Below are 57,671 nucleotides of genomic sequence, written 5' to 3'. Positions count from 1 at the left end.
AGCGCGGTAAACATCAACAACGTGCTATAGCCAAAAATCAACCAATCTTTTGCTACAATCCATGTGCAAAGCATCGCCACCAGCCAACTTGGCCCAATGATGATGCTGCTACGCATCCACCAGAGTCGCCGAATGCCAAGCCCCGTTGCGGCACTTAATTCAATCGTAGGGTCGTCGATTAAACAGCCAACACTTAGCCAGGCAATAATCGTTGGCATAATTGCTTGCACCACGAGCATGGCGTTATGATAGCTAGCGGTCAGCGCCCACAAGGCCAAGATGCTAGTAACACCCAAACTGCTGATCCAGCGCCAACGCACGATCCGCGCTTGTAAACGCCAGAGTGCCCAGGGTTGGCGTATGCTTGAGGCACGATTTAGGCGCTGGCTTGTTGCATCATCCATAAGTAGGCTTCCTCTAGGCCAACATTGCTAGCTGGTTTGGCATTGCTGCCTGCTGGCGGCTGGCCGACAATCCGATAATGGTAGCCTTGCTCGTCGTTGCTGCTGCTCACAATCACTAGTTGCTGATCGTAAATTGGGGTTGGGCTGGTAAGATCCCAGCTTACTTGGGCTGCGCGAGCCTGCTCCAACAGCTCGTTCAAGCCACCTGCGTACAAAATGGTTTTTTTGAGCATAATCACTTGGCGACAGGTTTGTACAATATCCTCAACAATGTGGGTCGAGAAAATCACCAAGCGTTGGTTGCCCAGCCCTGCCAAGAGATGACGAAAACGCAGCCGTTCTTCGGGGTCTAAGCCTGCGGTTGGCTCATCGACGATCAGCACTTTGGGATCATTGACGATTGCTTGGGCGATGCCAAGCCGCCGTTGCATGCCGCCTGAGAGTTGGCGGGTTGCTTTATTGGCATGGTCGCTGAGGCCAACATACTGAATGCTGCGTTCTACCGCTGCTTTGCGCTCAGCGGTAGCGTGCATGCCCTTGAGTTGCGCGATGTAATCGACAAATTCGCTACACGTCCAAGTTGGGTAAAAGGCTGGATGTTGGGGCACATAGCCCAGTTGTTGGCGCAGTTGAGCCAATTGTTCAGGCTGAGCTAAATCACAGCCTGCGAGGCTGGCGCGGCCTTGCGAAGGCTGCAAAAAGCCCGTCAAGACCCGAATTAAGGTCGTTTTGCCTGCGCCATTTGGCCCAAGCAAGCCAATCATACCGCCTTCGAGCTGCACATTTAATTGGTCAAGCGCTTGATACTTACCATAATGTTTCGATATATTCTCAAGCTGAATTAAACTCATCGCGTACCTTCCTTAGAACACGGTTGCGGGATTATAGACGTGCAACATGGCGACAAATTGCTGATAGCCAAGATACAAACTCAAGCAACTCAGCACGAGACCCAAACCAATCCAAGCTGGTTGGATGCGCAGTGGCTCAGCGGTTTTTACCCACATGCACTTCGCTAGATAGCCAAACCAGCCCAAGCCCGCCAAGCCAAGGCTGGGCAAAATCCATGGAATCGGGTCAGCCCATGCATATAAAAAGACATTGGTGCTGGGAATAATCGCCAACCAACGCAAGGGATAAAAGCCTGGTGTAATTGTTCCGATGAGAATATTTTGCCTGAGCAGAATAACGAAGGCAAAAACGTATAACCAATAACTAATTGCTATTAATAAACCCAGCCAATAATAATTTCGAAAATATAATAATAATGCAAAAATTGGTAACATACTAAAGAAGGTTTTAACCCACAGTTGCCATGGGAAGCGTAATGACATAGGGATTCTTGCCCCATTATGATGCAGAATAGCGGCTATCTCGCCCTTACCACCAAAGAATAAAACAACAATTTCACATAACACAATAACAATCAACGTAGCAATACTATATGCCAGTAAGCGCCCAAGACTATAGCTGAATAAATTATAGCGCGTACTCCATACTGTTTCACGCAATTGTAGATCGCGCTTGCTTTCATGAACAAATACAATAGCTAAACATGCACAAGATTGCGTAAATAATGTATAGGTAACTTCACCATTTAATCCCAGAAACGTATTAAATACGATTAGTAATGGCAACATAACCCATAAAAATCGATTGCGGCTAATATTTCGTAGCGAACCAAGGCAAAATGTTCGTATCATTGTAACATTCTCAGCGATAGACATTATTGTGTGAAGTTCTATATAAATTAAGAAGTGGAAATAGCAAATAAACCAACATAGTATTTGGCATTTGGCGAGGGATTGAATGATGAAGGAGTTTGATGAGTGATTATGTGGAATAATCAACGGGCTTCTCTCGCAGCAAACCGTTGCCCACGATTATAACGAAAGTATCGTTCCTGTCAAGCAATTACCGTGCTGCTGATTAATGTGGTGTAATCAGCAGCACAATTGGGCCAGTAAATTAGGCTAATTCGCCAAGCAAGCCACGCGAGATGACCATGCGCAGAATTTCCGAAGTGCCTTCGCCAATCGTCAGCAAACGGGTATCGCGATAGTAGCGCTCGACTGGATATTCGCTGCTATAGCCGTAGCCGCCGAAGATTTGCACCGCATTGCGACAGGCGCGTTCTGAGGCTTCCGAGGCGTAGAGCTTGGCAATTGCTGCTTCGCGGGTGAAGGGCTTGCCGTTTTCTTTGAGCCAAGCGGCGCGTAAAATCAGCAAGCGAGCAGCCTCCAGCTCGGTATCCATATCGGCTAGCATATTGCTGATCGATTGATAGCTGCCAATCGCATGGCCAAAGGCTTGACGCTCGCGGGCATAGCTCACGGCGGCTTCCATGGCAGCAACGCCTAAGCCAATTGCCATCGCGCCAATTGAAATGCGCCCGCCATCAAGCACTTTGAGGAATTGCACAAAGCCATCGCCCTCGGCTCCAAGCAAGTTTTCTGCTGGCACGCGCACATTATCAAAGGTGATAGCGTGAGTATTCGAGCCACGCAAACCCATTTTATGCTCTGGGCTGCCAAAATGTACGCCAGCTGTGCCTTGAGGAATGATGATTGCGCTAATGCCACGTTTGCCACGATCTTTGTTGGTGATTGCAGTAACAATCAAGTGGCCAGCCTCGGCAGCGTTGGTGATCCACATTTTTGCGCCGTTGATCACCCATTCGTTGCCTTCGCGCACAGCGGTGGTGCGGGTCGAGCCTGCATCTGAGCCTGCGTGCGGCTCGGTTAGCCCAAACGCGCCAAGGTAGCGACCTTCGGCGGCAGGCCGCAAAAATTGTTCTTTTTGTTGCTCGTTGCCAAACATAGCAATTGGGGCGCTGCCTAAACCAACGTGCGCCGCATACGAAAGGGCGGTCGAGCCACAGCAGCGGGCAATCTCCTCGACAGCGAGGGCTGCACTAATCGCATCGGCTCCTGCGCCTCCTAATTCTTCAGCAAAGGGCAAGCCCATGAGGCCAGTATCGGCCATTTTTTTCCATGTCGAGGCCGGAATGTGCGCTTTTTCATCAACCTCTTTGGCTTTGGGCAATAACTCACGCTCAGCAAATTCACGTACCGTTTGACGCAGTTCTTGCTGTTCTTGGGTTAACTGGAAATCCATCGAGCATATCTCCTATGATGTTGGTCGGCTTCGTTGCCTACCTGTAGTATACCAAGAAGTTAGTAGAAGGATGAAGGATCAGGGATGAGGGATGAAATTTAACCACGAAGGACACGAAGAGCACGAAGGTTTCTAAACCTTGTATTCTTACAATATCCCTAAACTTGTTTTTGATTTCTGACTTTTTATTTTTGCTTTCATCCTTTTAATTAGGTTTCCTCATCAATAAAGGCCACATGGCGAAAGGTGGTTTGGTCTTCGATGCTGGCTCCGAGTGCCCCGACAATCAAGCCAATCACGGTCACCGTGCCAGCTAAAGCCAGATTATGCTCCAACGAAAGGGTCGCAAAATCGGTCCAGCGTTCGGCTAGCTCATTGGGCACAACCCAAATTACCAGCATTGCCGCGCTGATCAGCAGCAGCACCATTGAAAGCATTGCGCCTAAAATCGTCAGGATAATGGCAAAATCGGTCACCACAACTTGTTCAGTTAGCCGAAAGCGGGTACGCCTCGTCAGCAAGCGTTGACGGGTAACGACGAAGGTTGTGGTGGCGGCAATCGTAATTGCTAATGCTCCGGCAACTTCATCGAACGGCAAACGCACCCCAACATCCCATACTTCGGCGGTAAACAGCAAAATGAGCAAGGTTGATAAGGCTGCGCCGGTGAATTTTGTCAGATGCCAAACCAAAATCCATGGGCGATTGCGGGCTACTGCTGCAAGGATTTCGCGGCCTGAACGGGCCAGCACTCGCAAGGTAAAAAAGAAGGGATTGCGTGATGATTGGCCGGTTTCTTCAACCCGCAAGTCGGCAACTTCGGTCAGCGATTCGAGCATCCATTCGCGCTCCTCGCTGCTAAAATCCTGCACCGCATCGAGATCTTCGGGCACGCGCGGCACACTCATCGGGCTGCTTGGCTCATCGCTATGCGGCAAGGACAATAAATCGCCAAGCAAATGTAAAAACAAGGCCCAAATGCGCTTGCTGAGCACCAATTCGCGCTCAGCTTTACGCACCATCGACCGTTGAGCGGTTGGGTCGAGCCGCGCCGTTGAAATGGCCGCTGCATCGAGGCCGCTGGCTGGCGTGCCCAGTGTGTATTGCTTGCTCAAGGCATGCAAATCGGTCGCAGTGAAGGCAACAGCAAAATCCCAGCCTTTGGTCAAGCGCTCGGTCACCGCCATATCGATTAAGCGGATTGGTTCGGCCAAAACATCGCCTGGGTCGGGGTCGGGGCGCACGACGATTGGCAAACGCCATGAAAATTCTGGCCAACATTGGCGCAAATAATCGCGGGTTTGCTCACGGGCAGTCCGAATTGCGCCCTCGTCGATTTTTTCGAAAGTGCCGATTAGCACCCAGCCAATTTCGACCAATGGGCGTTTGGGTGCTTGCGCTTCGCGCGGTGAGTTCCACAGATATTCAGCTGGATCAACTGGTTGGATCTGTGGTTCGCTCATTCAGCACGCTCCCATGCTTGGGCCACAGCAATTTTGCTAGCCCGCTCTTTATACACCAACCACAGCAACACATCGCCAGCCTGCGCCTGATTTATCAACGCGGCGAAGGCATTATCGTCGCCTTCAAGCTCGGTGATGGCGCTGGAATCCAAGCCCGCAGCGTTGGCAGCAGCAATCATCATTGGTTCTAATGTGCCTGGCTCGCGCCCGCGCAAAAACCAAGGATCACGTTTGAGCACCAAGCGATCGACGTGCTGAGCGATAATCGTCATTTGCTCTTGAATTTGTTCGTCGGTGCGATCCCCTGTGCCACTAAAAACCATGGCAATTTTGCCATCTGCTGCTCGCAATGGCTCGGCGCTGGCCAATAAAACCCGCAGGCCATCGCTGTTGTGGGCATAATCGATCAATAACGTAATGCCATCACGCTGAAATTGGTTCAAACGGCCTGGGTTGTGCTCGGCATTTGGTTGAAATCCAGCAAGGCCAAGGGCAATCTGGCCTGCGCTTAATCCAAATGCGTGCAAGGCCGCTGCCGCAGCTAAAGCGTTGGCAATATTGTGCTGAGCCACGCCGCCAAAGCTTAACGGCAATTCAGCCACAGCAATTAATGGTTGAATTTGGCCTGCGCTGGCAAGCATCAATTGATCTGCTGCGAGAAATAAACAGCTATGTTGGGCTTGCTGCGCTTGGAGAATCAAAGGATTGTTGGCCTGCAAGCTGAACCAAATAATTGGTGCAGTGGCTTGCGACGCGACCACATCGATCAATACCTGATCATCAGCATTCAAAATAACAGCTTTTTGGGCTGCCCGCACAATCGTGGCCTTGAAATGAGCCATTTCGGCAACTGTTGCCAAGCCGCGATCGGGCAAATGATCGTCGGCAACATTGGTTAAAACCGCAATATCACATTGATTGAAAGCGATGCCACGACGCAACAAACCGCCGCGTGCAGTTTCCAGCACCGCTACCTCGACCGTAGGCTGGCTGAGCACCAATTGCGCCCCACCAAAGCCAGTCCAATCGCCATGCTCAATTGCCTGATTATTGATCCATACGCCGTCAGTATCGGTGCGACCGGTCTGGTAGCCAGCGGTGCGCAGGGTAAAATCGATGAGTCGTGTGGTGGTAGTTTTGCCGTTGGTACCGCTAATGGCGATAATCGGCAAGGCTTGATATGTCGTTTGGTCAAATTGCTCAGCGTTTTGGCAATACTGGCCGTAGCCAACCAACCAGCGATCGTCATCGCGCCAGAGTGGCAATTGTTGCGCAAGCAAGGGTTGCAAGGCGCTTGGCACGTGTTCTTTGGCAAGCATGGCCTGAATATCGGCGGCACTGGCGGCCTCGGCAGTGCCCGCGACGTGTTCAAGCAGCAGCGCCAAACTTTCAGGCGTAGTGGTTGCCCAAGTGATGGCAAATTCGCCAAGGCTTGGGTGTTGTTGAATGACTGGATCAGCTGCCTTGATGCCAGCGCTGCTCAGCGCATGGCCTACGTGATCGAGCCAAGCCTGAATTTCAGGCAGATTTCCGACAAGCCGAACTAAAGCTACCGGGGCATGGGCATAGCCATTTGGCCCTTCCAAGGCACGAATATCACGAAATTCCAGCATAGGCCACCAACCTTAATCCAGCACGAATGTCGGCTTAATGGTACATGGACAGCCCAAAAAAGCAATTGCGACAGTTACTCGCCGCCAAGCTCGCGTGCCCGCCGATAGGCCGCCCAAACCCCATCGGCCAAGACGGTGCGCAAACGACCTTTTTCCAGCTCGTAGAGCGCGGCGGCAGTTGTGCCACCAGGCGAGGTCACCATATTGCGCAATTCGGCAACGTGCTTGCCCGATTGGGCTGAGTAGCGCACCGCGCCGATCACGGTTTGCTCCACCAGCTGGGCAGCGATGCGGCGAGGAAAGCCCATATGCACGCCTGCATCGATCAAGGCTTCCATTACCATAAACACATAAGCTGGGCCAGTTCCAGATAGTGCGGTGGCCATATCCATAAATTTCTCATCTTCGACCTCAACTTCCTCGCCAATTGCGCTCAGCACAATTTTGGCCCAGCCACGGCGAGCTTGATCAAGGCCTTTGCTGGCAGTCCAAACCGTAATACCCTCGGCAATTTGGGCTGGGGTGTTGGGCATCGAACGGGCAATTGCGCTATGGCCGGTGGCTTCGGCAATTTGGCGCATTTTCACGCCCGCCAGCACCGAAACAATCAGATCATCGTTTTGAAACGCGCCATTGAGTTGGGGCAACACTTGCTCGGTCATTTGAGGCTTGATGCCCAAAATCACGACGTTGCCCCATGTAGCAGCCTCGCGGTTATCGCCAGTGGTGGCAATGCCCCAGCGTTGCGATAATTCGCGTCGCCGCTCAGGGCGTGGCGTGGCGGCTAAAACTTGGGTTGGTTGCACCAATTCTGCTTGTAATAAACCGCCAATCACAGCCTCGCCCATAGTGCCTGTGCCAATAACTGCAATATTGAGGTTGGTTAACATGGTCTGTTATTCTCCAATGGTTAATGTTGATCCACGAAGGACACGAAGAGCACGAAGGTTAAGTTTTTTCGCCACAGATTGGCACAGATTTTGAGGATTAGGTTCGTGCTAGCCCAAAGCCCATAGCCATTATTCCTCTGCGCCGCTGCGTTAAAAAATTCATCCACGAAGGAGCCGAAACCGCGAAGAACGCGAAGAGCACGAAGGTTAAGTTTTTTCGCCACAGATTGACACAGATGTTGAGGATTGGGTTCTTGCTAGCCCAAAGCCCTGAACATTTTTTGCCACGAATTGCACGAATTCCACGAATGATTGTTTGATTGCTGTTCTTATAGCCAATAGCTGTAATGGTACATCACGTTAACCACATTTTGATTCCCTCACCCCCTCGCCCCCTCGCCCGCCCGCGAGGCGAGGGGGAACCACACCGTCAACGCTCCCCTCGCCCGCGTGCAGTGGGAGAGGGGCTGGGGGTGAGGGAATGCTCCTCGTTGTTAATCCAATGAACCATTACAAATAGCCAATAGCCCACTCCCCGATCCCTAGCCCCTGACCCCTGACCCCGCGATTTTTGACTTCTGCCTTTTGCTTTCATCCCTCATCTTTCATCTTATGTTCTATGCTCTATGCTCTATGTTCTTAACCGTCGTTACCACCTGATCAAGCTCGATTGTATCGACCACGCCTGTCTCGCGATTGCGCAACTCGACGACATGTTGCTTGAGGCCACGCTCGCCAACCGTCAGCCGCCATGGCATGCCGAGTAAATCCGCGTCGTTAAATTTCACGCCTGCAGATTCGTTGCGGTCGTCGTAGAGCACGCTCACGCCAGCAGCGTTTAATTGTTGATACAGCCGATGTGCAGCGTCGCTGACCGTTGCACTTGCCCCAAGTTGCACCAAATGCAGATCAAATGGCGCAACGCTGGCTGGCCAAACGATGCCTTTTTCATCGTGATGTTGCTCGATAATCACCTGCAACAAGCGTTCGAGGCCAATGCCATACGAACCCATGACAATTGGCTGCGCCTGGCCTTGTGGATCAAGGTAGGTTGCGCCAAGCGCTTCGGTGTAGCGCGTGCCTAATTTGAAAATATGGCCAATTTCAATCCCGCGCTCCAAGCTCAAGCCAGCGCCACATTGTGGACAAGCATCGCCAGCCTCAACATTGGCAATATCGGCGACAGTTGTTGCTTGCCAATCGCGGCCATACACCACGTTTTGTAGGTGATAGCCGCTGCGATTTGCGCCAGCAACCAAGCCGCCAACGCCAACCACCGAATGATCGGCAATGACGGTGACGTTGCTTAGGCCAACTGGTGAGGCATAGCCTGCGACCGCTCCAACCGCGCTAATGTGTTCGAGCGTGGCTGGCTCCAATGCCGAAACGCCTGCTGCTGCCCGTAATTTGATTTCGTTGACTTCGCGATCGCCGCGCACGACCACGAAGATCAAGCCTTTTTTTGAGTTGAAAAAGACAGCTTTGGCAGTTTGGGCTTCGCTAACCTGCAAAAATGCCGCTAGTTCGGCAATCGTGGTGCAGGCTGGCGTGGCAATTTCGCTCATGGCTGGCACAAGTTCGTTGCTTGCAGCAGCTTGGCCGCGCACCGCAACCTCGCTATTGGCGGCGTAATTGCAGCTTTGGCAAACTGCCAGCGTATCTTCGCCGCTGCCCGAGAAGGCCATATATTCGCGTGGTTCGCGTCCGCCCATTTCGCCGCCATCGGCCTCGACTGCGGTGAAGCGCACGCCGCAGCGTTCGAAGATTGTTTCAAAGGCCAAGGCAACCCGATCATAGACTGCATCTAAGCCAGCCCAATCTGCATCGAGCGAGTAGGCATCGAGCATGGTGAATTCACGCAGCCGCAGTAAACCGCCGCGCACGCGCAATTCGTCGCGGTATTTAGTGTGAATTTGATAGAGCAAGCTTGGCAATTGGCGATACGAATCAACCTCGCGGCGAGCAAGCTCGGCCACTGCTTCCTCATGGGTTGGCGCAAACAACAACGCTTGTTGATTACGATTCTCGAAGCGCAACATAGCCTCGCCATATTGGGCATAGCGTCCGGTTTGTTGCCATAAACTGGCGGCATGCACAACTGGCGTGCGAAATTCGCCAGCGCCAATTGCTGCCAATTCGGCGTGCATCAGCGCTTCAATGCGGCGAAAAACCCGCATGCCGAGTGGCAACAGCGCCATGCCACCAGCTAATAATTGGCGCGCCAAGCCAGCGCGCAAAATTAATTGATGGGCCGTTAATTCAGCTTCGCTTGGAGCCTCGCGCAGTGTGCGCCCGAAACCACTACTCATTCGCATAACCGACCTCCTTGAAGCAATAAAAAAACCGTCCCTAGATGCAACAGCATCTAGGGACGGCTAAAAAACCGCGGTACCACCCTAGTTGAAGCTCAGATGAGCCTCCCCTTCGTCGTCAACGAGTGAATTGACGTGTCGTGATCTCGGCGACAAACCCGACCAACCTTGTTTGGGTGTGGTGTGCACACTTGGTTCGGCGGTAACTCTGGGGTGGGTTTGCGTAGCCTAGTCCATTTCGAGCTTACACCATTCTCGAATCGCTGGTTGGCTATTGCTGCGCTACTAATCCCCATCAACGTTTGCTATCAACTTTGTGGCTGCAACTCTATCATAGCTTATGCAAACCTGTCAATCGACCAATCATAGCTGTGTAGCATAAAAATCACCCTTGTAATAACTAGCTATGCGGTTATAATCAAGCAGATTGAGTAGAATTGAGGGCGACACTCCGAATCCCCCCTGCATTTTAGCCAGAGTTTCCCTCCTCGTTAGAGCGTTCGTTACCAATGGCTTGAATCGAGTGCTATGACTCCATTGATTTACGCGGCTTACTACCAACTAGCCCGATTGGATACACCATTGCATAATCGTGGTTCTATAGCACTTTAGCGCCAAGCAGCTAGAATAAGCACTCCTGAGTTGAATAGAGGGTTTTCCTTCCACTGTCCCCAGCGTTCTTGCCCGAAGCTCCCTCCACGTTGAGAGGTTTGTAAGTATGCCCGCTCCTTTTGTTCAGATCAAGTACGATGTTGTTGATGCGATTATCGTTCGTTTCCAAAAACTTCACGATCAGAGCCAAACCATTCAAGCCAGTGTATGCCAGACGATAAACTCGTTACAAGCTGGTCAATGGCAAGGCAGTGCTGCCAATGCCTGTTTTCAAGAATTTGAGCATGTGGTTAATCCGGCTTTTCAGCGCTTGTTACATGCATTGCAAGGCAGTGTTGAAACTACCAAGGCCATTCGTCAAATCATGGCCGATGCCGAGACTGAAGCCGCCGCCCTGTTTCGCGACGATTTTGGCCCAATTACTTTAGGTGGTAATCGGGTGATGTTTGAGCAAGAAACTGGTGGCGCAACCCCAACCCCAACTCCGCCAGAACCACCTTTGAAACTACCATTCTTGCAAAAATTCATTGATTTCATGCTCAAAGCGACTGAGATTTGGCGCAACGATCGGGCTGATGGAGTGCAAGTCAATCAAGATGGATCGGTCAGTTATGCCGATGCAACTCTGATTTTCGAGGATATGGCCAATGAACCCGACATTCCGTTTCAGTTTCCTGATGATGGTTGTTACGCTCGTGCTCATTTCATGGCCTACCGAATCTCAGAACGCTATGGAATTGATATTAATGATGTCGATAAAGTATTTATCTATGGCGATTTAGAAGCGCAAACTAGCTTTATTTATGACCAAGTGACGATAGGCGGTACTACCGATACATCATCAACTGCCGATGGTACGGTTAATTGGGCTTGGCACGTTGCGCCCATTATTAATGTACGTCAAGGTGATATAAATGTCCCAATGGTTATAGATCCTTCGTTATCAAACCGACCTCTAACCATTGAACAATGGAAAGGGATTATGAATGATCCTGATGCTATTACAGAAATTGCCGAACATACAACGTATGGTCCAAATTATTCCTATGATCAGGCTCAACGAGAACAAATTGATGGAGAAGCACAAGATATACTTGAAGATTATAAACAACAATGTGTCGATGCTGGATATTGCCAGCCATAATGACAATAAGGGATTCTAATGAAGAATATAATTGAAAAGATTGTTATTCTAATCCTTCTTGTAACGATGATTAGTTGTAGCAATCAATCAAGACCATCGAATAACTCAATACTCCTCTCTAGCGAGGTAACTTCCATGAATGATGCAGGTTTTTTTGTGTATATCTTCGACCAAACTGCCGTGCCAGGCCTTGGGAAAACCGCCGAAACTGCATGGCCGATTTTACAAGCTGTGCCGTTAGAACAGGCAGCATTCACAGTAACTGAGCAGCTATTGCTCAACTACCATTGGCCTACCCAAACGATTACCTTTACCAATCCATGGGGTCAAACCGATCGTGATGCGCCAAGTTATATGTGGAATGGTGGAGGTTCGTTTGTCGTCGTCTATAACAGGCAGCGCTTGTTTGGCGGCAAGGTCGTGGCCGCAATCAGCCCTCGACGCTTTGACTATCCAGCGATGGCCTTATCAAATGACTATATTCTGATGGAGAGTCCTGAATTACAAGGCAAGTTGGTCTATTCGTTTCATCCGAAATCGGCAGTTATGTATCCGCCACAATCGCAGTTTTTAGCGGATGATCCGGTAGTTGCTGAGGCAGTCAAAGAGCATTTGCGCCAGCTTGGCAAGTTGGTTGAGTAACGGAGGGTAGGCGATGCGTTGGCTGATGTATTGCTGGATGCTGATCGTGCTGCTCGTTGGCTGCACGCAAGCAGATCAAGCTTCACTTACAACAAAGCAGTTTGCGATCTATATCTTTGATCGGGCTGCAATCAATCAATTTGAGGGGCAAAATCACAATCCAACGGCAGCACTCCAAACAATTGATTTAGCCCAAGCGTCGGTTGTGCTGACTGAAACTGATCTGCTTGCCTATGATTGGCCGCAGCAACAGCTACGCATTCGCAATCCTCAAGGAGTTCTGGCGAAAGAACGCCCAGCGGAGATGGATATTGAAGGCTTTTTTGTGATCGTCTTTAATCAACAACGGATTGTGCTGGGGCGCGTTCATTCAAACTCAACGGCGATGGCCGCTGATTATCCATTGTTGCTTGATACAATCGAATCGTATTCCACTGGCGAGGCGATTTCGGTTTATCAGCTGCGCGCAAATAGCGCAACGATTCGCAGTGACGCACCTCATGCGTTTCCCAACGCTGATCCAGCAATTGCTGAGGCGGTCAAAAACCATTTACGCGAGCTTGGCAAGTTGGTTGAATAACGGAGGTTGGCGATGCGCTGGTTGAGCTATTGCTGGATGCTGATCGTGCTGGTTGGCTGCACGCAAGCAAATCAAACTTCACTTACAACCAGGCAGTTTGCAGGCTATGAATTATATTTTTTTGAAAATAAGGTGCTCAACCAGCAGGAAGATGCACGCATTACGACCAATCAAGCATGGAATCTCTTGCGCGATCCTGATCTTTCACAAGCTAGTTATGTGATTTCGGATACTGCCATCGTTGAATACAATTGGCCGCAACAAACGCTAATCGTGCAAAACCCTTGGGCTGATGATACCCAAACGATGCCGTTTTTTATGTCGGAAGGCACAACTTTGGTGGTGTTCAATGGGCAAATTATTCAAGCCTATCAGCGCGAGTTAAGCATCACCAGCAAGTATATTGCGCCCGAAACTGCTGTGATGTATCACGAACTGCAAGCAAGCGCTGGCGATACAACCCAACTGCACTATCATTTGATGCAAGCAAGTGCCAGCACGCCAGATGCAATTGTTAGTAGCGATCCGGCAATTGCTGAGGCGGTCAAAAACCATTTGCGTCAGCTTGGCAAGTTGGTTGAATAACGGAGGTTGGCGATGCGTTGGTTGAGCTATTGCTGGATATTTGTGTTGCTCATTGGCTGCACGCAAGCGGATCAAGCTTCGCCTGCAACGAAGCAGTTTGCGGGCTATATCTTCGATCAAGATGTCGTACCAGGGCTTGGTCCCACTGCTGATACGGCGTGGCAAATTTTGCAGGTCGTGCCCTTAGAACAAGCGGTATTCACCGTAACTGAGGATTTATTGCTCAGCTATCATTGGTCAACCCAAACGATTACTTTTACCAATCCATGGGGCCAAACCAGTATGGATGCGCCTTTTTATATGGTCGGTGGGCATGGAGCGTTTGTAGTGGTCTATCAGGGCCAGCGCTTGTTTGGGGGCAAGGTAGTTTCAGCAATAAGCCCACGCCGATTTGACTACCCCGCGATGGCTTTATCAAATGATTTTATTTTGATGGAAAAGCCAGAATTAGATGGCAAACTGGTCTATTCATTTCACACTCGTTCATCAGTGATGTATGCACCACAATCAGAGTTTCTCGCCGCTGATCCGGCAATTGCTGAGTCGGTCAAGCAGCATTTGCGTCAGCTTGGCAAATTGGTTGAGTAACGGAGGTTGGCGATGCGTTGGTTGAGCTATTGCTGGATGCTGATCGTGCTGCTCGTTGGCTGCACGCAAGCAGATCAAACTCCACCTGCAACGAAGCAGTTTGCGATCTATATCTTCGATCAAGATGCCGTACCAGGGCTTGGGCCAACCGCCGAAACTGCATGGCAGATCTTACAAGTCGTGCCCTTAGAACAGGCAGCATTCACCGTAACTGAAGAGCTATTGCTCAACTATCATTGGCCCACCCAAACGATCACCTTTACCAATCCATGGGGAAAAACCAGTATGGATGCGCCTTTTTATATGGTCGGTGGAGATGGGGCATTTGTGGTGGTCTATCAGGGCCAGCGCTTGTTTGGAGGGAAAGTAGTTTTTGCAGGCAGCCCGCGCCGCTTCGACTATCCCGCCATGGCCTTATCTCAAGAGTTTATCCTTATGCGAAACCCTGAGCTACAAGGCAAGTTGGTCTATTCGTTTCACACTCATCCATCAGTGCTGTATGAGCCACAATCAGAGTTTTTAGCGGATGATCCGGCAATTGCTGAGGCGGTCAAAACCCATTTGCGCCAGCTTGGCAAGCTAGTTGAGTAACCATGAAGCGTCTCGCCCACTGAACGCAGGCGAGGCGCTTGGTGAATAAAGCGGACTTTAGCCAGGGAAACGGCTGAGGTGTTCTTCGAGTTTGACGTGACAGGCGGCTTCTTCGCTGCGCAGCGTCGTTTCTTCTTCGCGCAGGGCATTCAATTGGTCTTCGGTTTCGGCAAGGGTGGTGATATAGCGGGTACGCAATTCGCCCTCGCCACCTTCGTTTTTGAGCACATCGAGGTTGCCGCGAATTTGGGTTTGTTGATTGTAGATCTTCTGGCGTGCAGCCTCAATTTCGTTAAAGCGCTGGGCAATGCTGTCGAGCCGTGCATACAGGGTAAGCACTTCGCGCAACTCGCTGACCGTGTTTTGATCGAGCATGCGATCGTGCAAATAGCGACGTAATTGATCGAAATTGATCGAGCGAATATGTTCGCGGCGTTCGATTAAGCGCCGTTCGCGCACTCTCAAAGCTGCCTCGCCACGGGCTGGAATCGGCAAGAGCCAACTGGCCAATTGGCTATTGGTTTCTGCTGGTTGCACGGTATCAAATAGCTCGTAGGGGTGGCGCAATGGATGCTCAATTTTGATCACGCGGGCCTCGCCAGCAGTGTTGGTGGCGGTGTAAATCGTGGTCAGCGATTCCTCAACTTCGTGAATTAAGACATCGCGACCAAGCCGCAAGCGTCGTGTTTGATGAGCCGAGCTTTGATTTTCTTTGACTGAAACCTCTAATGCTTGGGCATAGCGAATCGTCACCAAGCCACCTTCAGCTGTCCAATTCAGCACAGCTTCGCCGCCATAGGATCGACTTTCCATAATCGTGATTGGGCCGCGCTCCAAGGTTAGGCCGCTGCTATTTTCAAAGCGTACCGTAACCATGGGATGTTGCTCGCCAGCAGCACCGCGATAGATCAGCTCGCGGCGGCAGGATGTGCGCAAATTGAGCAATGGTACCAAGGCCGAGCGCCCACGCCCAACACTAACTGGCTCGCGTACGTCGTAGCGAAACAACGCGCCTTGCGATGCACCTTCAGCAACCGGAGCAATTGCTGCCATTTCATCCATACTGAAGGCATCAGCGGCAGCACCGCCAAATGATTCTTCCTGCATCGCCATGGCTCGCATCATTTTGCCGCGTGGAGCCGCTGCTGGAGCAGGTGCGGCCAAGGTATAGGCTGGCGGCGCTGCTGGCCGAATCGTATCTTCAATCAAGGGGCGTTCTGGTTGTTGCGGCTCGTAGAGCGGGTAGCGGAATGAAACTGGTCGGCCTGCAACCAGCGAAATTCGCACATCTTCGAGATCTTCGTCAAGCACATTATCGAACAAGCCCCAGCCTTGCAGCAGCACATCGGGCACTTCGGTTTCAATATTATCAACAATAATTCGATACGAAACCCGCCAACTTGGCGCTGGCGCAAGATAGGCTACCAGCAGATCGTGCTTGCCCTCATCGAGCTGAATTGTGGCGGTGCGCGAATCTTGTTTGTCGCTGTTGGCGCGTAACGACCAGAGCACTTCATCGGCTGCAGCATCGAGCAATTGCACGCCACGAATATCATTCAATCGGTGCAAGGTAATTTGGCGCACATCGCTGCGATAAATCGTCACCAAGGCCTGCGAGATTGGCTCTTCTGGTGGTGGCTCATCGATGCCGACAATCAAGCCTTCGGCGGCGGCTTCATCGCGCAAAGCTAGCCGAATCCGTCGCCCGCGCAGTTCGGTCAATAAATCGCGCAGTGGGCGGCCAGCGCCAAGCTCAATCCGCCGATTGCTCCATGATTCAGGCCGTTCGTAATCGATGCCCTTGACATGGCCCTCGCCTTTTTCCAACACCACCAAACTTTTCAGCACATCGTCCATGGCTTCGCGACTGAAGGCCAAGGCCAGTTTTGTGCCCTCAAACTGACCGCGCCGCTCGAAATAGCCAACGCCATGCTTGTACAAAATCAATCGTCGCAGTGGAAGTTCAGTCATTATCGGTACTCCTTGGCTGAATCGGCTGAAATTTTGGTGGGTTTTGGGTGCATTTTTGGGTGCGCTGTAGATTTGTAGCTAGCGCTATTGTACACGATTTGGCCCTGAGTAACACGCAGCGTTGCCAAGCCCCACGCTTCGAAGTACAATCATTTTATTGGCTCGATAGGGAGATTCATCAGATGATTACGAATTTGCGGTTTCAACATTTCAAATCGTGGAATGACACAAACGAGTTGCGTTTTGCGCCATTAACTGGCTTTTTTGGCAGCAATAGCTCTGGTAAAACCGCAATTTTACGCTTCCTTTTGATGCTCAAGCAAACGGTTGAATCAAATGATCAGCAATTAGTGCTCAATCTGAATGGTGGCTATGTTGAGCTTGGCAGTTTTGAGGATGTAATTTATCAACATAACGTAGAACAAAAATTAGATTTCGATATTTCTATGGATACAGATAACCATCAAATAACTTCGTTAGGTGTTTTTGAAATTAATTTAGAATCAGCAATGATTTATGAAAATAAAATATTATTAATTACTAGGCAAATTTATACGTTTTTCAAAAAAATAAATCGGTTTATCAAAAAAATAGATTAGTAGAATATGATGGTGGTTATAATTATATCAATTTAGGAATTAATATGAAAATTCAAGAAGGTAAACCTTATTTCTTTAATAAATTTTATAATATACCTTTTAATATTTTGAATCCATCGGAAGATCAAAAAAGCTTTTCGGATATACTGAACTTTATCAAGATCTTTGAAGAACAGTTTCGAGATGTACAATATCTTGGGCCAATTCGCCACGATCCCCGGCGTTTTTATCAGTGGACTGGAGAGATTCGTAGTTTGGGCAATCGCGGTGAGCATGCAATTTTGGTTTTATTAGCCGATCAAAAGCGTGATCCAGAAGCCCGCTTGGCAAAACAAGTGGCAATTTGGTTGCAGCAATTAGGCCTGATTGCTGATTTTCGATTGCATCAAATTGCACCCAACGTCGATTTGCACGAGGTTCGGGTAAAAATTAAGCCAAATGCTGCCGAAGTTTTATTGACTGATGTTGGCTTTGGGGTTGCTCAAATTTTGCCGGTGTTGGTGTTGTGTGCCTCGGCCAAACCAGGCTCAACGATTATTTTGGAGCAGCCAGAAATTCACCTACACCCAGCAGTACAATCAAATTTGGCCGATGTTTTGATTGAAACGATCAAGCGTGGCGTGCAAATTGTGCTCGAAAGCCATAGTGAACATCTACTACACCGCTTGCAACGCCGAATTGCCGAAGAAGTTTTGAGCAACACCGATACTGCACTCTACTTTTGTGATATGGATGATACTGGCACTTCGCATGCAGTGCCACTTGATGTTGATAAATATGGCAATATTCGCAACTGGCCTAAAGATTTCTTTGGCGATGAAATGGCCGATTTGGCGGCACTCTCACGCGAGACAATTCGGCGTAAAAAGGCCGAGGCTGGGCGATGAAACGCATCATTGATACGAATGTTTTATTGACAGCTAACGGTGCTGCTGACCATAAAGAATTCGATTGTATGGAAGCATGTATCGATTTTCTAGAAACGATCAAAGAGCAAGGCATAGTTATTCTTGATGATGGCTATTTTATTATGGGCGAATACCGTCAAGATGTTAATGATAGTGGGCAACCTGGGCTTGGAGATAAGTTTCTAAAGTGGCTTTTAATTAATGAGTGGAAAGATCGTTGTGAACATGTTTCAATAACAGCTATTGAAATTGATGCTAAAAAAACATTCGTTGAATTTCCATATGGCAAGCATATTGAATTTGATGAATTTAATGAATCAGATCGGATGTTTGTGGCAGTCGCTTTAACCCATCCTGAACATCCACCAATTGTTAATGCAACTGATAGTGATTGGGCTGAGATTGAGCAGATTCTGTGCGATGAATATCAAGTACAGGTAATTCAATTGTGTCCTAAATCAACCGAAGAGCCTGCAATTAAGCAATCACGCGGTAGAAAGCCTAGACCTATTTTTGATGAAAGCTCTCCAATAATTGAACAAAAACCTAGAAAACGTAGACCCACTTTGGAATAAATAATATGCACCTAAGTGTTTGGTGAATCGCAGCTAATCATGCTATGGTTTGGCGTTGATTTCGATCGGCCAAATCTAGGCCTCAATCTGTAGAACAAGGAAGATCCAATGATTAGAAGTGGTTTGGCGCATCCTGAACATCCACCAATTGTTAATGCAACTGATAGTGATTGGGCTGATATTGAGCACATTCTGCGTGCTGATTATCAAGTACAGGTGATTCAATTATGCTCATGAACTGTAAAATTTGGTGATGCTTAACCTACATGCTGAATCCTCGAACATCATTGAGCGAAGCGAGAACTTCAATGCACCCATCAACTATTCACTTGCGCGTTTCACGGCGCTTATTAATCTTGGTTAGTTTGGTTTGGCCGCTGGGCCTTATTTTTGGCCTAGGGGCTTTGACTAATGTTGCGTTTTGGGCAAAGCTCTGTTTTCTTGGCTGGTATCTGGCGATTTTTGTGCGCTTTGGCCTACTCGCATGGCAGCATGTTTATTTAAGCCATCAAGGCATTCGCATCCAAACCTACCGCGCTGATTATACGTTTTCTTGGCATACACTCCACGCGCTTGAATTCGTTGCTGATCCAGCAAAACCAAAGTTTTTGGATCGCGATTTGCGCTACCTTTTTGCGACCCATGCAGTACGCATTGCCGATGCCAAGCAAGCAATGATTGTGTATACGCGCTTTACTGAGCAGGATCAAGCACTGTTTAAAACCAAATTGGACTATTATCGCCAACAGCATGCAATTCCTACTACAACGATTGAAACCTTGCTCTATCCAGCGATCTACCCTGAGCGATTGAGCCTGTGGCAAAAAATCCTTCGCTTGTATCAGCCACCATTAACTAAAATTCCCACTGCTTTGTGTCGGATCGGCTTGATGCTTTTAATCGTGACGCTTGGCTATCTGGCTTTCTCAAAATTGCCTTTTGTGCTGGCATTAGCAGCTTTTGTATTCTATCAAGCGTTTAAATTGAGCTTAGCATTGCTTCCCAATGCCATCAATCAGCCCGAAATATTGATTAACCCGCAAGAACAGCAATTATATGTACCCAAGCTAATTAATAAAATGATCTTTGCTCGCTTGTTGGGATTTTATGGCTTAATTGTACTATTGATTTTAATATATGTTCAGATTTTTGGTTTATGATGAGCCATAAACATCGAAAAACTATCTATTTTCCGTTATTCGTTGCTATGGTTTTGCTTAGCATTACGCTAATTCTATTGAGTAATGGAATATCAAGTTTTGTAATATTTATAGGATTTATTACAATACTATGCTTGTATCTGTTTTTTCTGCAAAAACGATCATTTATTACGGTTGATGCTGAATATATACACTTTCGATCATTATTGAAGATAGTAACAATCCAATGGCAATGGCTACGATTAGTAACGATTGAATCGTACAATTATCCTGAGCACTCGATACCTCAAGCCGCAAATTATTTGAAATTTAAATTTATTTATAACAACGGTGCAATTATTGAAGCAGGAATCTCTGGGATGCTCTTTCCTCACACGTATTGCATTGCGATTGAGCAAGAGTTGTATCAATATTGCCAACTATACAATATTAAATTACGCAAACAATTGTATAAACATGTTGGAAGGAATCAATTTAGCTTTGCGAGGGAAGAATTTTTAGTCGGTCGCGATGAATAATTGGTCATTTTTGGTTATCAGCGCCTGCTCACGATCGCATTCAATCAATAGTTGCAGCTCAACTCGCTGTGCCTTCATTATGCACGTGTGTGTTTGGCGAATTGGCGCTGGGCGTGCTATGGTTTGGCGTTGATTTGGAATTGCCAAATCTAGTAGCTCAATTTGCAGAGTAAGGGAGACCCAATGATTAAGCGTGGCTTGGTCGCTTTGGCGTGGCTTGGGGTGTTGCCATGTAGTCTGTGGTCGTTATTGCGCTGGACAGCATTGGCAACCACGCCGCAAGGGATGTTGCTGTTAGTTTTTGATGCTTGGGTTTACGCCAGTTTGTTGCCTGTTGCTCTGTTTGCCAGTTTTGCGCGGCGAGGCCGCCTGTTGCTGGTCGTTGGCTTGAATTTACTGGTCGTTTTGGGTGTCTATGGCGGGCGTTGGTGGCCACAATCTACCAATGCAGCTTCGCAAGATTTGCGGATTATGACTTGGAATGTGTATTACGATACCCAAGATATTGGTGGCTTGGCGGCCACAATTCGCCAGCAACAAGCAGATATTGTTGTCTTGCAGGAATATAATTTTCAGCTTGACCCGCAATTGCCCGAAGCTTTGGCCGATTTGTATCCCTATGCGGCGCTTAATCCGCATTCGGGCGCTGGTGGTTTGGCGACGCTGAGCCGTTGGCCAGTGACAGAGTTGGCTCCGGTGGCGCGTGGCGTAGATAGTTGTGGCTGCCAATATTTGGAAATTGCTACGCCAACCGGCCCGACCCGCTTGATCAATACCCATCCGCATATTCCGCTGGCCAGTTTCAAGGGCGTTTACACCAAAACCCAACAAGACCCAACCTTTGATCATTTGCTAAGATTGATTGCTGATCAGAGCCAGCCCTTAATTTTGGCAGGCGATTTGAACACGACTGAGCGCCAGCCCAATTATCTGCGTTTGCGCCAACAGCTTGGCGATGCCTATCAGCAAAAAGGTTGGGGCTTGGGCTACACCTTTCCAAGCAATTATGCTATTCCCAAGGCGGTGCGCTTGGATTATATTATGCCCAACTTGCATTGGGTTTCCTTGCGGGCTTGGACTGGCACTGCCACATTGTCGGATCATGGGTTTGTTGTCGCCGATTTGCAGCGTTCGCGCCAATAGTTTGAGGAGTACAGGATATGAAGATTTATAAATCTTCTGCAATGAAATATGCAATTCCATTTGTGGTTATTTTAGTTGCGGCAACAATTGTCTTGATCAATCAGCGTAGATTTTTTGAGGCCACAATTTGCTTTATCCTTGCATTAATTCCAATTTGCTTTATAGCTTTAACCTACAAATGGCGTTTTGTTGCTGCTGATGATTATATGCAGATTGATTCGATTGTACTTGGAAAAAAGATTAATTGGAATGAGATTATTGCGGTTGAAGATATGAATTATGACAATGGGTTCTATCTCGTGCGCGCAATTAATCAAAATCAAATGTTTGAAATTCCAGTTTCAATGTTGAAACGCCAGCATATTAGCGAAATTGTACACTATATGCAACAGAAAGCTGAACACTATAAGATACCGTTTAATCATAATATCCCATATTTGAAATCACTCTACTATCAGTACAATTCAAATCCAATTGCAAAATTAAGCATGTTTTTCCCACCATTATTACCTAAAACGCGTATATGGATTTTTGGCATAATAGTTCTGATATTTATTGGATTACGAATCCTGCTCAAACAAATTGACCGAACTATTACAGCCAATTTCGAAATCCAGATATTATGGACGATGGCAGGTTTGTTACTTGTCTCAGGCTGGTTACATTTGCTGTTTGCGCAATTTCCGCAAAACTTACGAGCAATTGAGCATAATCAGCGTAAGCAGCACGATCAGATGTTTGTGCCAACAGTCGTATCAGCACAGCCGTATCGTTTGCCATTTGTGCTTGTTTCAGTGGTTTTAGTGGTAGCGATTGCAGGAGTTGCTTGGTATTTGACGCGTTGAGGTAATGCAGCGCCAGCTTAATTATTAAACTGGCGCTGTATATTATTTTAGCTGCGAATGCTGGCAAAGGCTGCTTGGGCAGCGTTAATGGTTTGGGCGACTAGCTCGTCGGTATGCGCAGTTGAGACAAAGGCGGCCTCAAATTGCGATGGCGCAAGATACACACCCTGCTCAAGCATGGCATGGAAGAATTTGCCAAACATAACGGTATCGGCTCGTTTCGCCGATGTAAAATCGTAGACTTCATCGGCGGCGAAGAAGAAGCCCCACATGCTGCCAGCCTTATGGGCTTGGAAAGGAATACCATTTTTGAAGGCAGCCTTCCAGAAGCCTTGGCAGAGTGTCGAGGTTACGCCAGTTAAGCGCTCGAAAACTTCGGGCTTGGCAATTTCGCGCAGGGTCTGGATGCCCGCAACCATCGCCAGCGGGTTGCCCGAAAGCGTGCCTGCTTGATACATGCTGCCTGCTGGTGCGACCTGCTGCATAATTTCGCGTCGCCCGCCATAGGCCGCTGCTGGCAAACCACCACCAACTACCTTGCCCAAACAAGTTAAATCGGGCATGACGTTGAAATAGGCTTGTGCGCCACCATAGGCTACCCGAAAGCCCGTCATCACTTCGTCGAAAATTAATAGCGCGCCATGCTGATCGCAGAGTTGGCGCAAACCTGCAAGGTAACCTTCGCGGGGCAGCACAAAGCCCATATTGCCAGCGACTGGCTCAATCACCAAGGCTGCAACTTGGTCAGCATTGGCTTTGAACAAAGCTTCGACTGCATCAAGATCGTTGAATGGCGCGGTTAAGGTATTGCTGGTGGCGCTTTTCAACACGCCTGGGCTATCGGGCAAGCCAAGCGTGGCCACACCTGAGCCTGCTTGCACCAAAAATGGATCGGCATGGCCATGATAGCAACCCTCAAATTTGATAATTTTTTCGCGTTGGGTGTAGGCACGGGCCAAGCGAATTGCGCTCATCGTGGCCTCGGTGCCCGACGAAACAAAGCGCACCATTTCGACGCTTGGCACGGCGGCAATCACCAACTCGGCCAACTCGCTTTCAAGCTCGGTTGGTGCGCCAAAACTTGTGCCGCGTTGGGCTTGGACACAAATCGCCTCGACCACCGCTGGGTAGGCGTGGCCAAGAATTAACGGCCCCCACGACAAGACATAATCGATATATTGATTGCCATCGATGTCGTAGAGATAGGCTCCTGCGCCACGATCGATAAAGCGTGGCACACCGCCAACGCCGCGAAAAGCCCGCACTGGGCTATTAACTCCGCCTGGTAAAAGTGCTTGGGCGCGTTCAAAAGCCGCGCTGGAAGCATCATTGATCACGTTTTTGTGTCTCCAATAGTATTTGAGATGCCTTTTAACCACGAAGGGAGTAGGCTATGGGCTATGGGCTATAGGCCATTGGATTGTTTGAAATGCTCCAAAATATTTCGCTAGCCAAGAGCCTTCAGCTTATAGCCATGATTTTTAGCCACAGATTCCACAGATTAACTTGATTATATTCTGTTACGCCACAAATTCATTGAATTGCACCAATAAACTCCCGCCTGCCAAAAGCCCATAGCCAAAAGCCATCGTTCCTCTGTGCCTCTGCGTTAAAGAATTGATCCACGAAGAGCACAAAGAGCACGAAGGTTGTGTATCGTATGGCCTGAACCCTGACCCCTCACCCCATTCTGCCTTTTGATTTGTTCTATGCTCTATGTTCTATGTTCTGCTATGCTAGCCACTTCGCTACATCTTTGGCATAGTAGGTGATGATCATGATTGCGCCAGCGCGGCGAATTGCCAACAAGCTTTCGAGCGCCACTCGTTGCTCGTCGATCCAGCCATTGGCGGCGGCAGCTTTGATCATCGCGTATTCGCCGCTAACTTGGTAGGCAGCTAGGGGCAGATTAAATTCCTCGTAGACCGCGCGAATAATATCCAAATAGGCTCCTGCTGGCTTGACCATCAGCCAATCGGCTCCCTCGGCAACATCGAGCGCAACTTCGGCGATGGCCTCGCGTGCATTGGCGGCATCCATTTGGTACGAGCGGCGGTCGCCAAATTGGGGCGTTGATTCTGCTGCTTCGCGGAAGGGGCCGTAAAATGCCGAGGCAAATTTGGCAGCATACGACAGAATAATTGTGTCGTGATAGCCTGCTTGGTCAAGGCCATGGCGAATTGCAGCAATTTGGCCATCCATCATGGCGCTCGGCGCAACCACATCTGCTCCTGCTGCTGCATAGGCAACTGAAGCACGGGCCAATAATTCCAAGGTTGGGTCATTATCAACGGTGATTGTTTCTGGCTCGCCGCTGGTCAAAATGCCACAATGGCCGTGGTCGGTGTATTCGCACATACAGACATCGGCAATCACCACCAAATGCGGCGCTTGCTGCTTGATCGCCCGAATTGCGCTGGGCACAGGGCCGTTCACATCCCACGCTGCGCTCCCTTGGGCATCTTTGTGCAAGGGAATGCCAAACAGCAGCACTGAAGGAATTTGGGCCGCGACCAATTCGTCAATTTCAGCGCCAAGCTGATCGAGCGAAAGTTGAAATTGACCAGGCATCGAGCTAATTGGCTTGCGAATGTTCTGGCCTTCAACAATAAACAAGGGGGCAATTAAGTTATCGACGGTTAATTGAGTTTCGCGCACCATTCGCCGGAGGGTGGCATTGCGCCGTCCACGACGTAAACGCTGCTTGGGGATTGGCCCAGCTTCAAATCTACTCATGCCAGTTCCTTTTCGGCGTTGGCCCACTCAACAAGGGCTTCGACTAAGCCTTGGGTTGAATGTTCCGCTGCCTCAATATCAACATGCAAGCCCAAATCCAGCGCGGTTTGGCTGGTGATTGGGCCGATGCTTGCAATAATCGTTTGGTTCAAAAATTCTTGTGAATTGCGCATGCCTGCCGCATGTAACGCCTCGATGGTGTAGCGCACGGTTGAGCTTGAGGTGAAGGTCACAACATCAACATGCTGTTGGCGCAGCAACTCTGCCAATTCAACCACTTGCGGATCAGGCACCGTTCGATATGCGACCAGCGCCGTAACCTCAGCGCCACGTGCAGTTAATGACTCGCGCAACAATGGGCGGGCAATATCGGCCTGCGGCAAAAAGATGCGTTGACCTGCAACAGCTTGAAATTCGGCCAAAAATTGCTCGGCAACATAGGCATGCGGCACAAAATCGGGCGCATGGCCAAAATCGGTCAAGAGTTTGGCCGTTGCTTTGCCAATTGCCGCAATTTTCAATTGATCTAAGGCGTTGCATGGCAAGCCCAAAACGCCATAGCGCTCGAACACGGCGCGAACTGCGTTGGTGCTGGTGGCAAGCAGCCAATCGAAACGCTCGATTTGGCTTAGCGCCCGATCAAACGCTTGCCAATCGTCTGGTGGCAGGGTTTGAATTGCAGAACAATACAGAACTTCAGCTCCGTTGGCTTCCAAGAGTTGGGCGAACTCGGTCATCTGTTCACGGGCGCGGGTCAATACAATTCGCTTGCCCGCTAAAGGTGTGTGCATCGTCATCGTTGCAATCCACAATCTGTTGCTAGCACGTGGCTATGGGCGGATATTCAATTGGCAGATTAATCAATTGTCGGCCTTGGTAGTATACAAGATTATGGCTTGCATGGCCGAAATTCAAGCGTCATCGGCTATGCCAAAAGCGCTGAAAATCGCAACCGATTTAGAGCAATTCGCGCCCGCCGTTGCCGAGTAATTCTTGGGCAAGGCTGGCTCCAAGCGTTTGGCCTTCGCTGGCAGCGCCAGTTAATTCGCCACGGACTAAGCGGCCATCAAGTGCGCCAATCATGCCGATTAAGTGCAATTGGCCTGCCTGATAGGTAGCAAATGCGCCGACTGCAACTTGGCAACCGCCGCCAATCGTGGCCAAAAAGGCTTTTTCGGCTTCGGCAGTAGCCCGCGATTCAGCGTGATCAAGCACCTTGAGCAACTCAGCCACCCGTTGATCGCCCGCGCGTGCTTCGATGCCCAAAATGCCCTGCGAAACCGCCGGAGTCATTTCGTAGGGATCGAAAAATTGGGTCACACGATCCAATAATCCTAAGCGTTGCAAGCCTGCTGCTGCCAACACAATCGCCTCGTATTGGCCTTCGTCAAGCTTGCGCAGCCGGGTATCAACATTGCCGCGAATATCAAGAATCGTCAGATCTGGGCGTAAGTTGCGCAATTGCGCGGCGCGACGTGGGCTGCTGGTGCCAACCTTGGCTCCGTGGGCTAAATCGATGAGCGTGCGGCCTTCTGCTCCAACCAACACATCGCGCGGGTCGGCGCGTTCTGGGTAGGCAGCAATCGTCATGTCGGGAGCCAAAATAGAGGGCAGATCTTTGGCGCTGTGTACCGCCAAATCGACCTTGCCACTGCGCATGGCATCTTCAATTTCGCTGACAAACAAGCCTTTATCGCCAATCGCCGCCAACGGGCGATCCAAAATCGCATCGCCTTTGGTCGTGATATGTTCAAGCTCAATCGTCAAATGCGGATGCGCTGCCAACAACGCATCGCGCATGGCGTGGGTTTGCACCAAGGCCAATTGGCTTTTGCGGGTTCCAATGGTTAATCTATTCATGCTGTTCATTCTTGCTAGCGTAAGCGACGAATCAAACTTTCCCCTCAACCCAACTTACAAGGGTCGGATGTGAAGATCCCCTCACCCCAACCCCTCTCCCACACGGCGGGCGAGGGGCTTTAATCACGTGGTTCTCTCCTTCGCCTGCGCCACGGGCGAGGGAGCTGCTTGCAAGGGTGGGTTGTGAAGATCCCCTCACCCCAACCCCTCTCCCACGCGGCGGGCGAGGGGCTTTAATCACGTGGTTCTCTCCCAATTCCGTGGTGAACACGGCTGCTCCCCTTCGCCTGCGCCACGGGAGAGGAGGCTGCTTGCAAGGGTGGGTTGTGAAAATCTTCTTGCTCCAACCCCCTGCTTCTCCGCCAATTTCTTGATGAAGTATGGTCGGCTCCCCCTCGCCCGCGTTCAGTGGGAGAGGGAGCTGGGGGATGAGGGAACGCTCCACATCCAACCAACGGTCGGCTCCCCCTCGCCCTTTGTGCTCTTCGCGGTTGCCAGAACCTGACCCCCGACCCCCAACAACCGATCCCCAATAACTTTATTGACCAGTAACGACGGTTTTGAGCAAATCGACAAAGGCGGGATCATCGTTGAGCAACTGAATGCGCTCAAGTTGCAAGCCCAGTTCATTGGCTTTGTGTTTGCCCTCAATATCAATATCGTAGAGAATTTCGAGGTGGTCGCAGACAAAGCCAAACGGCACTTGCAGCACATATTTTTTGCCTTCAGCAGCCAATTCGGCCAAGCTATCGAGCACATCAGGCCCAAGCCATGGCTCGCCAGTTTCGCCTTGGCTTTGGTAGGTAAAGCGCCAATCCTGCAATTCGAGCGTTTCGGCGATGCCTTTGGCGCTGCCCAACAACTCTTCTGGATAGGGATCGCCCCACGCCAAAACGCGTTGCGGCAAGCTATGGGCGCTAAACAGCACTGTCACCTGATCGCGCACTTCTGCAGGAAATAATGCAAGCGCTTCAGTGATGCGGCTGGCAATCAAATTCCGGAATTTTGGCTGTTCCTGCCAGCTGTTGATCATTTGCAATTCGATGTTGGTGTTGAATTCTTCGTTGGCGCGATCGACTTGTTTTTGGTAGCCGCCAATGCTGATTTTGGAATAATGCGGTGCGAGCGCCAGCCCAATCACCTTGCTAATGCCATCAGCATGAATTTGCTTTACTACATCGGGAATCAATGGATGCCAATATTTCATGCCAAAATAGACTTGATATTGGCCAGGAAATTCGGCATCAAGTTGGGCTTGAAGTTGGTCGGTTACCGATTTGGTTAATGTGGTGAGTGGCGTATGGCCACCAACCGCACGATACCGAGCTGAAAGATTTTCGACTTGCTCAGGCGTTGGCATGCGCCCACCACGCACATTGATGTAGTATTGTTCAACTTCATCGATAGCGTTGGGTGTGCCATAGGCCATCAGCAAGACTGCTGTTTTTGCTGACATGGATACCTCTTATCTGTTAATGATCCACGAAGAGCACGAAGCATGTGGCTATAGGCTTTTGGCTATAGGCTGTAGGGTTTTGAATTTTCCAAGCAATCCCCGCTAGCCAAAAGCCCATAGCCATCGTTTCTCTGCGCCTCTGCGTTAAAACTGACCCCTGATCTCTATGTTCTATGTTCTATGCTCTATGTTCTATGCTCTATGTTCTATGCTCTATGCTCTATGTTCTATCTATGTTCGTGAATAAACGCCACCAAACGTTCGAGATTGGCAACCGGCGTTTGCGGATGAATGCCATGGCCAAGGTTGAAAATATGGCCTGGGCGACCGTCGATCCGGCGCAAAATATCGGCTGCTTGTTCGCGCACATATTCCCAAGGCCCGAGCAATACCGCAGGATCAAGATTGCCTTGGATGGCTTTGTCTTCGCCGATTAATTGCCAAGCTTCGTCGATGGGAATCCGCCAATCGGCTCCGAGCACCGAGCCACCATCGTTGCGCATCAAGGGCAACAAATTGGTTGTGTTGGTTCCAAAGTGAATCAACGGAATGCTGGTTTCTGCGCGCAGGGTTTTTAAAATGCGGGCGGTGTAGGGTTGCACGAAGGTTGCATAATCGTGGGGGCTTAAACAACCAACCCAGCTATCGAACAGCTGCAAGGCATCAACCCCAGCCGCAATTTTCACTCGCAAATAGCTAATCGTCAGGTCAGCCAAGCGTTCCATCAGAGCATTCCATACATTGGGGCTGCCATACATCAGGGCTTTGGTATTAAGAAAATTCTTCGAGCCTTTGCCTTCGACCAAATAGGCCGCCAAGGTAAACGGCGCGCCAGCAAAGCCAATCAAGGGAGTTTGGCCCAACTCGGCTTTGAGCAAATGAATCGATTTGCTAATGTAGGGCACGTCTACTTCTGGCTCGATTGGTCGAATGCGGCTGACATCGGCCATGGTGCGAATTGGGTTGGCAACCACAGGGCCAATGCTTTCAACCAAATCAACGCCAACGCCGGTGGCAATCAGTGGGGTCATAATATCGGCAAACATAATTGCTGCATCAACACCCAAGCGGCGAATTGGCTGCAAGGTCACTTCAGCACACAATTCTGGCTGATAGCAAATATCCATAAAGCCATATTGCTCGCGGATGGCGCGATATTCGGGCAGCGCACGGCCTGCCTGTCGCATAAACCAAACTGGGGTCGTATCCACAGCTTCACGGCGACAAGCCCGTAAAAATCGATCTTGCATAGTGATTGTTCTATCCTTTGATGGTTGATAAATCGTTGCGATCAAAAAGCCGAGCCAAAATTGCGCATTGCACGCCAAATCTGGCTCGGCTTACCAACTAAATCATTGCCAACGCTTCACGAATTGGCCGATTGACCCCAGTGATAATTGGCGTGTCGTTGAGCGTATAGCGGCGGGCTTCGGTCGAACGCAGCGCAATCACCAATTCTTCAAAGCGGGGTAAGCTATCGGTTTCGTAGGCCACAATAAATTCATGGTCATCGATGCCGGTAGTGTAGAGCAACACTTGGCGCACATCTGCATACTCGTGGCCAACCCGAATGTGCTCATTCATCATGCCTTGGCGGGCATCGCGACTCATCAAATACCACTCTTTGGTTTTGCTGAAGGGATACACAATCAAATATGGTTCACGATCTTCGAGGTCGATCGCTTGCTCTTGGGTGGTTGGGCGCTTGGTGTAGTTGGAAGTACGGGTAAAGCCATAATAGAGGTTGGTTTGCTCAAAATAGGCTCCGATGCCAGTTTGCAATAAGCGGCTGGTCATCTCTTGCATGGCAACTGGCGAAGTGCCTTTGCGCCATAGCAACAAATCGGAATTGAGCTTAAAGCCAATCGTGCTATACGAATAAGTCACGATTGAAGGATAGGCCTCTTCGACCACTTGGGCAAATTGTTCGCGCAAGTCTTCGCGGGCTGCTGCTGGCAAGCGTCGCCATTCGGGTGCGGCCTTGAAGGTGGTGTATTGAACAAACAATTGGCCTTCGGTTGAATTTGGCAATTTAACGTCTTCCATGGAAGTTTAAATCCTTTATAACTGTGATGGCCCTAACCATCTGAGCTTATGCGATTGCCTCAAAATCGAGGCGAAACAATTGCTGTGCGGCGTGCGCCAACTGTGGGCTGGCAGCAGTATCTTTAATCGCCCGCATCGGCTGATGTAATAATTTATTGATAATTGCGCTGGTTAATGCCGAAACCGCAGCCTGCTCTTGCTCGGAAAGATCCAAGCGCGCCAATGCCCGTTCAAGCTCGGCCAGCCGAATTGCTTCGGCATGGGCGCGTAAGGCGCGAATCGTTGGCAAGACGGCTTGGGTTGACCACCACTCCTGCCATTTGAACAATTCGCGTTCGACGATCGTTTCGGCTCCGGCAACTTCGGCTGCTTTGCTGGCGCGATTACGCTCGCAGATTGCCTGCATATCATCGACATCGTAAAGCCACACATCGGACAGCGCCCCAATATGGCGATCAATATCGCGGGGCACTGCCAAATCGAGCAAAACCCATGGCCGTTGGCGTTGGGCCTGCAAGGCTTGAGCCTGCTCCAAATCAAGCATCAACTCAGGCGATGACGTACAGCTAATCACCACATCGCTTGCTGCTAAGGTTGCCATCAGTTCGCTCATGGGCTTGGCAACAACCTTATGATGCTCGGCCAAACGGGCGGCGCGTTCAAAGGTACGGCTCAGCACTGTGATGTTGCTGGTATGTTCCAAATAATGCTTGAGCGCCAACTCGCCAGTTCGTCCAGCTCCAATAATCACCACCGAACGATTGCTCAGCTCGATGTGTTGGCGGGCTAGGCTAAGGCCAACCGAAACTACTGATAATTGGGCATGGGCCAATTGGGTTTCGGTACGCACCAGTTTACCCGTGGTTAGCGCTGCCTGAATCAAGCGATGCATCGTTGTGCCCAACAGCTCGGTTTGTTGGGCGGCAGTATAGGCAGTTTTGATTTGGCTTAAAATTTGGGCCTCGCCCAGCGCCATTGAATCCAAGCCCGAAGCCACCCGAAACAAGTGGCGCACTGCATCGTCATCGATATAGGTATACAAATGGGGCATCAATTCATCAAGATCGATGAAACGTTGTTGGGCTAAAAATTGACGCAACGAACGCCCGCCATCAGGTTCAGCCACCAAGGCATACAATTCCACCCGATTGCAGGTTGAGAGGATAAAGCCCTCAACGGCAATCTGGCCAAGATTATGCAGAGCTTGAGCTAACTCGGCCTCGGCAAAGGCGATTCGCTCGCGAATTGAAATTGGGGCCGTGCGTTGATGTGCCCCCACAACCACCAGTTGCACAGTAAACTCCCAGTAAAAAGCAAAGCGCTATTTGCATCGAGCGCAAGAATCATGAAGCGCGAAAGTTTGGTCGATGCCAATTGAGGTTTGCACTTACGAGCCTGCTTGTTCAAAACCTTCGATTGTTCCGAGCAACGTTGCATCCATAAACAAATCGAGGCGTGTCCGCAGTTCTACGACGGTTGCCACATCGATTGGACGGGTCGATTGTGGCTTGGCCAACTGGGCAAACGCCCGCCGAAAAAACAGAAAGGCCTCAACCGTATCGTGCATCGAAACCCCCATTTCGCGGGCTTCGCGCCCATAGGTGGCCCCGACCGCCTTGGCTTCAGCCAAAATCCGTTCATCAAGCTCATTGCTGTTGACATATTGCATCAACATCCCAAACAAGCGCTGGCCTAAGCCACGCATGCGCTCGGTGGTTGGGTTGGTGTCAAAGCGGGCATGCCAGCCTTGGCCCATCAACTCGCGCGTATCAAGATGCCAATGGCGGGTTTGGCCCAATTCGGGCACTGGCTGATGATCAGGCTGTTGCTGATTGACCATACGTTCAACTGCTGCCCGCTGAAAGCGCCGATGGCCGCCAAGCGTGCGTTTGGTTGGCACTAAACCAGCATCGCCCCAACGGCGAACCGTTGAAGGCGCAACCCCCAGCAAATCGCTGGCCTCGCTCAGTGAGATCCATTCTGGATCGATGTCGATGCTTAATTCTGTCATGAATCTATAAATTCTACCAAATCTACCATTGAAAATCTATCACTGGTATTGTATCTAAAAGCTGCTTGAGTGTCTAGTTGACAAAACACACAATTAACGACACATCACAATTGCTAACAATTGCTGCAACCTTCGGCGCAGTAGCGCGTAAGGCTCTCAGCAATTGGGATGAGAGGAGTACTAGTAGGGGCTATAAATTTGGCATATTGTCGATTTGATAGGCCTGCTGGTATAATAGACCCTTGTAGAGGAGAACCGACTCTCCCCACTTTTAACTGAAATGAGTGAGGCACCGTATGCAACGAACCGTTCGCATGGGGTTGCTGTTGCTGTTGGCGTTTGGATTCATGCCATTGATTCAACGCCCAGCTCAAGCAGCATCCTTCGATGATCAGATTATTGCCGATGAAATTCTGGTAACGTTTAATAATGGCTATCGCGTCAGTGCGAATGGTGCATTCTTTGAAGGTTCGAAGGCTTTGGAAAATGGCCTAGGCATTGGCCCATTGTTGGCAGCTAACCAACTTGATGGCGTTGGCCAAGTTGCCATGCTAAAACTGCCTGCTGGCAGCAATGGCGATGCCAAAATCGCCCAATTGCTCAAAAATCCAGCTGTGCGCTATGCTGAATACAACGCAGTGCGCAAAACGCTCGTCGATCCCAACGATGAATATTATTCAGAACAATGGGGCTTACCCAAAATTGGAGCCAATGGTGCCTGGGATATGACCCAAGGCAATGGCTTGGTAATCGCAATTATTGATACTGGCGTTTCGGTAACCCACCCCGACTTGGCTGGGCACGTTCTGCCTGGTTATAACGCCTTAGAAAATAATGCCAATAGTCATGATGATGAAGGCCACGGGACTGCCATGGCCGGGATTGCTGCCGCCGTTAGTAATAACGGCCAAGGCGTGGCTGGGCTCTGCTGGAACTGTCAAATCTTGCCAGTTAAAGTGCTCAACAGCGATGGCGAAGGTACAGCTGCCGACATTATTGAAGGCATGTATTGGGCTGCTGATAATGGGGCGCGGATCATTAGTATGAGTTTGGGTGGCCCACGCGCCGTTCAAGCAGAACAAGATGCTGTGAATTATATTTATAGCAAAAATATTCCGCTGTTTGCCTCAGCTGGCAATTCAGGCAACAAAGGTAATCCAACGATCTATCCTGCGGCCTTCGACCATGTGATTGCGGTTGGTGCCACCAATATCCAAGATAAAGTTGCAAGTTTCTCCTCTTATGGCGATTATGTTGATATTGCCGCTCCAGGCGTAAATATTGCGAGTACTGCCTTGGATCGTGATGGCTATGAAATTGGCAGCGGTACATCGCCTGCTTGTCCGTTTGTAGCTGGTACGGCTGCGCTTGCATTAAGCGTTTGGCCTGAATTGACTGTTGATCAAATTGAAAAATTGATTACTGGCAGTGCGGTTGATATTGTGACTCCTGGTAAGGATGTGTATAGCGGTTATGGGCGGCTTGATGCCTATAAGACTGTGCAAAACGCTGTGTTGCGCACCATTCCTGGTGAACCACAACCACAGCCACCAACCCCGCCAGCTCCGCAACCACCAACTCCAGAGCCACAACCAGGTAATCCTGCGTTTGTGCCTGTTGGTGCGCCACCATTGCCAGCTCCGGTTGGCGAAGTATACTTTCCTGAAACCGGCCACAATTTGCGCGGTGAGTTCAAAAACTATTGGGATCGCAACGGCGGTTTGGCTGTATTCGGCTACCCAATCAGCGAAGAATTTATCGAACAAACGCCTGAAGGCTCGTTTACCGTGCAATATTTCGAGCGCCAACGCTTTGAGTTTCACCCAGAAAAAGCTGCCCCATACAACGTATTGTTGGGTCGCTTAGGTGATTCAGTCTTGCGCGATCGCGGCGATGATTGGTTTACTTTCCCCAAAGGTCAACCAGAATCTGGCTGTCTCTACTTTGAGCAAACTCAACACAAAGTTTGTGGCGAGTTCCGCAAATATTGGGAAAACAATGGGCTGAATGATCCTGCCTTGAGCAAATATGATCGCAGCTTGCAATTGTTTGGCTTGCCATTATCCGAGCCAACCACCGAAACCAACCGCGATGGCGCAACCGTCACCACCCAGTGGTTTGAACGCGGGCGCTTCGAATATCACGAAGGTAGCGGTGTGCTGCTTGGGTTGTTGGCCAAAGAATATGCCAACAATCGTAATTGGCGCTAAAGTAGCTTATAATGGCTGAAGCCAGCAGATCTCTTGGGCTGGCTTCAGCATCTCATACATGGGAAACGCCGCTCGATTCGGTTGTGAGAGAACAACCGCCGATGGCATACAACTTGATGAAGAGTTGCGTTAAGTAGGTTTTAGGCTGCCGAGAGCAGCAATTATTGGAGGACTTTGTGGTTTTACGTCGGATTTTAGGAATCGTGACTGCAGCCCTTGCAGTGGTTACCCTCTCTGTTCAACCTCGCTCAACCACCGCTGCCGAACCAATCAAGCTTGATACCCAATGCTTTGATGTACCCGGCATCACTAACTGTCTCAACGATAAATTCTTGACCTATTGGAATGGCAATGGTGGCTTGCCAGTATTTGGCTATCCAATCACTGCCGCTGCCAACGAAGTTAATGCCGACACTCAGCAAAGCTATCTGACCCAATGGCTCGAACGCAACCGCTTTGAGTTGCACCCAGAAAATGCTGGCACGCCCTACGAAGTTTTGTTGGGTTTGTTGGGCAAGGAACGGCTTGCCCAATTGAATCGCCAAGTCGAGCCACGCGAAGCTGGCCCAGTTGACGGTTGTTTGTGGTTTGAGCAAACTGGCCACAACGTCTGTAATCAAGCAGGCGACTTGGGCTTCAAGAGCTACTGGCAATCGCATGGCTTGAAGATCGATGGCTTGGATACCTACGCTCGTTCGTTGCAATTGTTTGGCTTGCCCTTGACTAGCGCCCAAACCGAAACCAATGCCAACGGCGATACCGTGGTAACCCAATGGTTCGAGCGCGCTCGCCTTGAATGGCACCCAAGCAACCCAGACGAGTTCAAGGTGCTTTTGGGCTTGTTGGGCAAAGAAATCATTGATGGCCGCAGCCAACCAATTCCAAGCCCAACCCCAGCGCCAATTCCAAGCCCAACCCCAACTCCAGCGCCAAGCCCAACCCCAACTGATCCTTGTGCCAGCACGCCTGAGCCAATTTCAGCCCGAATCAGCCCAGCCAAATGTGGCCCTGCTGGAACTGTCTTCAGCTTCGATTTGTATGGTTTCCAAGCAAATGAAGATGTTGGCTTCTGGTTTACTGATCCAGATGGGATTAACGTTGGAACAGCAGACACCACGAATATTGGACCACAAGGTGCAATTAGTGGACTTCAATTCAACACCCGCGGTCTCTACCCTGGGACATGGCAATTTACCATGCAAGGTGTATCGAGTGGTCATGCTTCAGTCGTTTACTTTACGATTACTCAATAAGTTTATTTGATTGAACTGCCTAGTTGGTTTAGAATCCCAGCTGATTGCTTGTAGCAATCGGCTGGGATTTTGTTATGATGAGGCAATCCCATTGGTTTAGATGCTGTTCGCAGCATGTTTGGAGGAATTCGTGAGCGTAATCCGTCGCATGTTTGGTTTGGCAACTGCAACTCTCGCAGTCGCAGCCTTGGCTGTTCAGCCACGCCCAACCGCCGCCGCCGAACCAATCGTCCTTGAAACCCAATGTTTCGATGTGCCTGGCATTACCGAATGTTTGGCCGATGATTTCTTGGCCTATTGGAAGAACAATGGTGGTTTGCCAGTGTTCGGCTATCCCATCACTGAAGCAGCTGATGAATATAATGTTGATAGCGACGCTGATTATTGGACCCAATGGCTCGAACGCAATCGCTTTGAGTTGCACCCAGAAAATGCTGGCACGCCCTACGAAGTCTTGTTGGGCTTGTTGGGCAAAGAACGGCTGGCGCAACTTGGCCGCGACGCTGAGCCACGCGAAGCTGGCGCAGTTGATGGATGTTTGTGGTTTGAAGAAACTGGCCACAACGTCTGTAATCAAGCAGGCGAATTGGGCTTCAAGAGCTACTGGCAATCGCATGGCTTGAAGATCGATGGCTTGGATACTTACGCTCGTTCGTTGCAATTGTTTGGCTTGCCCTTGACCAGCGCCCAAACCGAAACCAACGCCAACGGCGATACCGTGGTAACCCAATGGTTTGAGCGCGCTCGCCTCGAATGGCACCCAAGCAACCCAGACGAGTTCAAGGTACTTTTGGGCTTGCTCGGCAAAGAAATCATTGATGAATGGTCGCAGCCAGTGCCACCAGAACAACAATGTGAGAACACGCCTGATCCACGATCAGCCAATATTCGGCCTAGCAAATGTGTTCAAGCTGGCACGGTCTTATTCTTTGATTTTTATGGGTTCCAACCAAACGAAGAAGTTATTTTGTGGATTACTGATCCAGCAGGCGAAACCTATAAGTTTGATGAAGGTAATACGATTGGCGCAAACGGCTCGCTCGAAAACGCCGAGTGGGTCACCGATGGCTCAGACACTGGATTGTGGTTGATCTCGTTGGAAGGCAAAACCAGCAAGCATATTGCTGATGTCTTTTTCACAGTTCTGCCATAATCTGACTTACTAGCCTCAAAAAGCTCCACAGCGTTCAGTAGCTGTGGAGCTTTTTTTATTATCCTGCGTAGTACTAAGGTAGGCTAGTATTCGAGGCTCGTTGCTGCTAGGCTATCGGCCATGGTTTCGCATAATTGGTGCTTACTCAAGCACGCCTCAGCCCATTTTGCCACTTGAGTGCTATCAATCCTTCCCGCTTTGAGATACCATCCTTCGGCCTGTAATCTGCGTAGAACTGCTAGCGGTAGCTAAATCGACAGCGGAATGAGAGGTTTTGACAGCTTTTTGACTAGGTTTGCCATGCGTCACATGCTACACTTCAGCCGTCTACACCATGCTGACCCAATTTTTGGCGACAGAGGAGCTTCGTTCTGATGAAAGCAAAAAATAGCCGTTTACAAGGATTTTACCAACTTTCGCCGCTTGATCGTTTGCAAGCCGTAGGGGCTTTTGATGGCTTGAACAACGATGATTTGCGGGCGCTGCATGGCGCTGGCAGCTTAACGATTGAACGCGCCGATAAGATGATTGAAAATGTGGTTGGGACGTATAGCTTGCCTTTGGGCATTGCAACCAACTTTCAAATTAATGGCAAAGATACTTTGGTTCCCATGGTTGTCGAAGAACCATCAATTGTCGCTGGCGCTTCATTTGCGGCCAAACTCGCTCGCGAAGGCGGCGGTTTTACGACCAGCAGCACCGAATCATTGATGATTGGCCAGATTCAATTAGTCCATATTGCCGATCATGCTGCCGCTAGCGAACTTATTTTGCAGCATAAGGCCGATTTGCTGGCGATTGCCAATCGTCAAAGCACCTCGTTGGTTGGCTTAGGTGGTGGGGCCAAGGATGTTGAAGTCAACTCGTTCCCTGCTAGCCCAATGGGGCCAATGTTGGTTGTGCACCTGATTGTCGATTGTTTGGATGCAATGGGCGCTAACGCCATTAATGCGATGGCCGAAGCTGTTGCGCCGCGCTTAGAAGCATTAACTGGCGGTCGCGCTTATTTGCGAATTCTCTCCAACTTGAGCGATCGTCGTTTGGCAACTGCGCGCTGTGTGATTCCAGCCCGCGCCTTGGATCGCTCGGATCTGCGTGGCGAAGATGTGATCGAAGGGATTTTGTGGGCTTATGCCTTCGCTGCCGTTGATCCCTATCGCGCAACAACTCACAACAAAGGCATTTTGAATGGCATCGACCCAGTGTTGTTGGCAACTGGCCAAGACTGGCGGGCAATCGAGTCGGGAGCGCATGCCTATGCCGCCCGCGATGGCCGCTATACCTCGTTGACCACGTGGGAACAAGATGCTGAAGGTAATTTGGTTGGCACTTTGACCATGCCGTTGGCAGTTGGGATTGTCGGGGGCGCAGTTAAGGTGCATCCAACAGCAGCGGCTGCCTTGAAGTTGTTGAATGTTAGCTCTGCTCGCGAATTGGCTGAGGTCTGTGTTTGTGCTGGTTTGGCTTCAAACTTGGCTGCAATGCGGGCTTTGGCAACCGAAGGCATTCAACGCGGGCATATGAGTTTGCACGCTCGCCAGATTGCCATGAGTGCTGGTGCGCCACCAGCCTTGGTCGAGGAAGTGGCCGAGCGTCTGATTGCTGAACGCTGCATCAAGCCAGCGCGGGCAGCAGAAATTGTGCGCGAAATGCACGAAACCTATGCCTTGCAACGCATCGAGGTCGGCGTTACCTGCTAAACCCAACTAGCTCCTTAAGCCAAAAAAGGCCAGCACCTCGTAGACAAGGTGCTGGCCAGACTTTTTTAAGCCTCGACAATTTCGGTTTGGGCTTGGCGGAAGCGCCCGATTGCCCGATACTTGGCATAGCGTTGGTCGAGCAATTGATCGAGCGTGAGTGCGCTGAGCGTGCTAATTTGCTCGCGCAATGCATTGCCAACTGCATGCACAATCGCTGGCACATCCATATGCGCGCCGCCCTCTGGCTCAGGAATAATCAGATCGGCAATTCCAAAGCTGTGCAAATCTTGGGCGGTGATTTTCATGGCTTTGGCTGCTTCCGAGGCTTTGCTCGAATCGCGCCAGAGAATTGCCGCGCTGGCTTCTGGCGAGGCGACCGAATACACAGCATGCTCAAGCATCAACAAACGGTCGGCAACCCCGATAGCCAATGCGCCCCCAGAGCCACCTTCGCCGATGACCGTCGCAATAATTGGCACTGGCAAATCGGCCATGACCAACAAATTACGGGCGATGGCTTCTGCTTGGCCGCGCTCTTCGGCGGCCATGCTTGGGTGCGCGCCAGCAGTATCAATCAGGGTCAAGATGGGCATGTTGAATTTTTTGGCATGCTCCATAACCCGCAAGGCTTTGCGATAGCCCTCTGGATGCGGCGAGCCGAAGTTGCGGCGCACGTTTTCTTTGGTATCGCTGCCCTTTTGATGGCCGATGATCGCGACGCTGCGACCATCAATTTTGCTAATACCACAGACCAGCGCTTGATCGTCGCCATGATGGCGATCGCCACGGAGTTCAAAAAAATCTTCACACAGCACCCGAATATAATCAAGTGTGCGTGGGCGTTGGGGATTACGGGCAATTTGCACCTTATCCCAAGGCAATAATTCAGTTAACGTTGTCACGTTTTGACCTCTGCGTGGGGCTTATTGGTGGCCCGCTACGACATGTTCGCGATGATCAGCCGATGATGTGGTTCGTTCATACAAGCGCAGCAAGCGCCCGATGGTGGCCCGCATGTCCGAGCGTGGCACAACTGCATCGATCATGCCATGTTCAAGGAAAAATTCTGCGGTTTGGAAGTGCGGTGGCAATTTCTGGCGAATGGTTTGTTCGATGACCCGTCGCCCAGCAAAGCCAATATTCGCTCCTGGCTCGGCCAAAATAATATCGGCAACCGAGGCATACGAGGCCGAAACCCCGCCGTAGCATGGGTCGACTAACAACGAGATATGGGGTTGGCGTACCCGCGCCAAACGAGTGAGCGCCACCGAAACTTTGGCCATTTGCATTAACGCAAAAATGCCTTCGTGCATGCGTGCCCCGCCCGAGGCATTGATCGTCAAGACTGGCACACCGCGATCGGCGGCACGTTCAACGGTGCGGGCAACTTTTTCGCCGAAGACGCTGCCCATCGAACCGCCCATGAAATCGAAGTTACAGGCTGCGATTTCAAAGGGCAAGCCTTCAAGGCTGGCGCTACCGCTCATCACCACATCGTTGGTGCCGGTGCGTTCGCTGGTAGCAGCCAATTTGGCTTCGTAGTTATCTTTGGGGCTAACAAAGCCCAAAATATCGATGCCTTGCAAATCTGCATCATGCTCAACGAACGAATCAGCATCGGCCAAAATTTCGATCCATTCGCGTGAGCTAATCCGCGAGTGATAGCCACATTTTGGACAAACTTTTAATGCATCATTGAATTGTTTTTGATAAGTCAATTCGCCACAATTGGCGCATTTGGTCCAGACATTATCTGGTATCTGTTGCTCACGCCGCGAAGACGTGAAGGGTAACGGCGCACGCCGAAAAAAATCTTTCAAATCATGAACCTCCACGGTCATTGTTGAGCCGTATTGGGATTATAGCATAGCACGCAGTGCGTCATAGCCGGATATTTTTGCAGCGTTTCAGTTTTTGCCAAGGCAGCATAAAAACGAACAATGTTAACCCAAAAGCGCCTAGCGGTCGATAGATTAACCAGATTGCTAGCACAAGCTTGTGCTCCCAGCCAACAAGCTGATTAACCGCAATCGAGCCTTGATTGGCAAAAAAGCAGCTTTCGGGGCTATAGCGGCTGGCGGGGCTATACCAGCTGACACCAAGGTTATTGGCTTGGGCATGCACCTCGCAAATTCGCTCAAAATAGAAGTGTTGGATAAGCAAGGCAGGAATCAGCAACAACATAATAAATACACTACAAAATCCAATCAGCAATATGATGATCCGTTTATTGGAATGCTGCTTCATAAATGCTCCTTGATCGGGCTTGTTGCCGATGTGCGCTTGCCCGTTGTGCGTCACTATTGCTACGTTCTAGCGTTGAAAGGAGACTCCAATGCAGCCTAACCGCATTAATCACCCTGAACTTGAAGCTGTTTTGGCGGGCTTAGTTGAAAAGTTACAAAAGATCCTTGGCGATCAGCTGCTGGCGATCTATCTGAGCGGCTCGATTGCGCTTGGCGACTGGGACGATGCCAGTGATGTTGATTTTATGGTTGTGCTTAAAGACGAGCTTGATCTAGCCCAACTTCCCGCATTACAAGCGCTGCATGCCGCAATTTACGCCTTGCCCTCGCCGTGGGCACAACATCTCGAAGGCTCGTATATTTCTCAAGCGTTGGTTCGCGGTGCTGATCCCAACAAAACCCCGCTTTGGTATTTGGATAATGGCAGTTCGCAATTAATTCTATCGACTCACGATAACGAATTGGTGATGCGCTGGACAGTGCGCGAACATGGCATTCCGCTATTTGGGCCTGAACCAACCAGCCTGATTGATCCGATTGATCCAGCTGAGCTGCGCCAAGAAATTCGTAATACAATGCACGATTGGGCTGGCGAGATGCAGGTTGGAATGTATCAAATTACCAATCAATGGGCGCAAGCATTTACCGTGATCAGTTATTGTCGGATGCTTCAGAGCTTGGCAACCGACCGCATTCACTCAAAACGGGCTGGCGTTGCATGGGCGCTAGCGAATCTTGCGCCGCAATGGCATCCTTTAATTGAAGCAGCATGGGCCAATCGGCCAAATCCAAGCCTCAAATACCGCACCGCTGCTGACCCAGCCTTGGTTGCTGAAACTTTGGAATTTGTGCGTGATTGTTTGCAACGTGCACCACGCTAGCGAAATCTGTCCATGCAGAAACTTTACTTAATTTAACATAATTGTTAACAATTCAATCGCAATTGATTAAAGCAAGCACCCTAGGCTAGCGCTGTGACCCATCATCACCAAGGAGCCACCGCTATGACGCTTGCAACGATCAGCAGCACGACCCCACGCTTGACGGTTAAGTGTGCCACGACGAGCGCCGAAATTGAGCAAGCCTTGCGCTTGCGCTACCGCGTTTTTGTTGAAGAAGCCAATAATACGCGGCTTTGGAATGAGCATGGGCTTGAATACGATGTTTTCGACCAATGGTGCGACCATTTGTTGGTGATCGATCAAAACGCCGAGCAAGTTGTTGGCACCTATCGCTTGTTGCCTGGCGAACGAGCTTTGGCGCATCAAGGCTTTTATTCGCAAACCGAGTTTGATCTGGCGCGTTTTGCGCATTTGGGCAATGCCTTGGAGCTTGGTCGCAGTTGCATTGCCGCCGATTATCGCGGCACGCGGGCGATTCAAATGCTCTGGGGTGGGATTGCCAACTATCTGGCTGATCGTCCGCATAGCCATTTGATTGGCTGTGCCAGCATGAACCACGATGAATTGCCCGATGTTAGTGCTTTGTATAGCATGCTACGTCAGCATAATGTGATTACCGATCGCTATAAGGTTCAGCCATTAGCCAGCCATCGCATGCTTGATTTACGCTGCTTGCCAATGACCTGTAGCGAGCGCGAAATGGTGCGGCGCTTGCCACCATTGATCAAGGGCTATCGTTGGATGGGTGCTGAATTGGCGGGCGAGCCAGCCTACGACCCCTTATTTCACACCACCGATTTTTTTGTGGTTTTTGAAACCAACCAAATGACCAAGCGCTACCAACGTCATTTTGCTAGCTCGTATCAAGCAACGGCATGAGGCTGCGATGTATCAACTGCTTGCTCAATTGACCACCAATCCGCAGCGTTTGGCGCGAGTTCGACGCATTGGCCGCTGGTTGCCGCAACGCTTGGTTATTGGTTTAAGCTGGATGTTGGCCGTTGGTTTGTATTTGGTCGTGCCGCGTTTGCGCCGCCATTTGCAAGCCAATGTGGTCCATGTGCTGCTTGATGGCTCGTGGCTGTGGCGAACTGGGGTTTGCGTGCGCTATCTCCAACATTTGCTGTTGTTGTTGTATGAAGTGCTGATTGGGATTGAGCGTTTGAATTGCGAGCATGTGCTGCTGGAAGGAACCGAGCATATTGAAGCAGCGCTGGCTCAGGGTCGTGGCGTAATTCTCTACACGCCCCATCAAGGCAATTTCTTCTATAGCTACTGGCGTTTGGCGCAGCGCTACAACTGCTTGACAGTTGGCACTGCGGGCAGCCCTGAGTTGCGACCACTCTACGAGCAGTTTCATCAGCTTGGTTGCGCAGGCTTTGATTACGATGCGACCTCGCCGCGTGAGTTGATTCGTGGGTTGCGCCAGCATTTACAAGCCAATGGAGTGGTCTTTTTGTTGGGTGATTTTTGGCGACCGAATTTCCCTGAGGCCAGCTTTTTTGGCTTGCAATCGCGCACGCCCCAAGGTGCAGCGACCTTTGCGCTTGAAGATAATGTGCCGATTGTGCCATGTTACAGCCTGCGTGAAGGCAAACGCCATCGCTTGATTTGCCAAGCGCCTGTGCATTTGGGCCGCAGCTTTGGGCGCAAACAACGCCGCGAGGCCACCGACGAACTCAACGAGTGGATGGCCTCAATTATTAGCGAGAACCCCAGCCAATGGCTGTATTGGTTCAATTGCCAAGAGCGTTGGGAAGGCGACGACCAGCGTTTGCCCGAGCAAAGCGTTGGCCAAGCGCTAGCTGCTTAGCGCAAAATATAGTAGGTTGCGCGTTTTTGGCCAATCTTCAAAATCAAGCCGCGATCGACCAGATCCGAGAGATCGCGGCGAATCGTTTCGGGCGAAACATCGGGGCTGAGGTCTTGCAGATCGCGGTTGGTAATCCGCCGATTCTCGGTTAAAAAGACTAAGGCTCCGATTTGGCGTTCGTTCAAGCCCAAGGCTTCCCATTTGGCGGTATCGATGATTGAGGTGTTGGCGACGTTCATGCCTTTGTTGCGCAGGGTTACCAAAAAGCCAGCGGCAGTTTCGCGAAATTCTGGTGGTGGCAAGCCTGCGTCGGCCATTTGGCGCTGCATGCGGTCGATGCCATAGCCAAGCCGTTCGATCAAGCCCAAATCGGCCAGCACTTGCACCAGCGTTTCGTTGCGGCTAAAGCGTTCGGCTGCAATATTATCGATCGTGACGTGGCCCGGCAAGCGGCCTGGACTATAGACTTCCAGCCGATCAACAAACATTGCGATGCGAATGCCCTCGCCGCGCACGGTGTAATCGCGGTGGGCCACAGCATTGACTAAAGCTTCACGCACAGCAGCAGGCGGATATTCTGTCCAATCTTCACGTTCAAGGCCAATCATGCGCGAGCCACGCCGCATGTGCTCGCCAAGCCAAAGCTCGGCCCGTCGCACTTGGTCGGGCAAGGTGGTACGAATATCGACCCGCTCGAATTCATCGCTCATCTCGTTGCCGGTGTAGCGCACCAAGGTCAACTCGCATTGCGGGTAATCGCGCTCGGTGGTGATGCTGAACAGCAACATTCCGGCGTTGGTTGGTTGATAGACTGCTTGATTATCGCGGGTAAGGCAACCGCGGCGATAGAGCCAACCCAAGGGATCGCCATCGGCGGGCGAGCCGATACGGGCGACATACGATTGAATTTTCATCTCGCTTAAGTCACCCATGGCGACATTTTCAGGGCGAACTCGTTCCCAGCCAACTTCACCGCGCTCGATCAGCAATTGGCGCAGGGCATTTGGTGGAATCGGCGCATTGCTTGGGCCTTCGCGGCGCAAATATTTGCCATGCAAGCTATAGACATTCGGCAAGCCTGGCGGAACCTCGATGAGCAAGACAGTTTGTTGATTGCTGGTAAGTTGTTGGGGCAATGGGAGCACTAACGGCGGCGTACAGGCCAGTGCTGCCTCTAGTGCTGCCTCTTCTGCTGCCTGAATATCTTGAACACCTTCGACTTTGGGCCGAACCCGACCACTGATGCCAATGACTGCGCTACCCCCGTTGCCATTCGCAAAAGCCACCAATGTTTCAGCCAAATCTTCAGGCCGAAACCGTTCGCGGAAGCAGGCTAGCATCTCACTTTCGCCGTTTTCAAGTAACTGTTCAAGCATACACAACCCCAAACATTCAATAGGGCTGCAATTATAGCATAGGGCTTGGTTCTTTGTCCGATCAATTGCTTAAGGCTGCTGCCTGCTGCCAGTCAACAATTACTCCACCAGCTTTCCCAACTGGCGCAAATGGGTTTTGACCGCCTCGGCAATCATGGGATCAGCCGCTAAAAACTGCGATTGTGGTGGATACATCATGGCAGAGCGCGGATGAAACGAATAGACAAGTTTGCCTTGGAGTTCGGGATTTTCCATCAGAATAAACTCTTGAGATAAAGCCATGGCTGGATAGTCAAAACGACGTGGGCTTTCGGCGGCTACAACTTTACCCCCAAATAAGCGCTGCCCTTGATAAACCACAATAAATGCGCCATCACCACCCCACATATAACTTGGAGCGTCGAGATCAGTTTGGCCCCAAGGATTGGTAAAGGTAATCGTTTGGGTGGGCCAATGATAACTAAGCAACAACGCTTCGGTCACGGTAAAAGCACTTTTGGTTAAAGGAAGAGCTTGCAAAACAGGCCATGCGGTATCGGTAGTTTGGCCAAGCCCTGGTACAGTACTTCGATCGAAAATATAGATCGCAAACTGATTGGCGGTGGATGGCGGCTGATCGGTCTGGGTACAGCCACCCAGCAACAGCATCAGCATCCAGCAATACCCTATCCAACGCATAATGCTGCTCCTTTAATCAACTAATTTGCCCAACTTACGAAAATGCGCCTTGACCCCTTCGGCAATCGTGGGATCGGGGTTGAGAAATGGATATGGCGGTCGGCTTACCCCTAAACTAGCATTCCGCAAGGCATATTGGATGGGCTGGTTGGGTTGATACGAATCAGCCTGAATTGATAAAACGGGATATGGATATGAAGTTGGTGCAAATTCTAGAATCCGTTTGCCTGTAATAATCCGTTGTTGATTAAACACGATTACAAAATAGGCATCACTGAATAAGAGCTGTTGCTCGGTATCGCTGAATAGCGTTTTGTCAATATTAATCTGTTGATTATTCCAATCATAGGCAAGCAGATCCGTTTCGGCGAGCACGATGGATGCCTTGGTTAAATCAATTGTCTGGAGCGCAGTTGTTGGATTATGATTTGGCGCTTCAAACTGATTAATTGCAGTTTGATCGAAAATATAGACCGCAAATTGGCTAGATGGTGGCTTTGGCTGATCGGTTTGAGTACAGCCAACCAGTAATGCGAACAGCCAGCAATACCCTATCCAACGCATGGCTCTGCTCCTTACTCAACTAGCTTGCCCAGCTGACGCAAATGGGTTTTGACCGCTTCGGCAATCGCCGGATCAGTCGCCAAAAACTGCGATTGCGGTGGATACATCACGGCAGAGCGGGGATGAAACGAATAGACGAGTTTGCCTTGGAGTTCCGGATTCTCCATCAGAATAAAATCGGTAGAGAGCGCCATGGCCGGATAATCAAAACGCCGTGGGCTACCTGCAAAAACTATCTTCCCACCAAACAAGCGCTGGCTGTTATAAACGACCACGAATGCGCCAAGACCATCTCGCATATAACTTGGCGCATCAAAATTCGTTTGGCCCCAAGGATTGGTAAAGGTAATAGTCTGGGTGGGCCAATGATAGCTAAGCAATAACTGCTCGGTCACGGTAAAGGCGCTTTGGGCTAAAGGTACGGCCTGTAAAATCTGCCATGCAGTATCGGCTGTTGGACCAAGCCATGGTACGGCCTCTTGATCGAAGATGTAGATGGCAAACTGATTGGTTGTGGGTGGTGGCTGATCGATTTGAGTACAGCCACCAAGCAACACCAGCAACCAGCAAAAACCTATCCAGCGCATGGTGAACCTCCGTTATTCGACCAACTTGCCCAGCTGGCGCAGATGGTTTTTGACCGCCTCGGCAATTGCCGGATCGGCTGCCAAAAACTGCGATTCTGTGTCGTACATCACCGATGAATGGGAATGAAATGAATAGACGAGTTTGCCTTGGAGTTCAGGATTTCTCATGAGGATAAACTCTTGGGACAAGGCCATGGCGGGATAGTCGAATCGTCGTGGACTACCTTCCATTACAACCTTGCCGCCAAACAAGCGCTGGCCGTTATAGACGACCACGAATGCGCCATCCCCACCCCACATATAGCTAGGTGCATCCATACTGGTTTGGCCCCAAGGGTTGGTAAAGGTGATGGTTTGGGTTGACCAATGGTAGTTGAGCAATAACTGCTCGGTCACGGTAAAGGCGCTTTGGTTCAAAGGAAGAGCTTGCAAAACAGGCCATGCGGTATCGGTAGTTCGGCCAAGCCCTGGTACGGCCTCTTGATCGAAGATGTAGATCGCAAACTGGTTGGCGGTGGGTGGCGGCTGATCGATTTGAGTACAGCCACCCAGCAACACCAGCAACCAGCAAAAACCTATCCAGCGCATGACGCTGCTCCTTTCTCTTATTCAACCAATTTGCCTAGTTGGCGCAGATGGGTTTTGACCGCCTCAGCAATTGCCGGATCAGCCGCTACAAATTCTGACTGTGGCTTGTACATCAGGGATGGACGAGTATGAAACGAGTAGACGAGTTTGCCTTGAAGTTCGGGATTTCTCATAAAAAGAAAATCGTTGGACAAGGCCATGGCGTGATAGTCGAAGCGCCGTGGACTACCTGCCGTTACGACCTTGCCGCCAAATAAGCGCTGCCCTTGAAAAACTACGATAAATGCGCCATCGCCACCCCACATATAGCCAGGTGTATCGAGATCAGTTTGACCCCAAGGATTGGTAAAAGTAATGGTCTGGGTGGGCCAATGATAGCTGAGCAATAACTGCTCGGTCACGGTAAAAGCGCTTTGGGCTAAAGGCACGGCCTGCAGAATCTGCCACGCCGTATCCGCCGTGGGGCCAAGCCCTGGTACGGCATCTTGATCGAAAATATACACGAAAAATCCTCTAGGATTCATAGGAGACACCTCGCTAGCTGGTGGTGTTAAGTCATTGGTTGGTACTTGCTGCTTGCTACAACTAAACATTGCTGTCATAACAATTAGCATAAGCATATAACCTAGTATAGTTTTCATTACTTAAATCCTTTAGCCTAAATTATGGTTGGCAATAATCGGCATTAATGCATTGTTGTAAATATATAACCACTGTTGCTAGTTCAAATCACGAAATCGAGGAACGATAGTGTTCCATTTGTTATCTGTAACAAACAATTAAAGCATGCGGCGACAAAGCCTAGGCGCATATCCATGCCACGGGCGGTTCGATGGCCGAGTTTCTTGATCTGAAAGACGCGTTCCAACAAACGAAAGGTGGTTTCAATGAAAAAGCGACAGTTCCATTCCCCACGCACACAAATTTTGATCGGCACACCATCATCCTCGTCAACCCGCACCCGAAACCCGCGATCACCAAGCGCGATGGTTTGTCCCTCCTGCCACGCGACCACATCACGAAATTCCTGATCACTGACATTCGCTGGCAGCCAGTGCCATTCGACCACCGCGCCACGCTGATTGATCAGCCATGCCAGCTTAATCCCCACGATCCAGCGGTGATTTGAAATGCCTTTCGTGCCCAACGGCGCAGCACTGCGCCCTTCGCGCCTGGGATGCACCAGTTCGATCCCAAACGAGTCGATGATACCAAGGATCGTGGGATCGGCCAAAAATTGGTCGGTGTAGGCGTGGGCCTTGACCAGCACCCGATACAGCCGCGACTGTTCTGGTAACGCAGGAAACAGGTGTCGATAATTGGTCGATAACCAGCGATAAAAGGCGCGATAACTCCGTCCTTTCAGAGCCAACAGCAACCCAATAGTAACAACTTCACTCGGATGCAACTTGGCCAGCGGATGTTTTTTGACAGCACCGAGCCGATCATCGACAATACACAATAAGCGGATGATAATCTCATCAGTTGACATACTCGTTCTCCCATGATGTGATTTCAGCACTCCCATCATAGAGGACGAGTTTGTTTTTTGCGAATCCTTGATTATGCATGCGAACGAGTAAAAAACACGTTTTCAACTAGCAACACTGGTTATATATCAAGTATACTATGTGCTCTTTTATCAAATCCTTCGCGTTCAACTTCTTCATAAGGCAAAGATCCTGGCTTATAGATATTATGATCGGTGATTTTCGTAACTGCATGAGGATCAGTCATAATAGCTTTCCATTGTTCAATGGTTAAGGGTCGCTCAGCTAACGAAGGATCAATAACCATGGGAACAGTTGCATTTTCTTGGCGTACATAGATAATCGGCGCAACATGCCAATACCAATTAACTGTTCCATCAGTAGTTGACGAAGGATAGGTTGATCCATCTGGGAGGGTGATTTGTTTGTAAATAAACTTGGTTTCGGCCTCTAAATCGCCATCAATAAACACTTTATCGACATTATTAATATCGATTCCATAGCGTTCCGAAATTCGATAGGCCATAACATGCGCCCGTGCATAGCAACCATCATCGGGAAACTGAAAGGGAATATCCGCTTCGTTGGCCATATCATTAAAAATGATTGCCGCTTCGGCCTCGCTCACCGACCCATCAGGATGCGGATTGACCTTAGAGCCAAAATTTTCATGCCACTCAGCAAATAATTGCATTGCCCTCTCGATAAACTGCTGGATAAATGGTAGTTTCAGCGGTGGTTCTGACTGGGTTGGTTTTTCACCATTTTCTTGGCTGAACAGCAGCTTGTTGCTACCCAAGCCGATTGTTGCAAAATCGTCGCGAAATAGCGCGGCGGCTTCGGCTTCAGCAGCGGCCATGGTCTGCCGAATGGCTTTGGTGGTTTCAACACTGCTTTGCAAGACCTGTAACAAGCGCTGAAAGGCAGGTTTGACCTCGTGGGTAAATTCTTGAAAACAGCTGTCGGCAGCCTGCCCTTGCCATTGGCCTGCTTGGAGCGTAGCTATCGTTTGACAGAGCGTTGCTTGAATGCTTTGGCTTTGATCGTGAAGGTTTTGAAAGCGTTGGATGATCGTGTCTACCGCTTCGTACTTGATCTGCACAAATGGAGCAGGCATCGCCTGAATCCTCGCAACGGGGAGGAAGCTTCGAGCTACAATGTTGGCGAAAATGGAAGGGGAACCTCAATTCAACTCAGTGCAGGGGATTATAGCCGACACACCTGATTTTGGTATATAGTTCGATTGGTATTAAATGGCTCGCCAATAGGCCTAGTTGCGATTAATCTTCACGAAATATGCTGGTCATCCACCGCAGCTAATACCAGCTTTAATTTTTTTAACAGCAATTAAGCCCCTCGCCAGTGCTGTGGGCGCGGGGTTGACGTAAGCGAACCTTCTCGATGCTTAGTAGCCTTCTGGCTGGCGGTAGGTTTCTAAGTTGGCGAATTTGGTCGTTGAGCGGAAAAAGCGCAAGGGTACAATCCCCGTTGGGCCGTTGCGATGCTTGGCGAGGTGAATTTCGGCAATGCCCTTTTTATCGGTTTCCGGATCGTATAATTCTTCACGATAAATGAACATAACGATATCCGCATCTTGCTCGATGCTGTTATGAACAATGATATTATTCGCCACAAAATTATGCAGCGTATCCACTGTCAAATCATACACTGGCTCAACTCCATCAAGTTCAATGCTAACAATGGATTCCCATTCAACAGCTATTTGCTGGTTGTTACTACCAAGTGCTTGAGCGATTTCTTGCGAAATTGCAATCTGGCTCGCTTGATGTAATTCATCAAGCCGTTTCCAGCCATCAATAGTTAGGAATTTATGGTTAGCAGTAGCTCGAATGCTTCGTCCTAGCTTGGTAAGAAGTTTGAAAACGGGTTTTGTACCAGTTGCAAAGGCATTCGTAACCGGTCGTGATTCGAGTTTCCAAGTTGCTTGATTCAGTGCTAGAACATTAAAGCCTTGTTGGCCTACCAATTGATCGATTCGGACATAATGGCCTTGATCTGGCAAATAGATTTGGGTATCGCCTGTTAGACAACCAGATTCGCGCAAGTCGGAGAGCATGGGGACGTGACTGGTACGGCTTTCGACGGCCCGCGAAAGCTGCGAGAGTGCAACCACTGGCACATTAATTTCACGCGCCAAGGCTTTTAAACCACGGCTAATTTCGCTAATTTCCTGGACGCGGTTGCCATCGCGCTTACCGCCGCCCTGCATCAACTGCAAATAATCGATGATAATCAGATCAATGCCTGCTTCTGCTTGCAAGCGTCGACATTTGGAGCGCACGTCCATAATGCTGGCTCCAGGCGAATCATCGATATAAATTGACATGGTGGAGAGCTTGCCCAGCGCCTCGGTGAGCAATTGCAAATCGCTATCACGAATTTGGCCGGTGCGCAGCTTTTGCATATCTACGCCAGTTTCGGTGGCCAAAATCCGCTGCATTAACTGGTCGCGACTCATTTCAAGGCTAAAAATCGCCACGCATGCTTCCGATTCCTTGGCAGCATTGTAGGCAATATTCAAGGCCAAACTGGTTTTGCCGGTTGCAGGCCGCGCCGCCAAAATCAACAAGTCGGAGCGTTGCAAGCCACCAGTTAATTTATCAAAATCGTTAAAGCCAGTTTTGAGGCCGACAACCTCGCCGCCGCGCTCTTGCATCTGGCTAATTTGGTCGAAGAAACTATCGACGACCGCGCCGATATGGATAAAGCCATCGGTGGTGCGGCGTTGCGAAACCGCGAACAACTCCGATTCGGCCTGATCGAGCGCTGCTTCAAGCTCTTGGGTTTCGTCGTAGCCGAGGGCTGCAATCTTGCCACCAGCGATGATCAAACGGCGCAACAGAGCGGTGCGTTCGACGATGCGGGCATAGTATTCGACGTGCACCGAGGTGGGCACGCTATTCGAAAGCTCAAGCAAATAGGGCACGCCGCCGACAGCTTCTAATTCATCTTTGCGGCGCAATTCGTCGGTGACATTGACCAAATCGGGGGGTACACGGCGATTGTAGCACGCCACTTGGGCATTAAAAATCAAGCCATGTTTTTCAAGATAAAAATAGTCGCTGGCGAGCCATGGAGCAACCGGAATAATTGCATCACGATCAAGCAAAATCGAACCAAGTGTGGCACGTTCGGCATTAATATCGGCAGGTAACGACTTATCCATAGCGACCTCGATGTGGAAAATGTTGGGATAACGGGTGGATTCACAGTCGAAAAGCTGTGGATACCAGCGGCTAAAGCACTGATGCCGCGCTCATTGGCGCGGCATCAGCGGTTGGACAAAACGAATGAACTAGGCTTCGGTGCTCGCAACTTCGGCAGCTTCTGCTGCGGGTTGAACACTACCTTCACCATTTTCACCTTCGACCACGACATTGATGTGTGGCTCAAGCCCGGCGAGCAAACGCACGCCGATTGAATACACACCAGTGCGCTTGATTGGCTCGTCGAGTTGAATTTTGCGGCGATCAACTTCTTGACCAATGGCTGCTTGCAATTTTTCAGCAATGTCTGAGCTGGTTACTGAACCATACAAGCGATCTTGTTCGCCAACTTTGGTAACGAACTTCAAGGTCACGCCATTGATGCTGTCGGCCAAACCGCGTAATTCTTCGCGTTGTTTAGCTTCAAGTTTGCGTTGTTTGGCCAAGCGTTCTTCAGCTTGCTTGATCAAACCAGGTGTTGCAAACACAGCCAGCTTCTTGGGCAATAAATAGTTGCGACCGTAGCCACCAGATACTTCTTTGATGTCGCCCGCAGTACCAAGGTGTTCGACATCTTGAATCAACAGAACCTTCACGGAATAGCTCCTTTAGTTTAGCGGTGCTGGTGCCCGCCACATCTGCGGGCTTGTATTTACAACCCTCATCATGTGAGGGAGCATACCATGAGAATAGCCCCAAATTTGGGGCTGCGCGTTATCTTACCATAGATCATAATTTCTCGTCAAAGTCTTTTAGTAAGGATGAATGATGAATTATGAGGGATGAAATCCTTTGAACTTGCATCGTTCCTCCTGCATAATTCATAAATTAACCGCATCCTTGATAGTTTTCTGCATCCTTCATCCTTCATCCTTCATCCTTTCGACTATTCCCTAGCCCAAACGTCTATGGTAAAATTAAGTTGCTTCCACGTTTTCGCCCATCGCCAAAGGATTTTAGGAGTGCAGCTATGGCACACGATCCATCTTCACCCGTCGATTTAGCTGCTCGGGTTGCTCAGCTTGAACAAGAAAATCGTATTTTGCAGGCTATGCTCGATACTGTGCCTGATGCGATTGTATATAAAAACGCTGATCTGACGATTGAGTATGCCAATCGGGCCTTTCGCGAATGGTTTGGCCTGCCACTTGAGCAATTTCGGGTTGCCGAGGATCGTTCGAGCGATGATGTCTATGCCTCGGAATATCAAAGCCACGACCGCCAAGTGCTGCGCAGTGGCCTTGGCAGCGAGTTTGAAGAACGCTCGAATGCGCCCGATGGCTCGTTAATTACCACCCGCAGCATCAAGCAACCTGTGCGTGATGCTAATCAGGTAATTGGCTTGGTTGCAGTTTTGCGCGATGTAACCAGCGCTGCCCAAGCATCACGCTCGCTCTCCGAAACCCAAGCTCGGCTTTCGCGGATTATTTCGAATGTGCCAGGCATGGTTTTTCAGTTTGTGCTGCATCCCGATGGCTCGAGCGAATTTCCCTACGTGAGCGAAGGCATTCGTCAAGCCTTTGGCATCGAGCCAGAACGCCTCACCTCAGAGCGAGATGCGCTTTACAATTGGGTTCACCCCGAAGATCAGCCAGAATTTATTCGCTCGTTTGTCGAATCGGGCCAATTGCTCGAAGCCTGGCAATGGGAAGGCCGTGTAGTCTACGATGGGGTGGTGCGCTGGGTGCGCGGGGCTTCGCGACCAACACGCACCGAGGCTGGCGATATTCTGTGGGATGGCGTGTTGATGGACATTACATCGCAACGCGAAAACGAAGTAGCCCTGCGCCGCTTGCAAAATCGTTTGCAACAGTTTCTCGATGCAACGCCAGTTGGCTTGTATGTGATCGATCCTGAAGGCAAGCCCTATTATGCCAACGCCAAAGCCCAAGAGTTGCTTGGTCAAAACGCCATGCTGCCAGTTAGCGAACAAACCGAAACCTATCGCACCTATAAAGTCGGCAGCGAAACAATCTATCCCCGCGAGGAATTGCCAACCCAACGCGCACTCAGAGGCGAAATTGTGCATCTTGATGATTTGGAATTTCGCTATACCGGCAAGCCTGCAATTTCGATTGAAGTTTTTGCCCGCCCGATCTACGACACCAACAACGAAATTGAATATGCGATTGCGACCTTTTTTGATATTACCGAGCGCCGCCAAATTGCCCAAGAGCTTTTAGATTGGCAACAGCGCTTCGATTTGATCATGTCAACCGTCGAGTTGGTGATGTACGATTACGATGTGCTCAACAATCGCATTGAATGGAGCGATTCGGTTGCCAAGATTTTGGGCTATTCCAAGGCCGAATTTAGCTTGAGCGTTGATGCATGGGCAGCTGGCATTCACCCCGAAGATGCTCCCGAAGCCTTGCGCTTGCTCGACGTGGCCCAGAATGCCTGTAGCAGCTATGCGGTTGAATATCGCTTTTTGCACCACGCTGGCCATTACATTTGGCTCTTAGATCGCGGCTTCTTCATTCCAAACAAAGAGGGCGTGGCGGTGCGCATGTTGGGCTTGGTGCAAGATATGACCGAGCGTAAACAGGCCGAAGTTATGCGCGACCAAATGCAGGGCCAAATTATCGAAGCTCAGGCAGCGGCCTTGCGCGAACTTTCAACGCCGTTAATTCCGATCAACGAGCGCACGGTGATTATGCCGCTGATTGGCTCGATTGATTCGGCGCGAGCCAGCCAGATCGTGGAATCGCTGCTGCAAGGCGTGAGCCAAATGAACGCTGGAGTGGTTATTTTGGATCTCACGGGCGTGCCAGTTGTTGATACTCAAGTGGCCGGAGCGTTGCTACAAGCAGCGCGAGCGGTACGCTTGCTCGGAGCTGAGGTCGTGTTGACTGGCATTCGCCCAGAGATTGCCCAAACCTTGGTCAGCTTGGGCATTAACCTGAACGATGTCGTTACCTTGAGTAATTTGCAAAGTGGGATTGAACGGGCCTTGAATCGCCGTTTAGCCTAAGCGAGGTGACTTATCAACGCCGAAACTGAAGCCTGGGCAACTGAATTAGGCGCAGCCATTGCCCACACCATCCACGCGCATACGTTTCAAGCGCGCACGCCCCAAAACCAAGTGCGCTTGTGGGATGGCCGCACGCCCTATGCCATGCACCCAATTTGGTGCGCCATGACGATTTTGGCCGAGCCATTGCTGCCAGAAACCACGCGTCGGGTTGGCTCGATTGTGTTGCTTTGGCACGATTTGCTTGAGGATACAACCGCCGATTTACTGGAAAATACGCCGCAACAAGTGCGCCAATTGGTGCAAGAAATGACCTTCGATAGTTTTGATCACGAAATGCGCGAGCTTTGGCAGCGCAGCGATTTGACCAAATTGTTTAAACTTTACGATAAAACTTCGCAATTTTTCGATGCAGTCTGGCTGCGTGATGCCCGCTATGCCCAATTGCTCAACCATACCCAGCAATTAACCACCTTTGTGCAACAAAGCTATGGCGAATTGAATATTGTTAAACTAGCGCAGGCTTTGGCTGTGCCACGGGCTACGCGCTAGGCTTGCTGAACTGTCGCCAACCCCATACTAAATGCACTGTAATGAGGATTATCGGAACCCGTGATAAATACAATTGAGCGAAATCTGCACCAAACATAAACCAAAACAGCCTATCATTACCCACAATGATCAAGAATAAATAGGTTACGCTATATAAGCGATGGCGTAATGATGTTGGCCTAATCATACTCAGCACAATCACGTTAATGAAAAACAACAGATTGCCCAGTACAATCATTATTGCATAGATTAAACTAATTCGTTGATGGCTTAAACTCCAGAAAATACCTTCGTGATGACGTGACCAAAAAAACAGATTTGTTGTAAATCCATTGATGAGGGCAAAAATGCCAATTTGCAGCAGTAACTTTTTGATTGAAATTGCTTTTTGATCGAATGCTGGTACTTGATACATAAAACCTCCTCATGTTCTACTTTTGCACTTGATTAACGCATAAATGCTCGTTTAACATTGTACCAAATCAGTAACAAGTAGAAAGTGTGGCTATGCAGCAATATTTGCATGCAATAATTGAATATTTGGCAGAACAAGCGCCAGTTGTGCCAATTCAATGGCAAGCTTGGCAAATAACGCCAATAGCGGGTGGCGCAAATAATCGGGTTTATCGTGCTCAATCAACAGGCATCGACTATGCAATCAAGCTGACAATTCGCGATGAGCGTCGGCGGGCGTGGCGTGAATATCAAGCTCTGAAAGCATCCTTGGCCTACGCTGATCGGGAGTTGTCTCCGCAGCCGGTTTTGCTCGACGAAGCTAGTTTTGCTCAGCCAGTCGTGGTGCAAACATGGCTCGATTATCCTGCATTGACCCAAGTTCCCCAAACTGCTGCCCAATGGCAAGGCTTGGTTGAACACTACTGGGCGCTGCGCCAAATTAGCCAAGCTTCAACAATGCTTGAATTGCCGCTGGCAACGTTAAATATGCACAGCGTGGCGGCTGGCAAGCAGTTGATCAATGAACATTGCGCGAAATTGCCCGCCGCCGAATTGCCTGCTGCGCTAGAAGCATTATTGCTGTGGCTTGAGTCGTGGGTTGCGCCGGAGTTTTCAACTGTGCCACTGAGCTTGTGTCGGGTCGATAGCAACTGGCGCAATTTCCTGCAAACGCCAGATGGGCTAGTTTCGGTCGATTGGGAAAATGCTGGCTGGGGCGATCCTGCCTTTGAAATTGTCGATCTGATGACCCATCCGGCCTATGCTGAAGTGACTGTGGAACACTGGCAAGCCTTCGTTCGGGCCTATTGTCGCTTTGGCGATGATCCGAGTGCGGCTCAGCGGATTGAAATCTATCGTACCTTGATGCTGATTTGGTGGGTTGTGCGCTGGCAGCGTTATCTGTATGAAGTGCCACGCGGCCTTGATGCGCGGCTGGTCGAGCGCCCGCCTGAGTGGCTGACCACAGCCCAAGCCAATTATCAACGCTATTTGGATTTAGCTCAACAGGCCATCAATCAATGGAGGTAGCTGATGAAAAGTAATGCCACGACGGTCGAAGCATATCTGGCCGAACTCACGCCCGAACAGCGTAGCGTGATTGAGCCAGTGCGCCAAACAATTCTCCAGCATTTGCCTGAGGGCTTTGTGGAAACCTTCGCTTGGGGCATGCTGAGCTATGAAGTGCCACTCGCTCGCTTCCCCCAAACCTACAATCAACAGCCGTTGAGCTATGCGGCCTTGGCTGCTCAAAAAAAGCACTATAGCTTATATTTGATGTGCGTTGCCTACGACGAGCTAGCGGTGGCTTGGCTGCAAGAGCAATTTAGCCAAGCAGGCAAAAAATTCGATATGGGCAAATCGTGTTTGCGCTTCCGCAAGCTCGAAGATTTGCCGCTCGCTGTGGTTGCCGAGGTTATTCAACGCTATTCGGTCGATGAGTATATTGGCTACTATCAGGCGATGCGCGGGTGAGGGGCTAGGGATCGGGGGCCAGGGGTTAGGGTAGGGGTACTGGTTCATCAGGTTAACCAC

Annotated in this window: 56 protein-coding genes (1 of these 56 running past the window's edge); 24 read left to right on the top strand and 32 right to left on the bottom strand. The window is 50.0% G+C overall.

The annotated features are described in order from the left end of the window. The 8 genes from C5S61_RS05390 to C5S61_RS05355 form a co-directional block, all read right to left on the bottom strand. Positions 1-404, bottom strand: partial view of a hypothetical protein gene (locus C5S61_RS05390; protein ID WP_110514060.1) — the 5' portion only. The gene continues 313 nt to the left of window position 1, outside the view; the window shows 404 of its 717 coding nt (coding positions 1-404); the start codon lies at positions 402-404; its stop codon lies beyond the left edge, outside the window. Continuing rightward, entirely contained in the window at positions 377-1,255 is an 879-nt protein-coding gene (locus C5S61_RS05385) for an ATP-binding cassette domain-containing protein (protein WP_110514059.1), read from the bottom strand. The genes C5S61_RS05390 and C5S61_RS05385 overlap by 28 nt, the downstream gene beginning before the upstream one ends. A gap of 12 nt (positions 1,256-1,267) precedes the next feature. Next, a complete protein-coding gene (locus C5S61_RS26570) occupies positions 1,268-1,738 on the bottom strand; it encodes a hypothetical protein (RefSeq protein WP_124033386.1) in 471 nt (156 codons plus the stop codon). Between the two features lie 634 nt (positions 1,739-2,372). Further along, entirely contained in the window at positions 2,373-3,521 is a 1,149-nt protein-coding gene (locus C5S61_RS05375) for an acyl-CoA dehydrogenase (RefSeq protein WP_110514057.1), read from the bottom strand. 209 nt (positions 3,522-3,730) lie between these two features. Beyond that, positions 3,731-4,984, bottom strand: coding sequence for a hypothetical protein (locus tag C5S61_RS05370; protein WP_110514056.1), 1,254 nt, complete (start codon positions 4,982-4,984; stop codon positions 3,731-3,733). After that, complete coding sequence (locus tag C5S61_RS05365; protein WP_110514055.1) at positions 4,981-6,597, bottom strand: Mur ligase family protein; 1,617 nt, start codon at positions 6,595-6,597, stop codon at positions 4,981-4,983. Before C5S61_RS05365 ends, C5S61_RS05370 begins: the two co-directional genes overlap by 4 nt. Positions 6,598-6,671: 74 nt before the next feature. Continuing rightward, entirely contained in the window at positions 6,672-7,487 is an 816-nt protein-coding gene (proC, locus tag C5S61_RS05360; protein ID WP_110514054.1) for a pyrroline-5-carboxylate reductase, read from the bottom strand. Between the two features lie 617 nt (positions 7,488-8,104). After that, positions 8,105-9,802, bottom strand: coding sequence for a proline--tRNA ligase (locus C5S61_RS05355; protein ID WP_110514053.1), 1,698 nt, complete (start codon positions 9,800-9,802; stop codon positions 8,105-8,107). Between the two features lie 715 nt (positions 9,803-10,517). Between C5S61_RS05355 and C5S61_RS05350 the strand changes: the two genes are divergently transcribed. The 6 genes from C5S61_RS05350 to C5S61_RS05325 all read left to right on the top strand — a co-directional run bounded on the left by C5S61_RS05350 (position 10,518) and on the right by C5S61_RS05325 (position 14,541). Next, positions 10,518-11,555, top strand: coding sequence for a WXG100 family type VII secretion target (locus C5S61_RS05350; protein ID WP_110514052.1), 1,038 nt, complete (start codon positions 10,518-10,520; stop codon positions 11,553-11,555). Between the two features lie 135 nt (positions 11,556-11,690). Further along, complete coding sequence (locus C5S61_RS05345) at positions 11,691-12,197, top strand: hypothetical protein (RefSeq protein WP_110514051.1); 507 nt, start codon at positions 11,691-11,693, stop codon at positions 12,195-12,197. A gap of 13 nt (positions 12,198-12,210) precedes the next feature. After that, positions 12,211-12,777 carry a hypothetical protein gene (locus tag C5S61_RS05340; protein ID WP_110514050.1) on the top strand — a complete coding sequence of 189 codons (567 nt, stop codon included), beginning with the start codon at positions 12,211-12,213 and terminating at the stop codon, positions 12,775-12,777. A 12-nt stretch (positions 12,778-12,789) separates the two neighbouring features. Next, positions 12,790-13,362 (top strand): hypothetical protein, encoded by a 573-nt coding sequence (locus C5S61_RS05335; protein ID WP_110514049.1) that lies wholly within the window; start codon positions 12,790-12,792, stop codon positions 13,360-13,362. A gap of 12 nt (positions 13,363-13,374) precedes the next feature. Then, entirely contained in the window at positions 13,375-13,950 is a 576-nt protein-coding gene (locus C5S61_RS05330; RefSeq protein ID WP_110514048.1) for a hypothetical protein, read from the top strand. A gap of 12 nt (positions 13,951-13,962) precedes the next feature. Then, the gene (locus tag C5S61_RS05325) at positions 13,963-14,541 is read left to right on the top strand and encodes a hypothetical protein (protein WP_110514047.1); all 579 of its coding nucleotides are present in this window, start codon (positions 13,963-13,965) and stop codon (positions 14,539-14,541) included. Between the two features lie 57 nt (positions 14,542-14,598). On the opposite strand, the gene C5S61_RS26770 is transcribed toward C5S61_RS05325, so the two are convergent. Beyond that, the gene (locus C5S61_RS26770; protein WP_164689243.1) at positions 14,599-16,512 is read right to left on the bottom strand and encodes a DUF4139 domain-containing protein; all 1,914 of its coding nucleotides are present in this window, start codon (positions 16,510-16,512) and stop codon (positions 14,599-14,601) included. Between the two features lie 182 nt (positions 16,513-16,694). Between C5S61_RS26770 and C5S61_RS05315 the strand changes: the two genes are divergently transcribed. From C5S61_RS05315 to C5S61_RS05285, 7 genes are all read left to right on the top strand, one after another. Then, on the top strand, positions 16,695-17,111 hold the full coding sequence (locus C5S61_RS05315) for an AAA family ATPase (RefSeq protein WP_110514046.1): 417 nt from the start codon (positions 16,695-16,697) through the stop codon (positions 17,109-17,111). A 44-nt stretch (positions 17,112-17,155) separates the two neighbouring features. After that, positions 17,156-17,998 carry an AAA family ATPase gene (locus C5S61_RS05310; RefSeq protein ID WP_110514045.1) on the top strand — a complete coding sequence of 281 codons (843 nt, stop codon included), beginning with the start codon at positions 17,156-17,158 and terminating at the stop codon, positions 17,996-17,998. Further along, positions 17,995-18,594 carry a hypothetical protein gene (locus tag C5S61_RS05305; protein ID WP_110514044.1) on the top strand — a complete coding sequence of 200 codons (600 nt, stop codon included), beginning with the start codon at positions 17,995-17,997 and terminating at the stop codon, positions 18,592-18,594. The genes C5S61_RS05310 and C5S61_RS05305 overlap by 4 nt, the downstream gene beginning before the upstream one ends. Before the next feature lie 108 nt (positions 18,595-18,702). Further along, a complete protein-coding gene (locus C5S61_RS27385; protein WP_276309097.1) occupies positions 18,703-18,831 on the top strand; it encodes a hypothetical protein in 129 nt (42 codons plus the stop codon). Positions 18,832-18,902: 71 nt separating this feature from the next. Continuing rightward, entirely contained in the window at positions 18,903-19,754 is an 852-nt protein-coding gene (locus C5S61_RS05300) for a hypothetical protein (RefSeq protein WP_110514043.1), read from the top strand. Between the two features lie 701 nt (positions 19,755-20,455). Beyond that, positions 20,456-21,415, top strand: a complete 960-nt coding sequence (locus C5S61_RS05290; protein WP_110514041.1) for an endonuclease/exonuclease/phosphatase family protein — start codon at positions 20,456-20,458, stop codon at positions 21,413-21,415. 17 nt (positions 21,416-21,432) lie between these two features. Then, positions 21,433-22,260: a hypothetical protein gene (locus C5S61_RS05285; protein ID WP_110514040.1), complete on the top strand. Its 828-nt coding sequence runs from the start codon at positions 21,433-21,435 to the stop codon at positions 22,258-22,260. A 47-nt stretch (positions 22,261-22,307) separates the two neighbouring features. On the opposite strand, the gene hemL is transcribed toward C5S61_RS05285, so the two are convergent. The 9 genes from hemL to C5S61_RS05240 form a co-directional block, all read right to left on the bottom strand. Then, positions 22,308-23,597 carry a glutamate-1-semialdehyde 2,1-aminomutase gene (gene hemL / locus C5S61_RS05280; RefSeq protein WP_110514039.1) on the bottom strand — a complete coding sequence of 430 codons (1,290 nt, stop codon included), beginning with the start codon at positions 23,595-23,597 and terminating at the stop codon, positions 22,308-22,310. A gap of 394 nt (positions 23,598-23,991) precedes the next feature. Next, positions 23,992-24,996, bottom strand: coding sequence for a porphobilinogen synthase (gene hemB, locus C5S61_RS05275; protein WP_110514038.1), 1,005 nt, complete (start codon positions 24,994-24,996; stop codon positions 23,992-23,994). After that, positions 24,993-25,793: a uroporphyrinogen-III synthase gene (locus tag C5S61_RS05270; RefSeq protein ID WP_110514037.1), complete on the bottom strand. Its 801-nt coding sequence runs from the start codon at positions 25,791-25,793 to the stop codon at positions 24,993-24,995. Before C5S61_RS05270 ends, hemB begins: the two co-directional genes overlap by 4 nt. 160 nt (positions 25,794-25,953) lie before the next feature. After that, positions 25,954-26,856 carry a hydroxymethylbilane synthase gene (gene hemC / locus C5S61_RS05265; protein ID WP_110514036.1) on the bottom strand — a complete coding sequence of 301 codons (903 nt, stop codon included), beginning with the start codon at positions 26,854-26,856 and terminating at the stop codon, positions 25,954-25,956. Positions 26,857-27,394: 538 nt separating this feature from the next. Next, positions 27,395-28,312: a ferrochelatase gene (gene hemH, locus C5S61_RS05260; protein WP_110514035.1), complete on the bottom strand. Its 918-nt coding sequence runs from the start codon at positions 28,310-28,312 to the stop codon at positions 27,395-27,397. Between the two features lie 227 nt (positions 28,313-28,539). Continuing rightward, positions 28,540-29,562 carry a uroporphyrinogen decarboxylase gene (gene hemE / locus C5S61_RS05255; protein WP_110514034.1) on the bottom strand — a complete coding sequence of 341 codons (1,023 nt, stop codon included), beginning with the start codon at positions 29,560-29,562 and terminating at the stop codon, positions 28,540-28,542. 97 nt (positions 29,563-29,659) lie between these two features. Further along, positions 29,660-30,358: a chlorite dismutase family protein gene (locus C5S61_RS05250; RefSeq protein ID WP_110514033.1), complete on the bottom strand. Its 699-nt coding sequence runs from the start codon at positions 30,356-30,358 to the stop codon at positions 29,660-29,662. 46 nt (positions 30,359-30,404) lie between these two features. Beyond that, positions 30,405-31,652, bottom strand: coding sequence for a glutamyl-tRNA reductase (gene hemA, locus C5S61_RS05245; protein WP_110514032.1), 1,248 nt, complete (start codon positions 31,650-31,652; stop codon positions 30,405-30,407). Positions 31,653-31,745: 93 nt separating this feature from the next. Beyond that, on the bottom strand, positions 31,746-32,369 hold the full coding sequence (locus C5S61_RS05240; RefSeq protein WP_054534885.1) for a MerR family transcriptional regulator: 624 nt from the start codon (positions 32,367-32,369) through the stop codon (positions 31,746-31,748). A 296-nt stretch (positions 32,370-32,665) separates the two neighbouring features. Here C5S61_RS05240 and C5S61_RS05235 point away from each other — a divergent pair, with 296 nt between their 5' ends. The 4 genes from C5S61_RS05235 to C5S61_RS05220 all read left to right on the top strand — a co-directional run bounded on the left by C5S61_RS05235 (position 32,666) and on the right by C5S61_RS05220 (position 38,685). After that, entirely contained in the window at positions 32,666-34,579 is a 1,914-nt protein-coding gene (locus C5S61_RS05235) for a S8 family peptidase (protein ID WP_110514031.1), read from the top strand. Between the two features lie 176 nt (positions 34,580-34,755). Then, positions 34,756-35,832 (top strand): hypothetical protein, encoded by a 1,077-nt coding sequence (locus C5S61_RS05230; RefSeq protein ID WP_110514030.1) that lies wholly within the window; start codon positions 34,756-34,758, stop codon positions 35,830-35,832. A gap of 130 nt (positions 35,833-35,962) precedes the next feature. Then, entirely contained in the window at positions 35,963-36,985 is a 1,023-nt protein-coding gene (locus tag C5S61_RS05225; RefSeq protein ID WP_240614430.1) for a hypothetical protein, read from the top strand. A gap of 374 nt (positions 36,986-37,359) precedes the next feature. Continuing rightward, positions 37,360-38,685 carry a hydroxymethylglutaryl-CoA reductase, degradative gene (locus C5S61_RS05220; RefSeq protein ID WP_110514028.1) on the top strand — a complete coding sequence of 442 codons (1,326 nt, stop codon included), beginning with the start codon at positions 37,360-37,362 and terminating at the stop codon, positions 38,683-38,685. A gap of 65 nt (positions 38,686-38,750) precedes the next feature. Here C5S61_RS05220 and C5S61_RS05215 read toward each other — a convergent pair whose 3' ends face one another. The 3 genes from C5S61_RS05215 to C5S61_RS05205 all read right to left on the bottom strand — a co-directional run bounded on the left by C5S61_RS05215 (position 38,751) and on the right by C5S61_RS05205 (position 40,932). Next, positions 38,751-39,587 carry an acetyl-CoA carboxylase carboxyltransferase subunit alpha gene (locus C5S61_RS05215; RefSeq protein ID WP_054534890.1) on the bottom strand — a complete coding sequence of 279 codons (837 nt, stop codon included), beginning with the start codon at positions 39,585-39,587 and terminating at the stop codon, positions 38,751-38,753. Between the two features lie 21 nt (positions 39,588-39,608). After that, positions 39,609-40,505, bottom strand: coding sequence for an acetyl-CoA carboxylase, carboxyltransferase subunit beta (accD, locus tag C5S61_RS05210; protein ID WP_110514027.1), 897 nt, complete (start codon positions 40,503-40,505; stop codon positions 39,609-39,611). 61 nt (positions 40,506-40,566) lie between these two features. After that, positions 40,567-40,932, bottom strand: coding sequence for a hypothetical protein (locus tag C5S61_RS05205; RefSeq protein ID WP_110514026.1), 366 nt, complete (start codon positions 40,930-40,932; stop codon positions 40,567-40,569). 88 nt (positions 40,933-41,020) lie between these two features. Between C5S61_RS05205 and C5S61_RS05200 the strand changes: the two genes are divergently transcribed. The 3 genes from C5S61_RS05200 to C5S61_RS05190 all read left to right on the top strand — a co-directional run bounded on the left by C5S61_RS05200 (position 41,021) and on the right by C5S61_RS05190 (position 43,646). Then, positions 41,021-41,812 (top strand): aminoglycoside adenylyltransferase domain-containing protein, encoded by a 792-nt coding sequence (locus C5S61_RS05200; RefSeq protein ID WP_110514025.1) that lies wholly within the window; start codon positions 41,021-41,023, stop codon positions 41,810-41,812. 123 nt (positions 41,813-41,935) lie between these two features. Then, complete coding sequence (locus C5S61_RS05195; RefSeq protein ID WP_110514024.1) at positions 41,936-42,712, top strand: GNAT family N-acetyltransferase; 777 nt, start codon at positions 41,936-41,938, stop codon at positions 42,710-42,712. 7 nt (positions 42,713-42,719) lie between these two features. After that, the gene (locus C5S61_RS05190) at positions 42,720-43,646 is read left to right on the top strand and encodes a lysophospholipid acyltransferase family protein (RefSeq protein WP_110514023.1); all 927 of its coding nucleotides are present in this window, start codon (positions 42,720-42,722) and stop codon (positions 43,644-43,646) included. Here C5S61_RS05190 and C5S61_RS05185 read toward each other — a convergent pair. The 10 genes from C5S61_RS05185 to rplI form a co-directional block, all read right to left on the bottom strand. Beyond that, the gene (locus C5S61_RS05185) at positions 43,643-45,022 is read right to left on the bottom strand and encodes an ATP-binding protein (RefSeq protein WP_110514022.1); all 1,380 of its coding nucleotides are present in this window, start codon (positions 45,020-45,022) and stop codon (positions 43,643-43,645) included. The genes C5S61_RS05190 and C5S61_RS05185 overlap by 4 nt on opposite strands. A 99-nt stretch (positions 45,023-45,121) precedes the next feature. Beyond that, a complete protein-coding gene (locus tag C5S61_RS05180; RefSeq protein WP_110514021.1) occupies positions 45,122-45,700 on the bottom strand; it encodes a hypothetical protein in 579 nt (192 codons plus the stop codon). Positions 45,701-45,712: 12 nt separating this feature from the next. Then, positions 45,713-46,264, bottom strand: a complete 552-nt coding sequence (locus C5S61_RS05175) for a hypothetical protein (RefSeq protein WP_110514020.1) — start codon at positions 46,262-46,264, stop codon at positions 45,713-45,715. Positions 46,265-46,275: 11 nt separating this feature from the next. Continuing rightward, the gene (locus C5S61_RS05170) at positions 46,276-46,851 is read right to left on the bottom strand and encodes a hypothetical protein (RefSeq protein ID WP_110514019.1); all 576 of its coding nucleotides are present in this window, start codon (positions 46,849-46,851) and stop codon (positions 46,276-46,278) included. Between the two features lie 12 nt (positions 46,852-46,863). Next, positions 46,864-47,439 (bottom strand): hypothetical protein, encoded by a 576-nt coding sequence (locus C5S61_RS05165; RefSeq protein WP_110514018.1) that lies wholly within the window; start codon positions 47,437-47,439, stop codon positions 46,864-46,866. A gap of 17 nt (positions 47,440-47,456) precedes the next feature. Then, positions 47,457-47,942 carry a hypothetical protein gene (locus tag C5S61_RS05160; protein WP_110514017.1) on the bottom strand — a complete coding sequence of 162 codons (486 nt, stop codon included), beginning with the start codon at positions 47,940-47,942 and terminating at the stop codon, positions 47,457-47,459. Positions 47,943-48,163: 221 nt separating this feature from the next. Next, positions 48,164-48,931 (bottom strand): transposase, encoded by a 768-nt coding sequence (locus C5S61_RS05155; protein ID WP_110514016.1) that lies wholly within the window; start codon positions 48,929-48,931, stop codon positions 48,164-48,166. A 119-nt stretch (positions 48,932-49,050) separates the two neighbouring features. Next, positions 49,051-50,046, bottom strand: coding sequence for a WXG100 family type VII secretion target (locus C5S61_RS05150; RefSeq protein ID WP_110514015.1), 996 nt, complete (start codon positions 50,044-50,046; stop codon positions 49,051-49,053). A gap of 288 nt (positions 50,047-50,334) precedes the next feature. Next, entirely contained in the window at positions 50,335-52,116 is a 1,782-nt protein-coding gene (gene dnaB, locus C5S61_RS05145; protein ID WP_110514014.1) for a replicative DNA helicase, read from the bottom strand. A 129-nt stretch (positions 52,117-52,245) separates the two neighbouring features. Further along, complete coding sequence (gene rplI, locus C5S61_RS05140; protein WP_012191060.1) at positions 52,246-52,752, bottom strand: 50S ribosomal protein L9; 507 nt, start codon at positions 52,750-52,752, stop codon at positions 52,246-52,248. 374 nt (positions 52,753-53,126) lie between these two features. Here rplI and C5S61_RS05135 point away from each other — a divergent pair, with 374 nt between their 5' ends. Further along, positions 53,127-55,130: a PAS domain S-box protein gene (locus C5S61_RS05135; protein WP_110514013.1), complete on the top strand. Its 2,004-nt coding sequence runs from the start codon at positions 53,127-53,129 to the stop codon at positions 55,128-55,130. A gap of 117 nt (positions 55,131-55,247) precedes the next feature. Next, a complete protein-coding gene (locus C5S61_RS05130; protein WP_124033385.1) occupies positions 55,248-55,682 on the top strand; it encodes a hypothetical protein in 435 nt (144 codons plus the stop codon). On the opposite strand, the gene C5S61_RS05125 is transcribed toward C5S61_RS05130, so the two are convergent. Then, positions 55,672-56,097, bottom strand: coding sequence for a hypothetical protein (locus tag C5S61_RS05125; protein ID WP_110514011.1), 426 nt, complete (start codon positions 56,095-56,097; stop codon positions 55,672-55,674). The two genes, C5S61_RS05130 and C5S61_RS05125, sit on opposite strands and share 11 nt — an antisense overlap. Before the next feature lie 92 nt (positions 56,098-56,189). On the opposite strand from C5S61_RS05125, the gene C5S61_RS05120 reads away from it, so the two are divergent. Together C5S61_RS05120 and C5S61_RS05115 are read left to right on the top strand one after the other, a co-directional pair. After that, positions 56,190-57,167, top strand: coding sequence for a phosphotransferase (locus tag C5S61_RS05120; protein ID WP_110514010.1), 978 nt, complete (start codon positions 56,190-56,192; stop codon positions 57,165-57,167). 3 nt (positions 57,168-57,170) lie between these two features. Then, positions 57,171-57,611 (top strand): iron chaperone, encoded by a 441-nt coding sequence (locus tag C5S61_RS05115; protein ID WP_110514009.1) that lies wholly within the window; start codon positions 57,171-57,173, stop codon positions 57,609-57,611. The last annotated feature ends 60 nt before the right edge of the window (positions 57,612-57,671 follow it).

It is taken from the genome of Herpetosiphon llansteffanensis (genome assembly GCF_003205875.1).
GTDB classification, from domain to species: domain Bacteria; phylum Chloroflexota; class Chloroflexia; order Chloroflexales; family Herpetosiphonaceae; genus Herpetosiphon; species Herpetosiphon llansteffanensis.
The sequence above is the reverse complement of the archived record's forward strand: the minus strand, read 5'-3'. Positions and strand labels throughout refer to the sequence as shown.

Excerpts from the sequence above, each read along its gene's own strand:
- C5S61_RS05385 (WP_110514059.1), bottom strand. The coding sequence starts at position 1,255 with ATGAGTTTAATTCAGCTTGAGAATATATCGAAACATTATGGTAAGTAT.
- C5S61_RS26570 (WP_124033386.1), bottom strand. The coding sequence starts at position 1,738 with ATGTCATTACGCTTCCCATGGCAACTGTGGGTTAAAACCTTCTTTAGT.
- C5S61_RS05375 (WP_110514057.1), bottom strand. The coding sequence starts at position 3,521 with ATGGATTTCCAGTTAACCCAAGAACAGCAAGAACTGCGTCAAACGGTA.
- C5S61_RS05370 (WP_110514056.1), bottom strand. The coding sequence starts at position 4,984 with ATGAGCGAACCACAGATCCAACCAGTTGATCCAGCTGAATATCTGTGG.
- C5S61_RS05365 (WP_110514055.1), bottom strand. The coding sequence starts at position 6,597 with ATGCTGGAATTTCGTGATATTCGTGCCTTGGAAGGGCCAAATGGCTAT.
- proC (WP_110514054.1), bottom strand. The coding sequence starts at position 7,487 with ATGTTAACCAACCTCAATATTGCAGTTATTGGCACAGGCACTATGGGC.
- C5S61_RS05355 (WP_110514053.1), bottom strand. The coding sequence starts at position 9,802 with ATGCGAATGAGTAGTGGTTTCGGGCGCACACTGCGCGAGGCTCCAAGC.
- C5S61_RS05350 (WP_110514052.1), top strand. The coding sequence starts at position 10,518 with ATGCCCGCTCCTTTTGTTCAGATCAAGTACGATGTTGTTGATGCGATT.
- C5S61_RS05345 (WP_110514051.1), top strand. The coding sequence starts at position 11,691 with ATGAATGATGCAGGTTTTTTTGTGTATATCTTCGACCAAACTGCCGTG.
- C5S61_RS05340 (WP_110514050.1), top strand. The coding sequence starts at position 12,211 with ATGCGTTGGCTGATGTATTGCTGGATGCTGATCGTGCTGCTCGTTGGC.
- C5S61_RS05335 (WP_110514049.1), top strand. The coding sequence starts at position 12,790 with ATGCGCTGGTTGAGCTATTGCTGGATGCTGATCGTGCTGGTTGGCTGC.
- C5S61_RS05330 (WP_110514048.1), top strand. The coding sequence starts at position 13,375 with ATGCGTTGGTTGAGCTATTGCTGGATATTTGTGTTGCTCATTGGCTGC.
- C5S61_RS05325 (WP_110514047.1), top strand. The coding sequence starts at position 13,963 with ATGCGTTGGTTGAGCTATTGCTGGATGCTGATCGTGCTGCTCGTTGGC.
- C5S61_RS26770 (WP_164689243.1), bottom strand. The coding sequence starts at position 16,512 with ATGACTGAACTTCCACTGCGACGATTGATTTTGTACAAGCATGGCGTT.
- C5S61_RS05315 (WP_110514046.1), top strand. The coding sequence starts at position 16,695 with ATGATTACGAATTTGCGGTTTCAACATTTCAAATCGTGGAATGACACA.
- C5S61_RS05310 (WP_110514045.1), top strand. The coding sequence starts at position 17,156 with ATGAAAATTCAAGAAGGTAAACCTTATTTCTTTAATAAATTTTATAAT.
- C5S61_RS05305 (WP_110514044.1), top strand. The coding sequence starts at position 17,995 with ATGAAACGCATCATTGATACGAATGTTTTATTGACAGCTAACGGTGCT.
- C5S61_RS27385 (WP_276309097.1), top strand. The coding sequence starts at position 18,703 with ATGATTAGAAGTGGTTTGGCGCATCCTGAACATCCACCAATTGTTAAT.
- C5S61_RS05300 (WP_110514043.1), top strand. The coding sequence starts at position 18,903 with ATGCACCCATCAACTATTCACTTGCGCGTTTCACGGCGCTTATTAATC.
- C5S61_RS05290 (WP_110514041.1), top strand. The coding sequence starts at position 20,456 with ATGATTAAGCGTGGCTTGGTCGCTTTGGCGTGGCTTGGGGTGTTGCCA.
- C5S61_RS05285 (WP_110514040.1), top strand. The coding sequence starts at position 21,433 with ATGAAGATTTATAAATCTTCTGCAATGAAATATGCAATTCCATTTGTG.
- hemB (WP_110514038.1), bottom strand. The coding sequence starts at position 24,996 with ATGAGTAGATTTGAAGCTGGGCCAATCCCCAAGCAGCGTTTACGTCGT.
- C5S61_RS05270 (WP_110514037.1), bottom strand. The coding sequence starts at position 25,793 with ATGACGATGCACACACCTTTAGCGGGCAAGCGAATTGTATTGACCCGC.
- hemC (WP_110514036.1), bottom strand. The coding sequence starts at position 26,856 with ATGAATAGATTAACCATTGGAACCCGCAAAAGCCAATTGGCCTTGGTG.
- hemH (WP_110514035.1), bottom strand. The coding sequence starts at position 28,312 with ATGTCAGCAAAAACAGCAGTCTTGCTGATGGCCTATGGCACACCCAAC.
- hemE (WP_110514034.1), bottom strand. The coding sequence starts at position 29,562 with ATGCAAGATCGATTTTTACGGGCTTGTCGCCGTGAAGCTGTGGATACG.
- C5S61_RS05250 (WP_110514033.1), bottom strand. The coding sequence starts at position 30,358 with ATGGAAGACGTTAAATTGCCAAATTCAACCGAAGGCCAATTGTTTGTT.
- C5S61_RS05240 (WP_054534885.1), bottom strand. The coding sequence starts at position 32,369 with ATGACAGAATTAAGCATCGACATCGATCCAGAATGGATCTCACTGAGC.
- C5S61_RS05235 (WP_110514031.1), top strand. The coding sequence starts at position 32,666 with ATGCAACGAACCGTTCGCATGGGGTTGCTGTTGCTGTTGGCGTTTGGA.
- C5S61_RS05220 (WP_110514028.1), top strand. The coding sequence starts at position 37,360 with ATGAAAGCAAAAAATAGCCGTTTACAAGGATTTTACCAACTTTCGCCG.
- C5S61_RS05205 (WP_110514026.1), bottom strand. The coding sequence starts at position 40,932 with ATGAAGCAGCATTCCAATAAACGGATCATCATATTGCTGATTGGATTT.
- C5S61_RS05200 (WP_110514025.1), top strand. The coding sequence starts at position 41,021 with ATGCAGCCTAACCGCATTAATCACCCTGAACTTGAAGCTGTTTTGGCG.
- C5S61_RS05195 (WP_110514024.1), top strand. The coding sequence starts at position 41,936 with ATGACGCTTGCAACGATCAGCAGCACGACCCCACGCTTGACGGTTAAG.
- C5S61_RS05190 (WP_110514023.1), top strand. The coding sequence starts at position 42,720 with ATGTATCAACTGCTTGCTCAATTGACCACCAATCCGCAGCGTTTGGCG.
- C5S61_RS05185 (WP_110514022.1), bottom strand. The coding sequence starts at position 45,022 with ATGCTTGAACAGTTACTTGAAAACGGCGAAAGTGAGATGCTAGCCTGC.
- C5S61_RS05180 (WP_110514021.1), bottom strand. The coding sequence starts at position 45,700 with ATGCGTTGGATAGGGTATTGCTGGATGCTGATGCTGTTGCTGGGTGGC.
- C5S61_RS05175 (WP_110514020.1), bottom strand. The coding sequence starts at position 46,264 with ATGCGTTGGATAGGGTATTGCTGGCTGTTCGCATTACTGGTTGGCTGT.
- C5S61_RS05170 (WP_110514019.1), bottom strand. The coding sequence starts at position 46,851 with ATGCGCTGGATAGGTTTTTGCTGGTTGCTGGTGTTGCTTGGTGGCTGT.
- C5S61_RS05165 (WP_110514018.1), bottom strand. The coding sequence starts at position 47,439 with ATGCGCTGGATAGGTTTTTGCTGGTTGCTGGTGTTGCTGGGTGGCTGT.
- C5S61_RS05155 (WP_110514016.1), bottom strand. The coding sequence starts at position 48,931 with ATGTCAACTGATGAGATTATCATCCGCTTATTGTGTATTGTCGATGAT.
- C5S61_RS05150 (WP_110514015.1), bottom strand. The coding sequence starts at position 50,046 with ATGCCTGCTCCATTTGTGCAGATCAAGTACGAAGCGGTAGACACGATC.
- dnaB (WP_110514014.1), bottom strand. The coding sequence starts at position 52,116 with ATGGATAAGTCGTTACCTGCCGATATTAATGCCGAACGTGCCACACTT.
- C5S61_RS05135 (WP_110514013.1), top strand. The coding sequence starts at position 53,127 with ATGGCACACGATCCATCTTCACCCGTCGATTTAGCTGCTCGGGTTGCT.
- C5S61_RS05125 (WP_110514011.1), bottom strand. The coding sequence starts at position 56,097 with ATGTATCAAGTACCAGCATTCGATCAAAAAGCAATTTCAATCAAAAAG.
- C5S61_RS05120 (WP_110514010.1), top strand. The coding sequence starts at position 56,190 with ATGCAGCAATATTTGCATGCAATAATTGAATATTTGGCAGAACAAGCG.
- C5S61_RS05115 (WP_110514009.1), top strand. The coding sequence starts at position 57,171 with ATGAAAAGTAATGCCACGACGGTCGAAGCATATCTGGCCGAACTCACG.